At 65.1% G+C, this 57671-nt stretch carries 50 protein-coding genes and 2 pseudogenes (1 of these 52 only partly in view); 27 read left to right on the forward strand and 25 right to left on the reverse strand.

The features are described 5' to 3' along the window. Positions 1-273: 273 nt before the first annotated feature. The 6 genes and pseudogenes from U5760_RS10570 to U5760_RS10595 form a co-directional block, all read left to right on the forward strand. Positions 274-1365, forward strand: a pseudogene (locus U5760_RS10570) (ABC transporter ATP-binding protein); the annotation flags it as partial. A 13-nt stretch (positions 1366-1378) separates the two neighbouring features. Next, positions 1379-2344 (forward strand): ABC transporter permease subunit, encoded by a 966-nt coding sequence (locus U5760_RS10575; RefSeq protein ID WP_322011572.1) that lies wholly within the window; start codon positions 1379-1381, stop codon positions 2342-2344. After that, entirely contained in the window at positions 2341-3252 is a 912-nt protein-coding gene (locus tag U5760_RS10580; protein WP_322011573.1) for an ABC transporter permease subunit, read from the forward strand. The genes U5760_RS10575 and U5760_RS10580 overlap by 4 nt, the downstream gene beginning before the upstream one ends. Positions 3253-3515: 263 nt before the next feature. Then, a complete protein-coding gene (locus U5760_RS10585) occupies positions 3516-5132 on the forward strand; it encodes a DUF3138 family protein (RefSeq protein ID WP_322011575.1) in 1617 nt (538 codons plus the stop codon). 73 nt (positions 5133-5205) lie between these two features. Next, the gene (locus U5760_RS10590) at positions 5206-6498 is read left to right on the forward strand and encodes an FAD-binding oxidoreductase (protein ID WP_322011576.1); all 1293 of its coding nucleotides are present in this window, start codon (positions 5206-5208) and stop codon (positions 6496-6498) included. Further along, entirely contained in the window at positions 6498-7802 is a 1305-nt protein-coding gene (locus tag U5760_RS10595) for an FAD-binding oxidoreductase (protein WP_322011578.1), read from the forward strand. The genes U5760_RS10590 and U5760_RS10595 overlap by 1 nt, the downstream gene beginning before the upstream one ends. Positions 7803-7850: 48 nt before the next feature. On the opposite strand, the gene U5760_RS10600 is transcribed toward U5760_RS10595, so the two are convergent. Further along, complete coding sequence (locus U5760_RS10600; RefSeq protein WP_322011580.1) at positions 7851-8543, reverse strand: hypothetical protein; 693 nt, start codon at positions 8541-8543, stop codon at positions 7851-7853. Between the two features lie 325 nt (positions 8544-8868). On the opposite strand from U5760_RS10600, the gene U5760_RS10605 reads away from it, so the two are divergent. Next, a complete protein-coding gene (locus U5760_RS10605; protein ID WP_322011582.1) occupies positions 8869-9849 on the forward strand; it encodes an aldo/keto reductase in 981 nt (326 codons plus the stop codon). Here U5760_RS10605 and U5760_RS10610 read toward each other — a convergent pair whose 3' ends face one another. Further along, positions 9850-11349, reverse strand: coding sequence for a PLP-dependent aminotransferase family protein (locus U5760_RS10610; protein ID WP_322011584.1), 1500 nt, complete (start codon positions 11347-11349; stop codon positions 9850-9852). Positions 11350-11442: 93 nt separating this feature from the next. On the opposite strand from U5760_RS10610, the gene U5760_RS10615 reads away from it, so the two are divergent. After that, the gene (locus tag U5760_RS10615; RefSeq protein WP_322011742.1) at positions 11443-11691 is read left to right on the forward strand and encodes a hypothetical protein; all 249 of its coding nucleotides are present in this window, start codon (positions 11443-11445) and stop codon (positions 11689-11691) included. A gap of 32 nt (positions 11692-11723) precedes the next feature. Here U5760_RS10615 and U5760_RS10620 read toward each other — a convergent pair. The 3 genes and pseudogenes from U5760_RS10620 to U5760_RS10630 all read right to left on the reverse strand — a co-directional run. Continuing rightward, positions 11724-12216, reverse strand: a pseudogene (locus U5760_RS10620) (hypothetical protein); the annotation flags it as partial. 93 nt (positions 12217-12309) lie between these two features. Then, positions 12310-13494 (reverse strand): porin, encoded by a 1185-nt coding sequence (locus tag U5760_RS10625; RefSeq protein ID WP_322011585.1) that lies wholly within the window; start codon positions 13492-13494, stop codon positions 12310-12312. A gap of 125 nt (positions 13495-13619) precedes the next feature. Then, positions 13620-14981 (reverse strand): MFS transporter, encoded by a 1362-nt coding sequence (locus U5760_RS10630; RefSeq protein ID WP_322011586.1) that lies wholly within the window; start codon positions 14979-14981, stop codon positions 13620-13622. 157 nt (positions 14982-15138) lie between these two features. Here U5760_RS10630 and U5760_RS10635 point away from each other — a divergent pair, with 157 nt between their 5' ends. The 7 genes from U5760_RS10635 to U5760_RS10665 all read left to right on the forward strand — a co-directional run bounded on the left by U5760_RS10635 (position 15139) and on the right by U5760_RS10665 (position 21666). Further along, positions 15139-15891 (forward strand): TetR/AcrR family transcriptional regulator, encoded by a 753-nt coding sequence (locus tag U5760_RS10635; RefSeq protein ID WP_322011588.1) that lies wholly within the window; start codon positions 15139-15141, stop codon positions 15889-15891. Between the two features lie 66 nt (positions 15892-15957). Continuing rightward, positions 15958-17379 (forward strand): amidohydrolase family protein, encoded by a 1422-nt coding sequence (locus tag U5760_RS10640; protein ID WP_322011590.1) that lies wholly within the window; start codon positions 15958-15960, stop codon positions 17377-17379. Between the two features lie 5 nt (positions 17380-17384). Next, entirely contained in the window at positions 17385-18203 is an 819-nt protein-coding gene (locus tag U5760_RS10645) for a cyclase family protein (protein WP_322011592.1), read from the forward strand. Then, positions 18200-19513 carry a fumarylacetoacetase gene (gene fahA / locus U5760_RS10650; RefSeq protein ID WP_322011593.1) on the forward strand — a complete coding sequence of 438 codons (1314 nt, stop codon included), beginning with the start codon at positions 18200-18202 and terminating at the stop codon, positions 19511-19513. Before U5760_RS10645 ends, fahA begins: the two co-directional genes overlap by 4 nt. 437 nt (positions 19514-19950) lie before the next feature. Continuing rightward, the gene (locus tag U5760_RS10655) at positions 19951-20310 is read left to right on the forward strand and encodes a DUF3564 domain-containing protein (RefSeq protein ID WP_322011594.1); all 360 of its coding nucleotides are present in this window, start codon (positions 19951-19953) and stop codon (positions 20308-20310) included. A 222-nt stretch (positions 20311-20532) separates the two neighbouring features. Next, the gene (locus U5760_RS10660) at positions 20533-21309 is read left to right on the forward strand and encodes a DNA/RNA non-specific endonuclease (RefSeq protein WP_322011595.1); all 777 of its coding nucleotides are present in this window, start codon (positions 20533-20535) and stop codon (positions 21307-21309) included. A gap of 96 nt (positions 21310-21405) precedes the next feature. After that, complete coding sequence (locus U5760_RS10665) at positions 21406-21666, forward strand: hypothetical protein (RefSeq protein ID WP_322011597.1); 261 nt, start codon at positions 21406-21408, stop codon at positions 21664-21666. 62 nt (positions 21667-21728) lie between these two features. On the opposite strand, the gene U5760_RS10670 is transcribed toward U5760_RS10665, so the two are convergent. Further along, positions 21729-22370: an HAD family hydrolase gene (locus U5760_RS10670; RefSeq protein ID WP_322011598.1), complete on the reverse strand. Its 642-nt coding sequence runs from the start codon at positions 22368-22370 to the stop codon at positions 21729-21731. A gap of 155 nt (positions 22371-22525) precedes the next feature. Beyond that, the gene (locus tag U5760_RS10675) at positions 22526-23284 is read right to left on the reverse strand and encodes a Crp/Fnr family transcriptional regulator (RefSeq protein WP_322011599.1); all 759 of its coding nucleotides are present in this window, start codon (positions 23282-23284) and stop codon (positions 22526-22528) included. 125 nt (positions 23285-23409) lie between these two features. On the opposite strand from U5760_RS10675, the gene U5760_RS10680 reads away from it, so the two are divergent. After that, a complete protein-coding gene (locus tag U5760_RS10680; protein ID WP_322011601.1) occupies positions 23410-23955 on the forward strand; it encodes a DUF962 domain-containing protein in 546 nt (181 codons plus the stop codon). A gap of 87 nt (positions 23956-24042) precedes the next feature. Here the strand turns inward: U5760_RS10680 and rarD are convergent, their stop codons facing one another. Next, entirely contained in the window at positions 24043-24936 is an 894-nt protein-coding gene (gene rarD, locus U5760_RS10685; RefSeq protein WP_322011603.1) for an EamA family transporter RarD, read from the reverse strand. A gap of 402 nt (positions 24937-25338) precedes the next feature. Between rarD and egtD the strand changes: the two genes are divergently transcribed. After that, entirely contained in the window at positions 25339-26331 is a 993-nt protein-coding gene (egtD, locus tag U5760_RS10690; protein ID WP_322011604.1) for an L-histidine N(alpha)-methyltransferase, read from the forward strand. Between the two features lie 46 nt (positions 26332-26377). Here egtD and U5760_RS10695 read toward each other — a convergent pair whose 3' ends face one another. Then, positions 26378-26674: an acylphosphatase gene (locus U5760_RS10695; RefSeq protein ID WP_322011606.1), complete on the reverse strand. Its 297-nt coding sequence runs from the start codon at positions 26672-26674 to the stop codon at positions 26378-26380. Positions 26675-26876: 202 nt separating this feature from the next. On the opposite strand from U5760_RS10695, the gene hpnA reads away from it, so the two are divergent. Beyond that, complete coding sequence (gene hpnA, locus U5760_RS10700) at positions 26877-27887, forward strand: hopanoid-associated sugar epimerase (protein WP_322011607.1); 1011 nt, start codon at positions 26877-26879, stop codon at positions 27885-27887. Between the two features lie 223 nt (positions 27888-28110). Next, positions 28111-28749: a hypothetical protein gene (locus U5760_RS10705; protein WP_322011608.1), complete on the forward strand. Its 639-nt coding sequence runs from the start codon at positions 28111-28113 to the stop codon at positions 28747-28749. A 96-nt stretch (positions 28750-28845) separates the two neighbouring features. Here U5760_RS10705 and U5760_RS10710 read toward each other — a convergent pair whose 3' ends face one another. Then, the gene (locus tag U5760_RS10710) at positions 28846-30024 is read right to left on the reverse strand and encodes a glycosyltransferase (protein WP_322011610.1); all 1179 of its coding nucleotides are present in this window, start codon (positions 30022-30024) and stop codon (positions 28846-28848) included. Between the two features lie 28 nt (positions 30025-30052). Beyond that, entirely contained in the window at positions 30053-30922 is an 870-nt protein-coding gene (hpnC, locus tag U5760_RS10715; protein ID WP_322011611.1) for a squalene synthase HpnC, read from the reverse strand. A 352-nt stretch (positions 30923-31274) separates the two neighbouring features. On the opposite strand from hpnC, the gene ispH reads away from it, so the two are divergent. Both ispH and hpnH read left to right on the forward strand, forming a co-directional pair. Further along, entirely contained in the window at positions 31275-32219 is a 945-nt protein-coding gene (ispH, locus tag U5760_RS10720) for a 4-hydroxy-3-methylbut-2-enyl diphosphate reductase (protein ID WP_322011612.1), read from the forward strand. Positions 32220-32231: 12 nt separating this feature from the next. Beyond that, complete coding sequence (gene hpnH, locus U5760_RS10725; protein WP_322011613.1) at positions 32232-33383, forward strand: adenosyl-hopene transferase HpnH; 1152 nt, start codon at positions 32232-32234, stop codon at positions 33381-33383. A 152-nt stretch (positions 33384-33535) separates the two neighbouring features. Here the strand turns inward: hpnH and U5760_RS10730 are convergent, their stop codons facing one another. The 4 genes from U5760_RS10730 to speB all read right to left on the reverse strand — a co-directional run bounded on the left by U5760_RS10730 (position 33536) and on the right by speB (position 38979). Then, positions 33536-34543, reverse strand: a complete 1008-nt coding sequence (locus U5760_RS10730) for a tetratricopeptide repeat protein (RefSeq protein WP_322011614.1) — start codon at positions 34541-34543, stop codon at positions 33536-33538. After that, positions 34543-36144, reverse strand: coding sequence for a tetratricopeptide repeat protein (locus U5760_RS10735; protein ID WP_322011615.1), 1602 nt, complete (start codon positions 36142-36144; stop codon positions 34543-34545). The genes U5760_RS10730 and U5760_RS10735 overlap by 1 nt, the downstream gene beginning before the upstream one ends. Positions 36145-36437: 293 nt before the next feature. Beyond that, the gene (locus tag U5760_RS10740) at positions 36438-37934 is read right to left on the reverse strand and encodes a purine-cytosine permease family protein (protein ID WP_322011616.1); all 1497 of its coding nucleotides are present in this window, start codon (positions 37932-37934) and stop codon (positions 36438-36440) included. Positions 37935-38001: 67 nt separating this feature from the next. Next, on the reverse strand, positions 38002-38979 hold the full coding sequence (speB, locus tag U5760_RS10745; protein ID WP_322011617.1) for an agmatinase: 978 nt from the start codon (positions 38977-38979) through the stop codon (positions 38002-38004). A gap of 153 nt (positions 38980-39132) precedes the next feature. On the opposite strand from speB, the gene U5760_RS10750 reads away from it, so the two are divergent. From U5760_RS10750 to U5760_RS10765, 4 genes are all read left to right on the forward strand, one after another. Continuing rightward, on the forward strand, positions 39133-40053 hold the full coding sequence (locus tag U5760_RS10750; RefSeq protein ID WP_322011618.1) for a LysR family transcriptional regulator: 921 nt from the start codon (positions 39133-39135) through the stop codon (positions 40051-40053). Continuing rightward, entirely contained in the window at positions 40050-40865 is an 816-nt protein-coding gene (locus U5760_RS10755; RefSeq protein ID WP_322011620.1) for a GNAT family N-acetyltransferase, read from the forward strand. Before U5760_RS10750 ends, U5760_RS10755 begins: the two co-directional genes overlap by 4 nt. Before the next feature lie 353 nt (positions 40866-41218). Further along, positions 41219-42997 (forward strand): DUF3857 domain-containing transglutaminase family protein, encoded by a 1779-nt coding sequence (locus U5760_RS10760; RefSeq protein ID WP_322011621.1) that lies wholly within the window; start codon positions 41219-41221, stop codon positions 42995-42997. Positions 42998-43105: 108 nt separating this feature from the next. Then, positions 43106-44131 carry an SGNH/GDSL hydrolase family protein gene (locus U5760_RS10765; RefSeq protein WP_322011623.1) on the forward strand — a complete coding sequence of 342 codons (1026 nt, stop codon included), beginning with the start codon at positions 43106-43108 and terminating at the stop codon, positions 44129-44131. A gap of 61 nt (positions 44132-44192) precedes the next feature. Here the strand turns inward: U5760_RS10765 and U5760_RS10770 are convergent, their stop codons facing one another. The 9 genes from U5760_RS10770 to U5760_RS10810 all read right to left on the reverse strand — a co-directional run bounded on the left by U5760_RS10770 (position 44193) and on the right by U5760_RS10810 (position 54936). After that, positions 44193-45827 carry an FGGY-family carbohydrate kinase gene (locus tag U5760_RS10770; RefSeq protein WP_322011625.1) on the reverse strand — a complete coding sequence of 545 codons (1635 nt, stop codon included), beginning with the start codon at positions 45825-45827 and terminating at the stop codon, positions 44193-44195. Positions 45828-45884: 57 nt separating this feature from the next. Beyond that, entirely contained in the window at positions 45885-46613 is a 729-nt protein-coding gene (locus tag U5760_RS10775; RefSeq protein ID WP_322011626.1) for an SDR family oxidoreductase, read from the reverse strand. 37 nt (positions 46614-46650) lie between these two features. Further along, entirely contained in the window at positions 46651-47847 is a 1197-nt protein-coding gene (locus U5760_RS10780; protein ID WP_322011628.1) for an ABC transporter permease subunit, read from the reverse strand. Positions 47848-47984: 137 nt separating this feature from the next. Continuing rightward, positions 47985-48791, reverse strand: a complete 807-nt coding sequence (locus U5760_RS10785; protein ID WP_322011630.1) for an ATP-binding cassette domain-containing protein — start codon at positions 48789-48791, stop codon at positions 47985-47987. Between the two features lie 73 nt (positions 48792-48864). Then, on the reverse strand, positions 48865-49923 hold the full coding sequence (locus U5760_RS10790) for a sugar ABC transporter substrate-binding protein (RefSeq protein ID WP_322011631.1): 1059 nt from the start codon (positions 49921-49923) through the stop codon (positions 48865-48867). A gap of 168 nt (positions 49924-50091) precedes the next feature. After that, a complete protein-coding gene (locus U5760_RS10795; RefSeq protein ID WP_322011632.1) occupies positions 50092-51075 on the reverse strand; it encodes an AraC family transcriptional regulator in 984 nt (327 codons plus the stop codon). Between the two features lie 332 nt (positions 51076-51407). Then, a complete protein-coding gene (locus U5760_RS10800; protein ID WP_322011633.1) occupies positions 51408-51614 on the reverse strand; it encodes a YbdD/YjiX family protein in 207 nt (68 codons plus the stop codon). Between the two features lie 21 nt (positions 51615-51635). Further along, positions 51636-53723 (reverse strand): carbon starvation CstA family protein, encoded by a 2088-nt coding sequence (locus U5760_RS10805; protein WP_322011634.1) that lies wholly within the window; start codon positions 53721-53723, stop codon positions 51636-51638. Positions 53724-53940: 217 nt separating this feature from the next. After that, on the reverse strand, positions 53941-54936 hold the full coding sequence (locus U5760_RS10810) for a glycerophosphodiester phosphodiesterase family protein (protein ID WP_322011635.1): 996 nt from the start codon (positions 54934-54936) through the stop codon (positions 53941-53943). Between the two features lie 128 nt (positions 54937-55064). On the opposite strand from U5760_RS10810, the gene U5760_RS10815 reads away from it, so the two are divergent. After that, on the forward strand, positions 55065-56549 hold the full coding sequence (locus U5760_RS10815) for a cache domain-containing protein (protein ID WP_322011637.1): 1485 nt from the start codon (positions 55065-55067) through the stop codon (positions 56547-56549). Beyond that, a complete protein-coding gene (locus tag U5760_RS10820) occupies positions 56546-57187 on the forward strand; it encodes a response regulator transcription factor (RefSeq protein WP_322011639.1) in 642 nt (213 codons plus the stop codon). Before U5760_RS10815 ends, U5760_RS10820 begins: the two co-directional genes overlap by 4 nt. 52 nt (positions 57188-57239) lie before the next feature. Here the strand turns inward: U5760_RS10820 and U5760_RS10825 are convergent, their stop codons facing one another. After that, positions 57240-57671 carry the 3' portion of an ABC transporter substrate-binding protein gene (locus U5760_RS10825; RefSeq protein WP_322011641.1) on the reverse strand. The gene runs 168 nt beyond the window's last position, so the window shows 432 of its 600 coding nt (coding positions 169-600); its start codon lies off the right edge, out of view — the gene reads right to left on this strand; its stop codon occupies positions 57240-57242.

Consider the following 57671-nt stretch of genomic DNA (forward strand, 5'->3'; position numbering starts at 1 on the left):
TGAAGGAGACAGTGCGCTGGAGGGATCGCTCGACCCCTCCGCGCCATAAGCCGTAGTCCGAAGTCCGGTTGCGCGCGCCGCGCCCTTTTCCCCCGACGACGCGCGCAACCCCCAACGAGCTCCGTTCGCAGTACTGATTTCGCGAGTCGCGTCATGCGCCCCGTGCGGGACCGCTCGCGCCTGCGATCAGAAAGGAACCCAGGTTACATCATGAATTCGACGTCACAAGTCAAAGCCAGTCCGGCCATGCGTGCATCGGGCACCGTGGCCTCCACCAACGACGCCTTCGTGCGTATCGAAAACGTCGTCAAGAAGTTCGGCGACAGCACCGCCGTGGACAACGTAAGCCTGAACATCGCGAAGAACGAACTCTTCGCGCTGCTCGGCAGCTCGGGCTGCGGCAAGTCCACGCTGCTGCGCATGCTCGCGGGCCTCGAGACCTCCACCTCGGGCAAGATCTTCGTCGATGGCGAAGACCTCGCGACGCTGCCGCCCTACCGGCGCCCCGTCAACATGATGTTCCAGTCGTATGCGCTTTTCCCGCACATGACGGTCGAGGCGAACGTCGCCTTCGGCCTCAAGCAGGAAGGCACCCCGAAGAACGAAATCAAGGAACGCGTGGCCGACGCGCTCAATCTCGTGCAGATGAGCCGCTACGCGAAGCGCAAGCCGCACCAGCTCTCCGGCGGCCAGCAGCAGCGCGTGGCGCTCGCGCGTTCGCTGGTGAAGCGCCCCAAGCTCCTGCTGCTCGACGAACCGATGTCGGCGCTCGACAAGAAGATTCGCCAGAAGACCCAGCTCGAACTCGTGAACATCATCGACAAGGTCGATGTCACCTGTGTGATGGTCACGCACGATCAGGAAGAAGCGATGACGATGGCCAACCGTCTCGCCGTGATGAGCGAAGGCCGCATCGTCCAGATCGGCACGCCGAGCGACGTGTACGAATTCCCCAATAGCCGCTTCTCGGCCGAATTCATCGGCTCCACCAACCTCTTCGAAGGCCACGTGGTGGAAGACGAACCGGATCACATCTTCGTTGAAAGCGAGGATCTGGAAGCCCGCATGTACGTGAGCCACGGCATTACCGGCCCGCTCGGCATGCCCGTCGGCATCTCGGTGCGCCCCGAGCGCGTGCGCGTGACGCGCGAAAAGCCGGGCACGCCCCACAACTGGGCGCGCGGCGTCGTGGCCGACGTGGCGTACATGGGCAGCTACTCGCTCTATCACGTGCGCTTGCCGGGCGGCAAGGTGGTCGTCTCGAACCTCTCCAGCTCGCACCTGATGAGCGAAGGCGCACCGGCATGGAACGACGACGTGTACGTTTCGTGGTCGCCGGCCAGCGGCGTCGTGCTCACGCAATGAAGAGGAAAACAACATGAGTTCCGTGCCCTCTACCAACGCGCCCGCCTCGTCCGGCGGTGCGCTGCGCGCCACGCTCGCGCGCCTGTTCTCGCGGTTCGTGCCTTCGGGCCGCACCACGGTGATCGGTGTTCCGTTCATCTGGCTCACGCTGTTCTTCGCCGTGCCGTTCGTGCTGGTGTTCAAGATCAGCTTTGCCGAGCAGATGATGGCGGTTCCGCCGTACACGAATCTGGTGGAAATGAAGGACGGTGTGGTGAACTTCGCGCTGCAGCTCGGCCACTACGCCTTTCTGCTGCAAGACGATCTGTATATCGCCACCTATATCAGCTCGCTGAAGATGGCGGCGGTCTCCACGCTGCTGTGTCTCCTGATTGGCTACCCGATCGCGTACTACATTGCGCGCTCGAACCCGGCGACGCGCAACATCCTCATGATGGGCGTGATGCTGCCGTTCTGGACGTCGTTCCTGATCCGCGTGTACGCCTGGATCGGCATCCTCAAGGACGACGGCCTGCTCAATCACGCGCTCATGGCCATCGGCCTGATTCAATCGCCGCTGCGCCTCTACCACAGCGACGCGGGCGTCTATATCGGCATGGTCTATTCGTACCTGCCCTTCATGGTGATGCCGCTCTACGCGCACCTCGTGAAGATGGACCTCACGCTGCTCGAAGCCGCCTACGACCTGGGCGCCAAACCCTGGGTGGCGTTCACGCGGATCACGCTGCCGCTCTCGAAGAACGGGATCATCGCCGGCAGCCTGCTCGTGTTCATCCCGGCGGTGGGCGAGTACGTGATTCCCGAACTGCTCGGCGGCGCCGACACGCTGATGATCGGCCGCGTGATGTGGGATGAATTCTTCAACAACATGGACTGGCCGATGGCATCGGCCGTGACGGTCGCAATGGTGCTGCTGCTGCTCGTGCCGATGGCCGTGTTCCAGCACTACCAGGTCAAGGAACTGGAGGACCGCAAATGATCAAGCCCAATCGCGCCCTCTCCACGAGCGTGCTCATGCTCGGGTTTCTGTTCCTGTACATCCCGATCGTCAGCCTCGTGGTGTACTCGTTCAACGAATCGAAGCTCGTCACCGTCTGGTCGGGCTTCTCGCTGAAGTGGTATGCGGCGCTCCTGCAGGACGACGAGCTCCTCAACGCCGCGTGGCTCTCGCTCAAGATCGGTCTCATGACCGCATTCGCCTCGGTCATCATCGGCACGTGGTCCGGCTACGTGCTCGCGCGCATGGGCCGCTTCAAGGGCTTCGCGCTGTTCGCCGGCATGATCAACGCGCCGCTCGTGATTCCCGAAGTGATCCAGGGCATCTCGCTCCTGCTGCTCTTCGTGGCCATGGAGCAGTTCCTGGGCTGGCCCAAGGGTCGCGGCGTGCTGACCATGTGGATCGGTCACGTGATGTTGTGCGTGTCCTACGTGGCGATCATCGTGCAGTCGCGTGTGAAGGAGATGAACAAGTCGCTCGAAGAGGCCGCGCTCGATCTCGGCGCCACGCCCTTCAAGGTGTTCTTCGTCATCACGCTGCCGCTCATTTCGCAGGCGCTCATCTCCGGCTGGCTGCTCTCGTTCACGCTCTCGATCGACGACCTCGTGCTCTCCGCGTTCCTCTCGGGCCCCGGCTCGACCACGCTGCCGCTCGTGGTGTTCTCGCGTGTGCGTCTCGGCCTGAATCCGGAAATGAACGCGCTCGCCACGCTCTTCATCAGCGCTGTGACGATCGGCGTGATCGTGGCCAATCAGGTGATGATGGCCCGCGAAAAGAAGCGCATGCGCGACATGCAAATGGCCTTCGCACAGCCCGATCCCGCCGAAGCCGAAAAGTCCGTTGCACCGGTGGGTGCCGTGGGCGCGCCGCTCGGCCGCAAGGTAGCCTGAAGCAGTCCTGATCTTCCAGACGGCCGGCCCGCGACAGCGGGCCAGCCGCCGGCAGAGCCTGAGAGAGAGCCGGATCCGCATCAACCTCAGCATCAGCATCAAGCACAACCCGAAGCACAACCTGAAGTAGAACGCGAAGCGACAACGCGCGATCAACGTGAGGACGAATGGCGTGCGGACCGTGGGGACGGGCCGTGCGCCAACGGGGTTTCCGAAACCATACGCCGATGTCTTTGCAAGAACGACCCACAAGGAGAATCCTGATGAGGAAGAAGTTAATCTGTCTGCTGGTGGCCGGGGCCCTGCCGGGTCTCGCGATGGCCGACACAACCAGCGATCAGATCAAGGCCCTGCAGCAAGAGCTCAACGCGCTGCAAAAAGAAGTGAAATCGCTGAAGTCGGAACTGGCCGAATCGAAGAGCACCAAGGGCACGGCCAAAACCGCGGCGGCGAGCGGCGCGGCAGCGGGCACAGCCACGGCGGCGGCAGCAGCGCCGGTGCAGGAAGTGGACGTGTCCTCGCCCGACTACGGCAAGGCGCCGGCGCATCTGACGAACGACGAACTGGACTCGCTCAAGCAGCAGGTCGCCAACCAGCAGTTGAAGGTGGACTCGCTCTCCGACGCGGCCAACACGGGTCCGATCGCCGGCCTGTCGATCACGGGCTACATCGATCCGAGCTATATCTACAACCGTGCGCCGGGCACTTCGTCGTTCCTGTTCGCGAACCACGAAAGCAACTACAACTACTTCAACAGCACGTTCGGCGACCTCTACCTCGACATCAAGAAGACCTTCGGTGTCGGGCCGATGGCGCCGTCGGCCGAAGTCACCCTCATGCCCAACCGCGGCAACGGCATCACGCTGCTGGCCAACGAGCATGGCGACATCGGCAACAACATCCTGAACACGGCGGTTATCACCGTGCCGGTAACGGCCACGGGCACGTTCGTGGCCGGCCTGATGCCGAGTTTCGGCGGCTACGAGGTGCAGCAGTCGAACCAGATGCTCACCCTCACCCACAACCTGCTCTACGACTTCTCGGATCCGGGCAGCTATGTGGGCGTGGGTTGGAACTGGTCGCCTGACGGCAGCAACTGGGCGTGGAAGTTCATGGTCGGCAACGAGCAGTACCGCACCTACGGCGCGGTCTCGCAGACGGGCACGAATGCGCTGGGCGATGCGACCACCACGAGCAACAAGATCCCGACCGTGACGGCGCGTGTGGACTACACGTGGTCGAGCGCGCTCGATATCGGCGGTTCGTTCAACATCGGCCGTCAAACGCTCGGACAGTTCACCGATTCCAGCGGCAACCCGATCCCCGGTTCCTACGGTCCGGGCGGCGCGTCGGCGAACCCGGCCGGCTACTACTTCTTCGGCGAAGCGGACGCTACCTACACGCTCGCGGATACGCAGTACAACGCCGAACTCGACTACGGCCAGCAACAGCATGCGGCATACAACGGTGGCCTCGCACAGTGGTACGGCCTCTCGCTGCTCGCGCACCACAAGTTCAATGCACCGGTGGTGGGCCGCATGGGCGTGACAGCGCGTTACGACGTGCTTGCCGACACGAAGAACGGCGGCGGCGGCGGCGGTGTTGCGCTCAACAGCAACGGCATCGACCCGTACGACGGCTTCGGCATTGGTTCGCAGTGCTCGGCGAACGCACAGGCCGGCGGCTCGCTGGGCTTCCAGTGCAAGGGGGCGGTGCACCAGGACGTCGCGCTGGATCTGCTGTTCTTCCCGACACAGCAGATCACGGTCAAGGTGGAATATCGCCACGACTGGGCCACGCAAGACGTGTTCCTGCGCAACAACGGCTCGTACACGAAGAGCAACGACCTGCTGGGTGCGCAGTTCATCTACTCGTTCTAACGCCGCACGTACGATGCGCGGCGGACGGCGGCCTGTGCGGCGCCGTCCGCTTTCTCTTTGCAATCCTGACTTTATGCTCAAATTCGCCAATCAGCCGCACGCCCCGTCCTACTACGCCGCCACCGCTAACGACACTACCCGCCATCCGGTTCTGGAAGGCACGATCGACGCCGATGTCTGCGTGATCGGCGCCGGCCTCACCGGTGTCTCGGCGGCGCTCAATCTCGCAGAACGCGGCTACAAGGTCGCGCTCCTCGAGGCGTCGAAGGTCGGATGGGCAGCCAGTGGACGCAACGGCGGACAGCTGATCGGCGGCTTCGCGTGCGACATCGACACCTTCAAGCCTTTCGTCACCGATGCCGAACTGAAGCAGATCTGGGACATGGGCCTCGAAACGCTCGACATCGTGAAGTCGCGCGTCGCGAAGCACAACATCGACTGCGCGCTCACGCCCGGCTACTTCACGGCCGCGAACAAGCCGCGCGACGTCGATGCGCTCAAGGCATGGCGCGACGAAGCCGCGTCGCGCTTCGGCTATGACAAATTTCAGTACGTCGACGCAGGCGGCGTGGGCGAGTACGTGCAATCGTCGCGCTACCCCGGCGGTCTCTACGATCCCGATAGCGGCCATCTGCATCCGCTCAACTACACGCTCGGCCTCGCGCGCGCGGCCAGCGAAGCCGGCGTGCAGATTTTCGAGGACAGCGCCGTCACGCGCCTTCGCGACGAAAACGGCGGCCACGTGATCGAAACCGCGCGCGGCAACGTGCGCGCGAAATTCGTCGTGCTCGCCTGCAATACCTATCTCGGTGCGCTCGCGCCGGCGCTCTCGCGCAAGATCATGCCCGTGGGCACCTACGTGATCGCCACGTCGCCGCTCGGCAAGGAACGCATGGCCGCGCTCATGCCCGCGCAGACCGCCGTGTGCGACAGCCGCTTCGTTCTGGACTACTTCCGGCCCGCGCCCGATACGCGCCTGCTGTGGGGCGGCAAGGTCAGCTATTCGACGTTCGCGCCGCCCAACCTGGGCGAGGCGATGCGCCGCGACATGCTCAAGACCTTTCCGCAGCTCGCGGACGTGACGGTCGACTACGCATGGGGCGGCTACGTGGACATCACGATGAACCGCGCGCCGCATTTCGGGCGCCTCAAGCCCACGGTGTATTTCGCGCAGGGTTTCTCGGGACATGGCGTCAATACGACCGGCCTCGCGGGCAAGCTGATCGCCGAAGCGATCGACGGCCAGGCCGCGCGCTTCGACCTGTTCGGCAAGATCCGTCACCGCGATTTCCCCGGTGGCGCTACACTGCGCACCCCCGCCCTCGTGCTTGCGATGGCATGGTATCGAATGAAGGACCTGCTCTGATGACCGCTAACCTCGACGCCCAGGCGGACGCCCTCGCCCGCCACTCCTACTACGAAGCCACGGCCACGCGCCCCGCCGAAGACGACCCGGTGCTCGAAGGCGTGCAGGAAGCCGACGTCTGCGTGATCGGCGCAGGCTTCGCCGGTCTCTCCGTCGCGCTGGAATGCCGCGCGCGCGGTCTTTCGGTGATCGTGATCGATGCGCACCGGCCCGGCTGGGGCGCCTCGGGGCGCAACGGCGGCCAGACGCTCGTGGGCTTCGCCAAGGACGAGATTCTCGAAAAACAGCTCGGCGCGGAGGGCGTGCGCGCCGCGTGGGCGCTGTCGATCGAAGGCGTGGGGCTCGTGCGCGAGCGTATCGCGCGCTACGGCATCGACTGCGATTTCACGGCGGGCTACCTCACGGTCGCGACGAAGGAAAAACGCGTGCCCAGCCTGCGCGCGTGGATGGACGCCGCGCGCACGCGCTGGGGCTACGACCGGCTCGAATGGCTCGATGCAAAGGCCACGCGCGAACATGTGGCCTCGGAGCGCTATCTGGCCGGCGTATACGATCCGTTCTCCGGCCATCTGCATCCGCTCAAGTATTGTCTTGGCCTCGCCGCCGCCGCCCGGCGCGAAGGCGCGCGACTCTTCGCGCACACGCGCGCCGTGGAAGTGGTGCGCGGCGAGCGCCCCGTCGTGAAGACGCCGCGCGGCGAAGTGCGCAGCCGCTTCGTGGTGTCGTGCTGCAACGCGGTGCCGGGCGGCGTGCTGCCCGCTTCCATCGCCGCACGCATCGCGCCGATCGCCTCGTACATCATCGCCACCGAACCGCTTGGCCGAGAGCGTGCCGACGCGCTGATCGCGCAGCGCGCCGCCGTGTGCGACAACAACTTCTTCCTCGATTACTTCCGGGTGTCCGCCGACGACCGCATGCTGTTCGGCGGCCGTGCCGACTCCACGGGCGCTGCGCCCGCGGAACTGGCCGAGGCCATGAAGAAGCGCATGACCGACGTGTTCCCGCAGCTTGCGGGCACGCAGGTGGAATACGCGTGGGGCGGTTTCGTGGACGTGACGCGCAACCGCGCGCCCGATTTCGGCGCCATCGATCCGAACTACTACTACGTGCAGGGCTTTTCGGGCCACGGCGTGGCGCTGACCGGCATCGCCGGGCGGGTGGTGGCGCAGGCCATCGCGGGCGAGCCGGCTTCGTTCGATCTCTTTGCGCAACTACGGCATGCGCGCTTTCCGGGCGGCCCGGCGTGGCGCAGGCCGGCGCTCGAAATCGGCATGCTGTATCACCGCGTGCTGGAAATGCTGTGAGGTTGCGCGGGGCAGCACAGCCAGCGGACGCAACAGGGAAGCGCGCGATCAGTGCAGGGTCGTGGCGGTCGGCAACCACGCGTCGATGGTTGTCTGCGCGACGATCCAGCGCATGGCCTCGGTGTCGTACACCATCCAGTTTCCGTCGCCAGCCCGATTGCGTCTGAATATCGCCCTGCCGGGCGTCGCCGTCCGCAAGGCGGCGTCGATGGTGCGCAGGAATGTGATGTCGTCCATGGACTCCATGCGGCGGATCGACTGTTCGTAAGTGTGCGCACCGATCTGCGCCCATTGCGCACGCATGTCTTCGAACACCCATTCGCCAAAACCGAAGCTCGCCTCCACATTGACGCCGCGGGGGCACCGGTCCGGCAAGTCGAACGTGACTTCGAAATACCGTACGCACGGCGCACCGGCCGCAATGATCAACGCGCCCCGATCGTCGCAGGCGAGGCCGAAAGTCACGGCGCAATCCACCGTACCGTCCAGTTCGCGCAGCACGGCGTACAGGTCGAACGATTGCAGCGGCACGCAATGCCAGCTGTCCGGGCCGCCATCGTGCCCATACGTGTTGCGCAGCGTGGCATAGATCTGCGCGTGCAGACGCGAGACGAACAGCGCAATACTGGCCTGTTCGCCATCTCCAACCCATGCGGGCTCGTGAAGGGCCGCCCCGTCGTGGCGACGGCGGCGACGAAGGACGACCCAGAGGGTCAGGGGAGCAGTGTAGTCTGTCGGCATGGGACCACGCGGAGAAGTTTGGACAAAGGCGCGCCAGGTGGGCCGCCATTGCTATGGATTGCGAATTATTTGACCCTGAATATCTCATTTGAGATAAAAATATCCAATAACAAGCTAACACAGATTTCGCCGGGTGTCCGCACTTCGCGCTCCAGGTTTGATCGCCGTCCAGGTTTTGCGCCTCCGGGCCGGTTTTCTGCGCATCCGGGCCGGCTCAAGTACGCTTGAGTCACATCTCGTTGCGGTCCGGCCGGCGTCCTGCGGCGCCGCGCCCACCTCCCGCACCCATTTGGCATCATCCGCTTTCGCACAAGGAGTGACAGCAATGGACTACGTCAGGTTCGGCTCGACCGGCTTGGAAGTTTCGCGTTTGTGTCTCGGCTGCATGACCTACGGCGTGCCCGAGCGCGGCCCGCATCCGTGGACGCTCGGGGAAGACGCGGCCCGCCCGCTGATCCGTCAGGCGCTCGACGCCGGCATCAACTTCTTCGACACCGCCAACACTTACTCGGACGGCACCTCGGAAGAGATCGTCGGCCGCGCGCTGCTCGACTTCGTCAAGCGCGAGGACGTGGTGATCGCCACCAAGGCGTACAACCGCATGCGTCCCGGCCCGAACGGCGCGGGCCTTTCACGCAAGGCGCTCTTCGCCGAGATCGACAACAGCCTGCGCCGCCTCGGCACCGACTATGTCGATCTCTACCAGATCCACCGCTGGGACTACTACACGCCCATCGAGGAAACGCTCGAAGCGCTCAACGACATCGTGAAGGCGGGCAAGGCGCGCTATATCGGCGCGTCGTCGATGTATGCGTGGCAGTTCAGCAAGGCGCTCTATACCTCGTATCTGAACGGCTGGACGCCCTTCGTGAGCATGCAGGACCACCTGAACCTGCTCTACCGCGAGGAGGAGCGCGAGATGCTGCCGCTCTGCGCCGACCAGGGCATTGCGGTGATACCGTGGAGCCCGCTCGCGCGCGGCCGCCTCACGCGCGACTGGAACGCCACGAGCGAGCGCGAGAAGACCGACGTGTACAGCCGCCAGCTCTACGAAGCCACGGCCGATGCGGATCGCGCGATCGTGGAAGCGGTCGCCGCCATCGCGAAGGCGCGCAACGTGTCGCGCGCGCAGGTCGCGCTCGCGTGGGTACTGCAAAAGGAGGAGGTCACCTCGCCCATCATCGGCGCCTCGAAGCCGCAGCATCTCGACGACGCCGTGGCGGCGCTGTCGCTCGAACTCACCGACCAGGAGGTCGATGCACTCGAAGCGCCCTACGTGCCGCACCCGATTGCGGGACACGAGTGATCAGGCGCCGCCGCCCGCAGGCCCCCGCATGTCCCGGATGATCCGGGCGAGCGTGGCCATCAGGGCATCGGCAATACGCGGCGGCGTTTCCGCATAACCCAGCAAAAAGCCGTTGTACTGCACCGCGTCCGGCGACGCGAGGCAGTACACGCTGAGCGGCGACAAATGCAGGCCATGCGAACGCGCGGCCGTGCTGACGTCGACGTCGCGCAGCGGCGCATCGAGGCGCACGCTCAGATGCATGCCGCCGGCATCGGCGGAAACGGTCATCACGCCCGCGAGATGGCGCCCGATGGCCGCCACGAGACCATCGCGGCGCTCTTCGTAGAGCTTGCGCATGCGCCGCAGATGCCGCGCGTAGCGGCCGCTTTCGATGAACTCGGCGAGCGCCATCTGCTCGGCCACGCGCCCCTGGCGCTCGAGCGTGCCGACGGCCATCGACACCTGATCCGCCACGTCCGGCGGCACCACCATGAAGCCGATGCGCAATGCCGGGAACATCGTCTTGCTGAAGGTACCCAGATAGACCACGGGTGTGTCGTCGGCGAGCCCCTGGATGGAGGGCAGCGGCGGCCCGTCGTGGCGCAGCTCGCTGTCGTAGTCGTCTTCGATGATCCACGCGCCGCACGCCCGCGCGTGCTCGATCAGCGCGAGACGGCGTTCGAGGCTCAGCACGCAGCCCAGCGGATACTGATGCGACGGCGTGAGATACACGAGGCGCGGCGGCGCTTCGTCCCAGTCCGTGGCGCGCGGCGCCATGCCGGCGGCGTCCACGGGCACCGGCACGAGTTCCAGCCCCGCCGCGAGCAGCGCCGAACGCGCGCCCAGATAACCGGGATTCTCGATCCAGACACGCTCGCCATGATCGGCAAAAAGACGCGCACAGAGGTCGAGGCTCGCCTGAGTGCCGTTGGTGACGAACACCTGCTCCGCCTGGCATCGCACCCCGCGCGACACCCGCACGTACTGCGCAATCGCCTCGCGCAGCGCCGGGTGGCCCGCGCTGTCGCCATAGCCCAGATCGTTTGCGCGCAGGCGCCGCATGGCCCGTTCGAGCGAGGTGCGCCACTGCACGAAGGGAAACGCATCGAGCGCGGGCACGCCGGGACGCAGCGCGATGGCCCCATCGCGCGTGCGGCGCCGCGGCGGCAATTCGAGCGCGCGGCGCGCGAGCGTGCGCGAAGCCGCGGGCTCCTGGATCTCCTGCGCGGCGGACATCCGCTGCGCACCGCCACCGCCCGGCGCCACCGCGTTGACGATGGAACCATGGCGCGTGGCCGAGACAAAACCTTCCTCCACCAGCCGCTCATAGGCGTACAGCACCGAATTGCGCGCGATGCCCAGCTCTTCGGCGAGCGCACGGCTCGCCGCCAGCCGCGTGCCTTCGACGATGTCGCCGTCGAGAATCGCGCGCCGCAAACTCTCGTAGAGCAGATCCTGCTGCGTGAGCCGGCGAGCCGCGCCCCGTGCGTAGGTGGCCATCATCAGGGCGTAGTCCAAGCGGTGGCTCCAGATTTTGTCATTGCCGTGGGACTAACAATGGTGCCACAGTTCGCTTACGCTGGGAGCCGTCATCGACTGGAGAACGGCATCATGGCAACACGGCTCACGGCGCTGCGCCCCGACACTTCGAGGAGCGCGAGATGGTTCGGCATCGCCGCCACGCTTTTGCTCGCGGCGGCGATTGCTGCCTTCGCGTATTGGCAGGCGGCCCCCGTGAAGGCCTCGCGCGAGACCTATGCTGCCTGCGCCGGACATGCCGCCGCCGAGCTCCATGCGCCCGATCCGCGCGTGCGCCAGCAGGCCACCGACACGCTGGTGGAATGCGCGTCGCGGTCGTGACATTGCTTGCGTAACGTGGAGTTGTGCTGGCACAGATGCATGACCTCCGCCAGATACAGCCAGCCCGCGTGAGTCCGGATGTCGATGACGTCAGTTATCCATGCTCTATCTGGCGCCTCAGGCGAGAAGTCCGGTTCGACACGTCGGCAACCACGCCGACCGGACCACCGCATTATCGCGGCCTGCTACCGTAGGCAACCACGGCACGCAAAACCTGCGCCCTGCATCAGCCGGAGCACGCACTGTCCGACTGACGCCGCCAGACGTAATAGCCACCAAGATGAACACCGAGCACCGGCTTATCGTACGCAGACAATGCGCGCTGATATGGGCCCGCATGAACATACCTTGCCGCGATCTTTCGGCAAAGTAAGCGGCCGCTTTTTTAGAATGTCGCGCTCCTCGGCCACCTGCTTGAGTTCGGCCTTCAGTCGCCGCACCTTCGCATTCTGGTGAATGTCCATGCCTGGTTACTTGCCTGATAGCTTCGATCCCGAACTCATCCCTATACCGCCTCTCGCTCATACTGACCGCTTCGGTTGCCATAAATTATGGCTCGAAGATGCCTACGAAAAAGCTGGCCGATCGCAGGTCTTCACGCAAGCACGCAAACATAGCCTAGAACTTGAGTCTTATCCCCGTTTCTACGACCAGTTGAGACTTGCCGGACGACATGGTGGTTGAGTAAATCTGCGCATGCTCTGCATCACCGGCGGCGCGTTGATAGATTCCGACCAGAAAGAGGTCCGTGCGCTTGCTGAGCGAATACACGGTGCCCAGATTAAACTGGTGCCACTTGGGCGCCGTGCCTCCAGAATAGTCTCCCCAAGTGTAGACGTAGGCAGCTCCCAGGAGCAGTGCTGGAGTGATGCGTTTCGTCAGAGTCACTTCCGCGTTCTGCAGACGTAGACCCGTCCCGTCCGAATACTCGTAAAGCACGTTCGTATAGTCGACCGCCGCTTGAACAACATTGAAATCGTAGGTCGCCGCGCCGCCGTACATGCGCTGAAGATTGGCCGGAGCATTCGCCGGGCTCTTGGTAAACGGCGACGAATAGCCCCAGTTAGAATCGTCCACCGCCCCTTCCGTGTTCGAGGCGGAGGCAGGATCGTTGAACTGCGTCGCAGCGACGGCGACTTTCAGCGGGCCGTTCGTGTAGTTCCCACCCACACTGAAGCCCCGATTGTTCGAGAAACTGGTCGCATTGGAAAACGCATACGAAGCGGCAAATGTCAGCCCTTTCCAAGCGGGTGAAACGTAGCGTACCGAATTGTTGAATCGCAACGTATAGAAAAGGTTGTCGTTATCTCCGATGTGCGTCCCGACCGAGGCGAAGATAATGGCGGATTCGGCAAACGCCAGTTGACTCGCCATTTCTTCGAGCTGGCGCCCCATTGTGATCGTACCGTACCCATCGTTCTGAAGACCCACATAGGCAAAGCGGCCAAACATGCGCCCACCTTGCCCCAATGATCCGTTGGTAATCGAAAAGCCGTTCTCCAGCCGGAATATGGCTGCAGTTCCCCCGCCCAGATCCTCGCGGCCAAGTAAGCCGAAACGAGGCAATTGCTCGGGCCCGTTTGCAATTGCGTATTGATGGCTCCCGCCAGCGTTCGTGACGTACTGGAAGCCGGTGGAGATCAAACCATAGAGCGTTACGCTGCTCTGTGCGTAGACATTCGAAGCCGCGAGTGTTGCGGTCAAACCGACGAAAGCGGCGATGCCACGGAAACGCTTCGAGTATGCGTTCCCGGTGCAAAAGTTTGATGAACAGTTGCAATGGATTTTCGCTGAATTTCTCATGATTGTATTGCCTTCTACCAGAAAGGTTTGTTGAGTACAGGCGTGAGAGGGCAGCGGGCTATTTACACCCGCGAAGGAATTCGACTGGATCGGATAGGCTTTGTCGGGTCGAAGGTACCGGAGCGTCAAACCCCGGTGTGTCCCGTCGCCTCTCTGCTTTCGCGCGGGGAGGCAATAGTGTTCCGACCTTGCGGAGCTCGCACGGACAGAACAAGCACCACACCGCCTAGCGCTACAACGACCGCCAGCAAATAAAGTGCGTTGTCCATGTGTCCGGTCTTCGTCTTGATCCAGCCGATTACGGCTGGCGATACGAAGCCGCCAATCTGGCCTATGCAATTGATCAGGGCGAGGCCCGTCGCCACCGTTGCGGTGCTGAGAAACTGATGCGGAATAGACCAGAAAAGAGGAAATCCTGCGAATATGCCCACTACGCCAATCGACAGGAGAGCCAGCAAGACTGGGAGATTACCCGCGAAAGAGGGCAGCAGGGCAAACGCTACAGCGGCGGCGATAACACACGTTGCATAGTGATATCGACGTTCAAGCGTCCGGTCGGAATGCCGCGTAACAAGAACAATCCCGGCCATGCCGACGAGATAGGGAACGGAGCTGTACAGACCGGTCTGCAGCATCGTGTAGGTGCCAGCGGAATGCACCATAATCGGTAGCCAGAAACTGATCGCCATGGCACCGCACGACAGCGTGAAGTAGACCGCTGTTAGCAAGAGAATCCGCGGGTGGAGCAGTAGTTGCGCAAAAGAATGATGCTTGTCGGTCGCCTCGGTACTGGCTTCACGACGCAGCTCCCGAAGCAACAACTCCTTTTCGCTTTCTCCCAGCCATGCAACGTGCTTCGGGGAGTCGGGAATTGCAAACCAGGCCACCACCCCGAGCAGGACAGCCGGCGCGCCTTCCATGAGAAAAAGCCACTGCCAGTTTGAGAGGCCATATATGCCCTGGAAATACTGCATGATCGCGCCCGACACAACGCCTCCAATCGTTCCGGAGAAGGTAACGGCAACGAACAGCCATCCTGTGGCACGGCCCCGGCGCGAAGCTGGAAACCAGTACGTCAGGTAAAACAGAATACCGGGAAAGAAGCCGGCCTCGAACACACCAAGCAGAAACCGAAGCACATATAGCGAGAAAGGTGTCTTCACGGTGGCCATCGCCATCGAAACGCTGCCCCAGCACACCAAAATGCGCGTGAACGTCTTGCGGGCGCCGATTCGATACAACATTGCGTTGCTGGGCACCTCAAACAGGACATATCCGAGAAAGAAAATACCTGCTCCCAGACCGTACACGGCATCACTGAAGCCCAGTTCCGTCTTCATGTGCAGTTGTGCGAAGCCGACGTTGATCCGGTCAATGATCGCGACGACATAGGCGATGAAGAGAAACGGGATGATGCGCATTGTGACGCGTCGATACAGCCCGTTGATCCGGTCGGCATATGCCTCGGCACTGAGGGTCGCCTCCATGAATAGTCTCCTTACGTTTAGAATTTGGTCAATCATATAGTTCTGTTTTTCGCAAAGGTACGGGGGTTAACCCAACAATTCAAGAAATTTTCCACGTCAGCCTGCCTGTGCTAGTATGTACGTATAGGTCACTTATATAGTATCTGGAGAACACGTCATGGCCGGAAAGGACACGAAAGGGAAAATCCTCGACTCCGCAGAGCAACTCTTCGCCGAAATGGGGTTCCATGGCGTGTCGCTGCGGATGGTTGCCGAAGCAGCGGGAGTCAGCATTTCGCTCGTTCAGTACCACTTCGCCACCAAGGAACAGCTCTACGAGTCCGTGTTCGAACGTCGCATCGTCACCATCAACCACGACCGCTTGAGAAAGCTCGACCAGGTGGAGGTGGAATCCAGGCGGCTCAAGCAGCGAGTCGATCTTGAAGGCGTGTTGGAGGCATTTGTGTCGCCCACCGTTCTCCTGGCTCGGGATAAGGAAGCTGGCGGCGCCGTCTATGCCCAGTTGCTGGCGCAACTAACCAATGACCCGCAGCCCCATGCGCGGAAAGTTTCCAGGAAATACACCGATCCAATCGCACGTCAAACCATGCGGGTGCTGCACGAGGCGCTGCCCGACATGGACGACAGCGTTCTGCCGTGGTGCTATGTATTTGCTGTGGGGGCAATGATCGCGTCTATCTCGACGACAGGGCGCGTCGGACTGCTATCCGAAGGAAAGTGCGATCCCGACGACGTACAAAAGATCGTCGCCTTGCTGGTGCCATTTCTGGCCGGGGGTTTCGAACGTGTTGCGGAGCTAACCGACCACGCGGGCCGGTCTAAGGACGAGCCCGCTCAAGTACTCAATTCGCGGGGAAAATCTCCCGTAACCGGCGGCCGAAAAGGGGCTCGCGGCCAGGACAAGCGCTAGGTCTGTGCGTTCGCCGCGTGCGCTGTCGAAGGCTGCCAACACAACATCTATTATCGGGAGACATGCATGAGTTCAGAACGGCCAGTTTTGATCAGGGGTGGCTATGTCGTCAGCCAGGACGAGGCCATTGGGGATCTCGCCATCGGTGATGTTCTCATCCAGGGCCAGCGTATCGTCGACGTTGGGGTCAACCTTTCCGTGGCAGACGCGGAGATCATTGAAGCGAGAGGCATGATTGTCTCTCCCGGCTTTGTTGATACCCATCGTCACGTCTGGCAATCGTTGTTGCGAACCGTTGCGTCGGACTGGACGCTCTTCAACTACACCACCTCTATCCGTTTGGGATACAGCTCCTGTTACACGGAGGCGGACGCCTTTCTCGGCAACTACAGCGGCGCGCTCGAAGCCCTCAACGCGGGCGTAACGACAGTCGTAGACCACAGCCACATCATGAACAGCCCCCAGCACGCGGACGAGGCACTCCGCGGACTGCGGGAGAGCGGCATCAGGGCGGTCTTCTGCTATGGCCTGTTTCCGAACCCCAAGCAACATCCGTTTCGCTTCGACGATTTCGACCCGGGCTGGCGTGCGGCCGACGCCTGGAGGATACGGAAAACGCTTTTGGCATCGGACGACGGGCCGATATACATGGGACTCGCACCGTCCGAAGTAGAAAAAGCCCCTTTTGAAAAGGCCTGTGCCGAAATCGCTCTTGGACGGGACTTGCAGGCGCAAGTCATCTCCTGTCACGTAGCCATGAGCGGCTATAGCACCGCGTTTGGCCGTTCATTTACGACCAAACTCGGACAGGAGGGTCTGCTCGGACCAGACATCCTGCTGGTACATGGCAACTCATTGAATCGCTATGAGCTCAACATGGTGGTCGATGCCGGCGCAGGAATCTCCGCCACACCGGAAGTGGAAGTGCAGATGGGCATGGGCAGACCGGTCCTTGCTGCCGCTATGGCTCTCGGAGCAAAGGTAGGCCTCGGCGTGGACATCGTGTCGAATATTCCGGGCGACATGTTTCATCCGATGCGCGCGTCCCTTGAAGAGCTGCGCGGCGCATCGAATGACATTCTGGTAGCGCGTGACGAGGTGCCGCGGCGTCTCGACTCGCGCTGCCGGGACGTACTTGAGCTTGCCACGTTGGGCGGCGCGCGCGCCGTCGGGCTGGATTCGCAGATCGGCAGCCTGACTCCGGGCAAACGTGCCGATGTGATCTGCGTGAGCCGGGACAGTCTGAACATGATGGGCGCCACGGATCCGGCCGCCGCGCTGGTCTTTTATGCTACGGCGAACGATGTCGATACGGTCTTCGTCAACGGACGAATGCTTAAGCGCGCCGGGCACCTTGTGGATTGCGATACGCGGAGCCTGACGTCAGCCGTACGGGACGCCCGGTCCAGGATCGACGAGCGCTTCTCGCGACTCTCTGTCGGTGACTTCGAGGGCTATTACAAAGGTAAATACAACTTTGGAAATTAATGGTTATGCCCCGACATTTTATTGATCTCTCCGTCGCCTTCGAGGATGTGCCCACGTATCCTCCCCATCATCGGCCACAAATCCAGTACGTCGACCACGACAGCTCATTCGAAGCCTTCGACAAGGCTTACGGGGGCGTGCGCAAGGACGACCTGCCCGAAGGAAAAGCCTGGGCCGTCGAGCGGGTCTCGATGAGCACACACGCAGGCACACATATGGACGCGCCATACCACTTTCATCCCACGACCAATCATCAGACGATCCCGGGCGGAGAGCGTGCGCCTACGATCGACGAAATTCCGCTGCATCTGTGTCTTCGACCGGGGGTGAAGCTCGATTTTCGGCGATTCGAGCCGGGTTACATGGTTACGCCAGACGATATCGATGAAGAACTGGCGCGGATACGTCACGTCGTCAAGCCTTGTGACATCGTATTGGTCAATACGCGGGCAGGAACGCTGCATAAGGATCCGCAGTACGTCGACTCGGCGTGCGGCTTCGGGCGGGACAGCACGCTCCACTTGTTGCAAATGGGCGTGTCGATCGTCGGCACGGACGCGTATAGCTGGGATCCACCCTTTTCCGCCATCGGCCCCATTTATCGTGCGACCGGGGATGCTTCCCTGTTGTGGGGAGGGCACAAGGCAGGTCGCGAAAAGACTTATTGGCAAATCGAAAAACTATGTAATCTGGAGAACTTACCTTCTCATGGGTTCACGGTTGTATGCTTTCCCGTCAAGATTCGGGGTGCATCGGCGGGGTGGACGCGAGTGGTCGCGTACCTTGATGACCAAAACAATACCGCCGCTGGAGAATTATCATGAGCCGCCCCCTCGTTGATTTTACGCACGATCCGGAACGGATAAGTTGGGTGCCGGGCGCAAATGGGCACAACGACTTCCCGGTCCAGAATCTTCCGCTTGGTATTTTTTCCTCGGCAAACATGGACCGGCGGGCAGGCGTCGCCATCGGCGACAAGATTGTCGACTTGCGAGCACTCTACGAGTCAGTCGTTAGTGAAGATGCGCGGGCAATACTGGAACCTGTTGCTTATGTAAAGGAACTCAACAGTTTCATCGCACGGGGTGAGCATCCACGTATTGCCCTGAGGCATTTGCTATTCCGCTTCCTGACAGAGAATCCGGAACGTCTCATTGAACAGACACCGCTCGATTCCATCCTGATCGCGATGAAGGACTGCACGCTGCATCTGCCGGTGCGAATCAACAACTATACCGACTTCTTTGCCGGCGTTCACCATGCTGAGAATGCAGCGCGTCGAAGACAAATACCTGGAGGTCAATTTCCGAACTATCCGTACGTGCCTATTGCCTACCACGGCCGGGCATCGTCCATTCGTCCGTCGGGTCACGCGATGAGACGCCCTCGTGGCCAGTTCCGGATTGCCGACGCGCCCGAACCGGTCGTCGGCCCCACCCGAAAACTGGATTTCGAGCTTGAATTCGGCACCTGGATTGCGAGCGGCAATGAACTCGGGCATCCCATCGACATCCGCGACGCGCATCAACATATTGCGGGTTATTGTTTATCAAACGATCTGTCGGCAAGAGACATTCAGGTTTGGGAAGCACAACCCCTCGGGCCCTTTCTGGCGAAAAATTTTGGAACCGTGGTATCTCCGTGGCTGATCACGCCTGAAGCGATCGCCCCGTTTCGAACTGCCAGACGTGCTCGTGGTCCGGAAGAACCTGCCGTGCTGCAATATCTGGACGATACCGCGGATGCTGCTTCAGGCGGGGTTGTCGTCAACCTTGAGGTATGGCTCAGTTCCCGGCAAATGCGCAGTGCGGAGATTCCCGCGACGTGCATTTCGGCCACGTCCACCCGGGAGCTCTACTGGACCGCGGCCCAGATGATCGCCCACCACACAATCGGCGGTTGCGATCTGCAACCGGGTGATCTGCTTGGGAGCGGCACCATTTCTGGAACCGTGCCCGCATCGGGTGGCAGCATGATCGAGCTTACCAATGATGGCGCGTCGCCAGTCGAGATTGGAAACGGAGAATTACGCGCGTTCCTCGAGGATGGCGACGAGGTGGTATTTGTCGGAAGATGCCACCGTCAGGGTTTCGCTTCAATCGGTTTTGGGGAATGCCGGGCTGTGATTCACTAGCTCACCTGCTACCCGGTGAGAGAGACGTCAAGCCGATCGCCAGGGGGCCTCGAGCATGACTCTTCTGGTCAGGTCGCCGCAGGAAATCATTATCCTGGTTCCTGCCCCGCGCAGATGTCGAACACGCAGGCCCGTTCCTCGTCCCGTTTTTCCTTGTCGTAAAACGCTTCGGACTACCAGCCGAGCGGATGGCGCGTGGGCGCTTCGAGACTGCCTTCCTTGCGGGGCATGACGTCTCCCGTTCTAGTTATGTATTGAGGGCGCGAGCGCTGCAGCGTAAACACGCCCGCGGAGCGCGCCCATCCGCAATTCGCATGCCGCCAACATATGCGCCGCGCAGGTCCGGCGCCGGGCGGCATGCAAATTGCCGCCTTGCGTTCGCCCACAGGCGTTCTACAGTGAGGAATTGCCCCCTGACACGCTCTCGCGGAGCTGACATGCGACTTACGATCCTGATCAACGGTTCCGATCCCACCGTGAATCACGACTACGCCGTTCTCTGGCTGGACACCGATCAGCGGCGCTGGTCGCGCGAATCGCACGATGGCATCGATCTACCCGAATGGGGCGAACTGCGCGACACCGACGGCGTCACAGCGCTGTGCGCGCCGCTAGGCGAGGCAACGGTCTGCACGCTGCGCGGCCTGCACGTAAACCGCCGCCAGGAGATCAGTTCGGCCCACGGCGACGCCACCTGGTCGTGCGAGGCCACCCATGCGCCCATGGAAGGCCAATGGCGGCTGCAAGCCGTCGACCGCCAGGCCGTGCGCGCCGAACACGCCTTGTTTGCGGGCTGAATGCGCCAGGCATCGGCGCCATTCATCCCGCTTCGATTCCGCCCGGAATCTCTTTCGCTCGATAGCCCACGGCGCGGCGAACGCCGCGCCGTGGCGCGCCCCGCTACGGCCCTGCTCTGAAGCGGAATCCAAACTGAGCGCGCGCCGCACGGTGGCCGCGCGCGAACACGCCCGCTATACTTTCAGCCCGCCTTCACCCGCCTGGGTTTTCCTGTCTTGCCGATGAAGAAGTTGTTTGCCTCACTGCTCATGGCCGTGGCGAGCCATGGGTTCGCCGCGCCCGCCTGTTCCGGCTTCGTCCCCGACGGCCAGTTCCCCACACTCGCGAATCCGCGCATGGCGCCGCAAACGCGCATGCTCTGCTACTCGGATTTCGTCGTGCTGCACTCGGGCATCACCCATGGCCCGCTCTGGTCCGCCGAGCACCTCACGCGCGATCACCTCGAAGCGGCGAAGGACATGACGCGCACCAACCGCTTCTTCGAAGACGACCGCCTGCCCGAAGGCGAAGGCGCGACGCTCGCCGACTACAAGCGCAGCGGCTTCGATCGCGGTCACATGAGCCCGGCCGGCAACCGCTGGAACCCGCAGGCGATGGCGGAATCGTTTTCGCTCGCGAACGTGGTGCCGCAAAACCGCGAGAACAACCAGCGGCTGTGGTCGCACATCGAAACCGCCGTGCGCCGTCTCGCGACGAAGTACGGCGAGGCCTACGTGGTGACAGGACCGCTCTTCACGGGCGCGCAGTTGCAAACCATCGGCCCGACGCGCGTGCTCGTGCCCACGCAGATCTTCAAGGTGGTGTATGTGCCGTCGCAGCAACTGGCGTTCGCCATCGTCGCCGACAATACGAGCGCCGATCGTTACGAGGTGCGCTCCGTGCGCGCGCTGGAGGAGCAAAGCGGCATCCGCTTCCCCGGCATTCCGGCGAGCGCGGCCGCCGAAACGAAGGTGTCGTTCAACGGCCGCGGCTTCTCCGTGCGCAAGGGTTTCTGGTAAGCCGCGCGCGACCAGCCAGCCGTGCGCGGCTTCCTATAATGCGATGCGAAAGCGCGGTCGCGTTGGCCGCAGCGGCGGCTCGAGGAGGATCAGAAGGTGTTCAACGCATATGCAAACGACGACGATGTCCTGAACATTCAGGGCGACGCGCTCACGCTCGCCAACGGCACGACCCGCGTGACGCTCTCGGGCGCGCTCGAACTCACGCGCGACAAGCGGGGGCTGGCGGCGGCACTCGCCCTCAAGGCCGCACTGGACGACGTCGTGCGAAAACTGCAGGCCGACGCGCACCTGCCCGCCCGGATCGCCGACGAGCCCGATCAGAAGCCTGGCGTCGTCGACAACCCGTTCCGCTGAAAGGCGCGCTCGGCCCCTCTGCGCTCCAGTGCTCGAGCGGGTTCGAGCGGGTTCGAGCGGGTTCAAGCGGCGCCGAAGCCGCCCCTGGCCGCGAGCGGCGGCAGCGGCGTGGTGCCGCGTATCCATGCATGGTTCGCGAGTTCGGCCATTTCGCGGTCGCCACGACTGTCGCCGTAAGCATAGAGCGTGGACGGCGCGTGCTCGCCCCACCAGGCACGCAGGCGCGCCACCTTCTCCGGGCCCCAACAGTTACGCCCCGCCAGCCGCCCCGTGTACGCGCCATCGCGCCATTCCAGTTCGCTCGCGAGCACCGTCTCGATCCCGACTGTCGCGGCCCATTTGCGCAGATACAGCGAAGGCGAAGCGCTCACCAGCACCACCTCGTGACCCAGCGCCTGATGCTCGCGCACGCGCGCGAGCATTTCCGGACGCAGCAGCGCAGGCAACCCGTGCGCGACGAAACGCTGCGCCGCGGCATCCAACGTTTCGCGCCGCACGGCCCCGAGCGCGGCATACAGAAAACGCGCCTTGGTACGCCCGCGCTCGGACCAACCGGGCGCCACGCCCACGAGCCACGGCAGACAGCGCAGCACGGCAAACGCGAAGCGCGCCGGACCGGCGGTCTCCAGCATGAAGGCGCGGAAGCTGTCCGAGGTGGTGATGGTGCCATCGAAGTCGAAGGCGGCAACGACACGGTCAGTCATGAAGACAATCGGGGATAGAGGTGGAAAATACGCTGCGACGCGGCGGGATAAAACCGGCGTCATTGTGCGGGCAAAGGGGTGGTACGGCAAATGGACAGCGCCTTATATTGATCGATTGGATCAATATGTATCGATATTGAGCGATATTGATCCGCTTACGTTTCGCGTTGCTGCGTGCTCTGCGCGAGGCGTGCGGCATCTGCAATCTCGATCTCGCCGTAGCGCAGCAGCACCATGCCGTCGCGCTCGAACTGCCGCAGGATCTGGTTCACGGTTTGCCGCGAAAGCGCCAGCATGAGCGCCAGATCTTCCTGCGGCACGCTCACCACACGGCGCCGCTCGCCGAAACGGGCGACATCGCCGGCGGCCTCGTCGGCAACGCCATAGTTGGCCAGCAGCAGAAGCCGCCGCGCCACACGAGCCGCGGCAGGCAGCAGCGCAGCCTCTTCGATCGCCTCGAACGCAAGACGCAGCTTTTGCGTGAGCAGCAGGCCGAATGCATGCCACCAGGCAGGCGTCGCGTCGAGCAGCGCGACCAGCGACGCGCGCGGCACCTGAAAAAGCGTGGAGTCGCGCTCGACGTAGGCGTCGTGCGTGCGCGGACCGCCGTCGAACAACCCGATCTCGCCAAACCAGTTCACCGGCCCCACGACCGCCAGCAGCGCCTCGCGGCCGCCCAAGCTCGCCGCACCCACGCGCACGGCGCCTTCCACCACGCAGTAGAGGCCGTCGTCGGGGTCGCCGCGCATGAAGAGGCGCTCGCCCGCGCGCACGCTGCGCACGCGGCCCGCCTCACGCAGGGCCGCGCGCAAGGAATCGGGCAAGCTGTGGAACCACGCGCTGCGCTCCAGTGCCGCCGCAACGGCGGGAGGCAGCGAGGCATCGGCAGCGATAACAGGCGGAACGGTGCGCACGAAGCAATTAAGGAATTAAGGGGAACCGGAGCAAAATCGAAGCAAGCGCGAAGATTGTCGCCCAGGCGAAAGTTTGATCGCGGGCGCCCGACGATCATAATGATTTTGGAGACACCGGGGCATCCATGAGAAACCTGACCGAGCAACTCACCCAGTACGCCGCCTACCACCGCGACACCCGCAACATCGCCACGCACTTCGTCGGCATTCCGCTGATCGTGGTGGCGCTCGCGGTACTGCTCGCGCGGCCCGCCGTGATCGCGGGCGCGCTGCCCTGGCCGCTCTCGCCCGCCGGGCTGCTGTTCGGCGGGGCGACGCTCTACTACCTCGTCCTCGACGTGCCGCTCGGGCTGATGATGGCCGCGGTTTCCGCGGCGTGCGTCGCGTTCGGCACGTGGGTCGCCGCGCAGGCCACCGGCGTATGGGTCGCGAGCGGCATCGGGCTCTTCGTGGTGGGCTGGGTGTTCCAGTTCGTCGGCCATGCTGCCTACGAGCACCGCAAGCCCGCCTTCGTCGACGACGTGATCGGCCTGATCGTCGGTCCGCTGTTCGTGCTAGCCGAAGCGCTCTTCAGCCTGGGCTGGCGTCCTGCGCTGCGCGAAGCGATCGAAGCCAAGGCGGGCCCCACGCGGATCAATCCGCCGCGCGAGGCCGCACGGAGCGGATCTTAAGCGGGCGGCGTTGACGCGCTCGCGCTCTCGTCGGGGTCCCTCGCCCGGGTCCTTACTCGGGTCCTTGCCTGAATCCTTTAGCGCGCCCTAGCGCGACAACCGCACGAGCCTCGCGCCATGCAAGGCCGTCAGACCCACGGCGAGCCAGATCGGCACATAAGTGGCCAGCTCGCGCGCGCCGAGATGCTCGCCGAGGAGCGTCACCGAAACGATCACCAGCAGCACCGGTTCGACGTAGCCGAGAATGCCGAAGAGCGCCATCGGCAAGAGGCGGCTCGCCTTGAGGTAAGACGCGAGCGCCGCGGTGCTGAGCGCGCCCAGCCCCGGCAGCAACGCGAACGCGAGAAACGGCCGGACGTCCAGCAGCGCGAGCGAGCCGCCCGCCCAGGCCTCGAACACGGCGATGGGCGTGAGCAGGATCATCTCCACCGCGAAGGTCACCAGCGAATCCGCGTGTATCTTGCGGCGCAGCACGAAGTACGGCGGATAGCCGAACGCGACCAGCAGCGTCGGCCACGAAAACGCATGCGTGGCCCAAAGCTCGTGCGCGACGCCCACCGCCGCGCATGCCACGGCCAGCCACTGCAGGCCGTCGAGCCGCTCGTGATAGTAGAAACGCCCCACCAGCACCATGACGAGCGGCAACAGGAAGTAGCCCAGCGACACCTCCAGCATGCGCCCGTGCAGCGGCGCCCACAGGAACAGCCAGAGTTGCAGGCCGAGCAGCGCCGCGCCCACCACGAGCATGAGCGCCGTGCGCGGTTCCTTGACCATGCGCGCGATGAGTTCGCGCAACTGCGCGCCGCGGCCGCGCAGAAACAGCAGGGCCAGCGCGCCGGGCACGGTCCAGATCACGCGCCACGCGAAGATATCGAGTCCCGTGAGCGGCTTGAGCAACAGCGTATAAGCCGACAGCAGCGCGAACAGCGCCGACGCCCCCACGCAAAGCGCAATGCCGCGCCCGGGTTCGTACTGGTTCATTGCGCAGGGATCCCCGAATGTACGCGGCAGGCATCGGTCGGACGGGAACGCAAGGCTCGGGAAAAGCGCGGAGCGCGGGCCACGCGCACGATGGCGTGCGGCTCGGGTAAAGACGTTGTCATCTGAATCGGCTATGAGATGGGAGGCGACCGATGGAGTGGCGACCGGTGCGCGAGGCGCCATTTTAGTCGGATGCGCGCGCCCCGGTGCGGCGGGCACGCCCGATGCGCGCCTCTGCCCAAACGGCGAAATCCGCGATTTAGTCCGTGCAGATCGCGCCGCCATGGTCTAGAACGTAAGTCTCGCTACGGAACCGCCCTCCGGCCGCGCCGCCTTCGCCATGCACCTTGCCGTGGGCGAAAGGCGCGCCGCCGCCTGCCGTCCCACGCACCTGGAGCCCGCATGTCCCGCCCTGCGCACCGCCCCACCGCCCGTCCCGCAGCCGTCGCCCCCCACCTCGCCGCCTTCGCCGCCGAGGTTCACGCGGGCCTCACGCACACGCCGCAGAAGGAATTGCCGTCGAAGTATCTGTATGACGAAGTCGGATCGGCGCTCTTCGAGGTGATCACCGTGCTGCCCGAGTACGGCGTCACGCGCTCGGAAGAGCGTCTTCTCACGCGTTATGCCGCGGAAATCGTCGAAGCCTTGCCCGCCGATGTCACCGTCGCCGAACTCGGCAGCGGCAGCGGCCGCAAGACGCGCCGCATTCTCGAAGCCCTGTGCCGCAAGCGCCCCACCTCGTATTGTCCGATCGAGATTTCGCGCACCGCGCTGCAACTGTGCCGGCGCGAGCTGGCCGACATCGAGCGCATTTCCATCGTGGGCTACGAGCGCGACTATCTGGCGGGCCTCGCCGAAGTGAGCCGCAAGCGCGCGAGCGGCGAACAACTGCTGGTGCTCTTTCTCGGCAGCACGATCGGTAACTTCGCGCGCCTCGCGGCCACGCGCTTTTTGCGCGACATCCGCGCGATGCTCAAGCCCGGCGACACGCTGCTGCTCGGCACCGACCTCGTGAAACCCGTGCCCACGCTGATCGCCGCCTACGACGACGCCATCGGCGCCACCGCCGCGTTCAATCTGAACCTGCTCGCGCGCATCAACCGCGAACTCGACGGCGACTTCGACCTCGCCGCCTTCGAGCACGTCGCGCGCTTCAACCCGGACGCGCGCAGCATCGAAATGCATCTGCGCGCGAAGCGGCGCGTGCAAGCGCACGTGGGCGCGGCACAGCTATCGGTCGCGCTGGAGGCGGGCGAAACGATCTGGACCGAGAGCAGCCACAAGTACCACGCCGACGAGATCCCGGCGATCGCCGCCGATGCGGGCTTTAGCTGCGCGCATCAGTGGGTCGAGAAGGAATGGGGATTCGCGGAAAGCCTGCTCGCGGTGAAATGAGGCGCTTGCGCAACGCAAGCGCCCCGGTGCGGCTTCAGTGCTGACTTCAGTGCTGTTCAAAGCGCTCGTAGCGCTTTTCGGTGTGGCGTTCCTCGCTCACCACCTCGGTCACGCGCGCCGCGGGCGGTCCGTGGCGCAGCCACGACAACATGCGGTCTACCTGATTGGCCGTTCCCTGGATCAGGGCTTCCACGGAGCCGTCTTCCAGGTTGGCCACATAGCCGCGAATGCGCAGCGCGTGCGCCTGGCGCACGGTCGCGTGACGAAAGCCCACGCCCTGCACCGTCCCGCGCACGCGCACGTAATACGTTTCGAGGCGTGAATCCAGATCCGGTCCGGTCATCGTTCGTTTCTCCTGCTCTATCCAAATAGCCGACACTCTGCGCGGCATTGTAGTCGCGGCGGCGCGCGAGCGTGGCAGACGGCCGCGCGCCACGTACAATCCGTGCCACGCCGGCGGCAGGACCGCCGCCCGCGCACCGGCCCCAACCGACACCAACCCCCGGGCGCCCACTCCGCGCCACCGGACAGGAAATCCAACCCGTATGACCGCCAATTCCCGCGACCTCGTGCTGATCACCGGCGCTTCCGGCTTCGTCGGCTCGGCCGTCGCCCGCATCGCGCAGGACAAGGGCTATGCCGTGCGCGTGCTGGTGCGCCCGACGAGCCCGCGCACCAACCTCGCCGCGCTCGACGCCGAAGTCGTCACCGGCGACATGCGCGACGCCGCCTCGATGCGCGCCGCCCTCTCCGGCGTGCGCTATCTGTTCCACGTGGCCGCCGACTACCGCCTCTGGGCACCCGATCCGCACGAGATCGAGCACGCGAACCTGGAAGGCGCCGAAGCGACCCTGCGCGCGGCGCTGGAAGCGGGCGTGGAGCGCATCGTGTACACCAGCAGCGTCGCGACGCTCAAGGTGACGAGTTCGGGCAGCTCCGCCGACGAAACCTCGCCGCTCACGGCCGAACAGGCGATCGGCGTGTACAAGCGCAGCAAAGTGCTCGCCGAGCGCGCCGTGGAACGCATGATCGAGCGCGACGGCCTGCCCGCCGTGATCGTCAACCCGTCCACGCCCATCGGCCCGCGCGACGTGAAGCCGACGCCCACGGGCCGCATCATCGTGGAGGCGGCCACGGGCAAGATCCCCGCGTTCGTCGATACGGGCCTGAACCTCGTGCACGTGGACGACGTGGCGCACGGCCACTTCCTCGCGCTGGAACGCGGGCGCATCGGCGAGCGCTATATCCTCGGCGGCGAGAACCTGCCGCTGCAGCAGATGCTCGCCGACATCGCAGGCATGGTGGGCCGCAAGCCGCCCACCCTTGCCCTGCCGCGCTGGCCGCTCTATCCGCTCGCGCTCGGCGCGGAAGCCGTGGCGCGCTTCACGAAGCGCGAGCCGTTCGTCACCGTGGACGCGCTGAAGATGTCGAAGAACAAGATGTATTTCACGTCGGCGAAGGCGGAGCGCGAGCTGGGCTATCGCGCGCGGCCCTACCGCCAGGGGCTCGAAGATGCGCTCGCATGGTTCCGCGAAGCGGGCTATTTGAAGGCGTGAGCGGGGTGAGCGGGGAACAACGGGGCGCCGGGTCGGGCGCTCACCCGCATCTGGCTTCAGCGCGCGAAGTGCCGCACGCACCCCGCAATCCGGCACTTTTTTCGCTGTTTTTCGCGCCGGCTTCGCATTTTGTTACAACTTTTGTTGACACATGCGTACAACGCCTAACCGGCAAGCCGTGCGCGCAGCGGGTAAAATCGCGGGTCTTACTGAGAAGCCTCGCATGAATCTAAAAGAACAGATCGGCGCGCTCGAAGCGGGCGTCGATCAGCTCCTCCAGGCCGCCACCGTCGCCAGCCTGTCCACGCCGCGCAACGAAGCCGCGCCGATTGCAGACCAGCCCGCCGCAGACCACGCCGACGCCCATCGCGCCGCACCCGCGCACGAGCCGGCACCGCCAGCCGACGAAACCCGCGTCGCGGCCGGATCGCCGGCTGCGGAATCGCGGGCGACGAGCGACGAGTCGAACGTTGCCGTGGAAACGGCGCAAGCCGAAGCCGCCGCACCGGCCGCTGACGATACGCCGGTCCCCGCCGCCGAACCCGTGCTGGAAATCGGCCGCCCGGCGCAAAACGCCATCACGATGACGATCGGCGGCCAGACCGTGGCGCTCAATCCGCTGCAGGTCGGCGAACTGATCGAGCAGCTCTCGTTCGCCCGCGCCTCGATGCAGCCCGAGCCGCCGCAGGGCCTGCCGCCCAACTGGCGTTTCGTCTCGACGAAGAACCCGGTGATGGCCGTGCAGAAGCAGGGCAACGGCGACCGTCTGCTCGTGCTGCGCCACACGGGTCACGGCTGGGTGCCGTTCACGTTCTCGCCGGACATGGTCGTGCAGATGTACATGATGCTCACGCAGCGCTAAAAACGCGTGGCGCCGAAATGAAAAAGCCGTCGCGATGCGACGGCTTTTTTTCGCGGCGGCGGCGGCTGCGTAAGCAACCGCCCGATCAACGCACAATCAACGCCCCTGCACAGGCGCCTGCACACGCGACTTCCACTGGCCGCCCTTGCCGCGCCAGAAGCGCCAGGCCGAAGCGAACGTCGCGCCCACATAGAACAGCGCCACGAGCGGCAAGAACGGCGCCCACAGCGGCGAGCGGCGATAGTACGCGAGCATGGGCGCATAGGCGCAGCACATGAGCGCCCAGGCCACCCACGCGGGCCAGCCCGCCGGCCCCAGCACGAGCGCGACGACGGGCGGCGCCAGATAGATCACCGTCATGCCGACGATCGTCCCCGCCAGTTGCCACGCCGAGTAGTGAAGCTGCGTGAACGCCGTGCGCGCGATCATGTTCCAGATGTCCTTCCACGAATCGTACGGGCGCAGCGATACGCTTTTCGCGGCCACGTCGAGGCGGATCGGATGGTGGCCGTCGCCGCGGTGCTTGATGCGCGCAGCGAGGCTGCAATCGTCGATCAGCTCGGCGCGGATCGACTCGATTCCCCCCGCTTCCTCCAGCGCCTTGCGGCGCACGAGCATGCAGCCGCCCGCCGCCGCCGCCGTCTTGTTGCGCGGGTTGTTGACCCACGAGAACGGGTAGAGCTTCGCGAAGAAGAACACGAAGGCCGGGATCAGCGCCTTCTCCCAGAACGAGTCGCAGCGCAGACGCACCATCAGCGAGACGAGATCGCGCTGTTCGGCCTGCGCGCGCACCACGAGTTGCGCGAGCGCCTCGGGCGGATGGCCGATGTCGGCGTCGGTCAGGAGCAGGTAGTCGGCGGGCAGGTCCAGCGTGCGCACCGCCTCGATGCCCTGCGACTGCGCCCACACCTTGCCCGACCAGCCCGCGGGCAGCGGCCTCGCCGGGATCACCGAGAGCTTTTCCGGGCACTGCAGCGCGAGCGCGGCGGCGCGTGCGGCTTCGGCGGTGCCGTCGGTGCTGTGGTCGTCGATCACGATCACGTGGAACTCGCCCGCATAGTCCTGCTGGAGCAGCGAGCTCACCGCCTCGCCGATGGCGTCCGCCTCGTTGCGCGCCGGCACCACCGCGCAGGCGGCGGGCCAGCCGTCCGCCGGTTCGACGAGCGGCAACGGCGCCGCCGGCCGCGCGCGCCAGAAACCGCCGCGCGCGAACAGCAGAACCAGCCAGATCAGCAGCGAGAGGCAGGACAGGGCAAAGAGGATCGTCGTCGTCATAGATTGAGGCGGGTTCTTCAGGCGTTCATCAGGCGTTGTTGCTTTCGATCGAAGGCGCGCGCACGCTCACGCGGCGCGACAGCCACATGGCCGCCGTGCGCCACAGCACCACGATCCAGTCGGCGGCGCCGAGCGCGGGCCGCTCGCGGAACACATCGTAACCGCTGCGCTCGATGCGCTCGAGCAGGCGCAGCCCGCCATGCACGACGCTGCACAGTTCCAGCCCGAAGCGGCCCGGCACGCGCAGCGCGAGCGGCGCGCCGCTCGTCATCAACGCGCGCGCGAAGGCCAGCTCGTGGCGCATCAGCGTGCGCCAGGCGTCGTCCACCACGCCCGCGGCGATCTGCGCCTCGGTCACGTTGAAGCGTTCGAGGTCGGCTTGCGGCAGATAGATCCGGCCGCGCCGCCAGTCCGCCCCCACGTCCTGCAAGAAGGTGATGAACTGCAGCGCAGTGCAGATCGCGTCCGAATCGGCGAGGTTTTCGGGCGTCGCTTCTTCGATCAGGTGCAGCATCAGATGGCCGACCGGGTTGGCCGAGCGGTGGCAGAAGTCGAGCAGATCGAGCCGGTCGGCATAACGGACCGTGTCGATGTCCTGATCGAACGCCGAAACCAGGTTGTAGAACGGCTCGAGCGGCAGCCCGTTCTGCCGCACCACCTCCGCGAGCCTGGCGAACAGCGTGGGATGCACGTTCGCCGCCCGCCCCTGGGCCACGGCATCCAGACCGGCGCGAAAATCCGCGAGGCGCGCGTGGCGCTCGGCGGGGCTCCAGTCGCCTTCGTCTGCTATGTCGTCGGCGGTGCGCGCGACATGATAGATCACGCCCACCGGCGCTCTCAGCGCCTTCGGCAGCAGCACGTTCGCAACGGGAAAATTTTCGTAGTGGTCGGCTTCCATCCAGGGTGTCCAGATTGGGGTCAGGTCAGCCAGCGCCATCCAGCGGCGCATGCGAACCCCGCGGATCCGCTATTTTAAAGGTTCTGGCATCATGTTGCACCGCGGCACGGCTGGCTTCCTGGCCCCGTTGCGATCCACTGGGCATGCCCGGCGGCCATGCGGCGTCGCGTGCACGCCGCACCCCAGGTGCTTGCCGCAGCAAACGGTTGGCGATGGGGTTAAAATGCGCGTCTAGTTTGAGTCTGGCTATGGTCAGACTACAGATGTGCACCTAATTAATATGATGGGCGCGGCGAGCAAGTCATTTTTACCGGCTTCTTCGGCAACCGCGTCAGTCGGAGTTCGCCACCCTATGCGAGTGATCCTTGCCCAACCCCGCGGCTTTTGTGCGGGGGTTGTCCGCGCTATCGAGATTGTCGATCGCGCACTGCAGAAACACGGCGCGCCCGTTTATGTGCGTCATGAAATCGTCCACAACCGTCACGTGGTCGAAAACCTGCGCAACAAGGGCGCGCGTTTCGTGGAAGAGCTCGACGAAGTGCCCGAGGGCGCCGTGGCGATTTTCAGCGCACACGGCGTGGCCAAGACCGTCGAGCGCGCAGCGCAGGAGCGCGATCTCGACGTGCTCGACGCTACCTGCCCGCTCGTCACCAAGGTGCACGTGCAGGGCCGCCAGTACGTTTCGCAGGGCCGCACGCTGATCCTGATCGGCCACGCGGGCCACCCGGAAGTGGAAGGCACGATTGGCCAGATTCCCGGCACGGTGCTGCTCGTGCAGAGCGAAGCCGATGTCGCGAAGCTCGACCTGCCGCTCGACGCGCCGCTCGCGTACGTGACGCAGACCACCCTTTCGGTGGACGACACGCGCGGCATCATCGACGCGCTGCTGGCCCGTTTCACCGACATCGTCGGCCCGGACACGCGTGACATCTGCTACGCGACGCAGAACCGCCAGGCCGCCGTGCGCGAGCTGTCCATCGAGGTGGAGGTGCTGCTCGTGGTGGGCGCGACGAACAGTTCGAACTCGAACCGCCTGCGCGAGATCGGCAGCGAGTCGGGTGTGCCGAGCTATCTCGTGGCCGACGGCTCGGAAGTGAAGGCAGAGTGGTTCGAAGGCGTGCAGACGGTTGGCCTCACGGCCGGCGCGTCGGCGCCCGAAGAGATGGTTGAGAACGTGATCGACGCGCTGCGCGCGTTGGGGCCCGTCGAGGTGTCGACGATGGCCGGTCGCGAAGAGAAAGTCGAATTCAAGCTGCCGGCGAAGCTGTTGCAACCGCTCGTCGCACGCGAAGTTTAAGGAGGACACGTCTTGTCTATTCCGCTGTTACAAAAAGTCCGCGTTGGCGCGTACATCTTCCGCCAGCATTTCGGCGGCAACAAACGCTATCCGCTCGCGCTCATGCTCGAGCCGCTGTTCCGCTGCAACCTGGCCTGCAACGGCTGCGGCAAGATCGACTATCCGGATCCCATCCTGAACCAGCGCCTCTCGCTGGCGGAATGCCTCGAAGCCGTGGACGAGTGCGGCGCGCCGGTGGTTTCCATCGCAGGCGGCGAGCCGCTCCTGCACAAGGAAATGCCGCAGATCGTGAAGGGCATCATGGCGCGCAAGAAGTTCGTGTATCTCTGCACGAACGCGCTGCTCATGGAAAAGAAGATGGACGACTACGAGCCGAATCCGTATTTCGTCTGGTCGGTGCACCTGGACGGCGACCGCGAGGCGCACGACCACTCGGTTTCGCAGGAAGGCGTCTACGACAAGGCCGTCGCGGCCATCAAGGAAGCCAAGCGCCGCGGCTTCCGCGTGAACATCAACTGCACGCTGTTCAACGACGCGCAGCCGGAACGCGTGGCGAAGTTCTTCGACACGGTCGGCGAGATCGGCGTCGACGGCATCACGGTTTCGCCGGGTTATGCCTATGAGCGCGCGCCGGATCAGCAGCACTTCCTGAACCGCGAAAAGACCAAGAACCTGTTCCGCGAGATCTTCAAGCGCGGCAACAACGGCAAGAAGTGGTCGTTCAGCCAGTCGAGCCTGTTCCTCGACTTCCTGGCGGGCAACCAGACCTACCAGTGCACGCCGTGGGGCAACCCGGCGCGTACGGTGTTCGGCTGGCAAAAGCCCTGCTATCTGGTCGGCGAAGGGTATGTGAAGACCTTCAAGGAACTGATGGAAACCACCGACTGGGACAAGTACGGCACGGGCAAGTACGAGAAGTGCGCGGACTGCATGGTCCACTGCGGCTTCGAAGCCACCGCCGTGATGGACACGGTGGCGCATCCGCTCAAGGCCGCGCGCGTCGCCCTCTCGGGCCCGCGCACGCAAGGCGCGTTCGCGAAGGACATCTCGCTCGAAGGCCAGCGTCCTGCCGAGTACGTGTTCTCGCGCCACGTCGAGATCAAGCTCGAAGAGATCAAGAACGCGGCCAAGACCAAGAAGCCGGCCACGGTCGCGGCAGGCTGATCGCTTCGGCCTGGCGCTTCAGGGCGCCTGGGCCGTAACGCATCATGCAAAAAGGGCGCAGCGGTTCGAACCGCTGCGCCCTTTGTGTTTTTGCGGCGGGTCAAAATCCGCTGCCGCTTTCCGTCCTGGTATCGGCGCCGCGAGCCACGGCCTCACCGTCTCGATCCGGAACGCTGACCATCAGGTTCTGCGTCAGCAAATCGGCGCGCACCCGCTCGGCTTCGGTCAGGGAAGCGCGCACGCGCTGCTCCACAACCTGCGCCGCCGCTGCGCAGGCTTCCCAGCCCGGGCGGCCAGCAAGACCCGCCTGCGCGCGCCTGAGCCACGCGTCGCCGAGCGCCTTGCCGCGCCGCCGCCGCCAGCCAGCCAAAAGCCTTTTTGTCATCCCTCGCGACGCCGGCGCCCTGAAGCAGAGACAGCCCGAGCAGGAACTGGCAATCGGCATCGCCGGACGATGTCCCCTTGATGAACCACGCAACGGCGCCCTGTGCATCGCGCGGCACGCCGGGCGCGCCGCTCAGGAGCATGCGGCCGGCGTTGGCTGCTCCATGCGGATCGCCGTTCGTGGCAGCACGCGCAAAGAGCCGGTACGCGGAGGCAGGATCCTTCGGAGCGCCTTCGCCGGTAAAGTCGAGCGATCCGAGGGCACTGGCGGCGACACCGTCGCCGGCGTCCGCCGCCCGGCCCAGCCACATGCGTGCGGCGGGCACGTCGGCCGGCACGCGCTGCCCCTCCAGATAGAGCTGGCCGACCAGGCGCTGCGCGACGGGCTGGCCGTCGGCCGCAGCCCGGCTCAATAGGGCGAATCCGCTTCCTGACGGCGGTCCGCCGACGCCGAACAACACCAGTTGACCGTAAATGGTCGCGGCATCGAGATTGCCTCGCGCCGCCTCGGCGGCACATACGGCGCGCAGTTGCCCGGGCGTCGACAGCGGTGAACGGAACGAACCATCGCCCAGACCCCACTGCGCCGAACACGTCGAAGTGGGATCGCTGAACGGGACCGGCGGCAAGTGCCGGGGGTCGGCCCCGCTCTGCAGCCCGCCCGCTTGCGCCGACGGCATGGCCGTCACGTCGGTCGCGCCAAGTGCCGCCGCCGCGAGCATCGCCCACCACGCTGCGGCGCCCACCCGCTTCGCGAAACGTGCAGAAACCGGCATTACACGCCGCCGTAACGGACCATCGTCCATTCGCTGGTGCCGTAGGGCTGGAGGTCCTCGATCCGCTTCCGGTAGCTCTGCGCCACGGCGTCGTCGTGCTTGACGAAGCGGTTGTAGGCCGCAGCCATCATCCAGGTTTCGGCCAGCGCATTCTGAAGCAGGCCCGGGTCCGGGATGATCGAAACCATCGAGTAGACCGCGTCCAACGGAGCGCGGCCGCGCACGTACTGCAGCAGCACCTGGCGATATTGCGTCGTCGGCATGGCGGTGCGCCGGCGGATGTAGTCTTCGAAGTACGGGCTGACCGGCGCCGTGCCGTCGCTGCGCGCACGAACGATCAGATAAAGCGTGGCCAGATAGTCCCGGTCGAAATCATCCGATCCCCGGGCACAATCGGCCAGCATGTCGATCTGGCCGGCCCAGTTTCCTTTGAGCATGTAGGCCCAGGCAGACGACCCGGTCGCTTCGACATACTGGTGATAGACGGCAGCGGGATTCGCCGCACCCGCCAGTTCACGGCGCATCTGTTCGAGCAGCGGTGCGGCCGCCGCGAGCGCGTCGTCCGCCCGGTCCAGCGCAACGAGCGTCGTGACCCGGGACTGCTTCAGCGAGATGTCGTCCGGTGCGAGCGCGATCGCCCTGTCGATGGCGGCGAGCGCCTCTTCGTGCTGTCCCGTGTTGTCGAGAAAGGCCGAAACATCGCCATAAGCCTTCGCCTTGTCCGCGGGCGGGGCGGCGGCCTGGAGCGACGCCTGGGCAGTGACCAGCGCTTGCGCGGCAATCTCGCGCAAAGGGTTCGCGCTGCCGAAGGGATGCCGGCGCTCGCTCGCCGCATCGATCCCCATGCCGGACAACTTCGCCTCCAGCCTGGCGTCGATGTGGTTCTCGGGCGTCCACCGCGCAAGCTGGACGTAGTCGGCGTGGGCCCCGGCCGTGTCGCCGGCGATCTCGCGCTCCGTTGCGCGGCCGCCATACGCCGCTGCCAGCGCAGGGGCAAGGCGGATCGCATTGGAAAAAGCCTCGATCGCCTCCTGGTGATGGCCGGTAGCAGCGAGGATGTTCCCGAGCACCACATAGTAGGGCGCACCGAGCGTCGAATCCAGCTCGTGCACGTTTGCGTGCCGGGCACGCAATTGCTCCAGCAGCGCCATGCCTTGCGGGTACTGGTGCGTGGTGTTGTAGAGCGACGCGAGCAGGAACAACTGGTCGTCCCCCGGCGTCGGCTCCAGGTCGATCGCCGCGCGCTGGGCATCGATCGCGGCGCTATAGCCCTGACGCGCCATTTCGGTCCACACCAGCCCTTGCAGCATGAACACCCGCAATGCAACCGGCAGGTCGCGTGAAGCAAGGCACGCATGAATCCGGTCCACGGTTTCCGCGACGTGATCCACGACCGAACTCATGGACACGGTCGCTGCCACGCAGGTCGCCCGCACGTCGGGCGACAGGGTGTTCATGGATTTCGCGGCATTGGAGACGAGATTCGTCGACGCAGCGGCAAGAGTTGGCGGCGGCGTCGGCGTCGATACGGTGGGCGAGGTGGGCGATTGCGCGCACCCCAGCAGACACAGGGGCACAAGGGCAAGTAGTACGCGGTGCATGGTGTTTTTCTTCACTCTGTTCTTTTGACGGCACGGCCCGTGGCATGGATTCCGTGCCTTTCCCATCGATACGCTCGAACCCTTATCTATCGGCAGATTCAAGGCGATCTTGAGCAGGCGGCCGTGCCGGCACGATGCCTTATGCAAACAGCATGTACAGCGCGGATCCCGAATGACCGCGCTCAATTGGGGGTGCGCAAAATGCGCAAGGGCAGCCCGCAATGGGCTGCCCTTGCCTGTCGACTGCTCCTGAAGGCCGCCTCTTGCACAAGGCGGCCTCCAGCGCGGACGTCTCACTGTCCTGCCGACTGTCGCGCCATCGCAATGATGTCGCTCTCGCCGATCGTGCGGATCACCTTCTCCTCCGCAGCCAGATCGAGCGAGCGGCTCAGCACGTAATACACCGCACCCGACACGATCAACCCGACGAGCCAGGCCAGATCGATGCCGTCCATCAGGTGTGCGAAGTAGCCGACAAAGATCTCCTTGCCCGATTCGTTATCCACGATGCTGAAGAACGGGATCATGCTGGCGAAGCCGATCAGGTAGGCCGCAATGCCGCGCACCTGCCACGCCCCGTAGATGCCGCCCGGCATGAAGAAGTGCGAGATCGCATAGCGGCCCTTGCGCACGAAGAAGTAATCGACGAGATTCACGGCGGTCCAGGGCACGAGGAAGTACAGGAGCAGCACGAGGAACGTGTTCAGGAGCGCCACGCCATTGCCGCGGATCGAGAGCGTGCAGGCCAGCAGGATCGCGCTGATCGCCATGACCGCGCCGATGCGGGCGCGACGCGTGGGCTGGATCTTGCGGAACGAGTCGATGCCGGTCAGGAGCGTGAGCATGGCGCTATAGGTATTGAGCGCGATGATCGGCAGGAAGCCCGCCACCGACACGACGACGATCAGGCTGCCGCAGCCCGGGAACAGCGCCGAGCCGACCTGGTTGAGCGCGACGAGCGCATCCGAAGCCTTTAGCTGCTGGGCAAGCCATGCGCCCAGACCGATCATCCACGCGCCGGACAACGAAGCGCCGAGGAAGATCGCCGAGATCAGCTTCGCGCGGCTCGTCTGCTTCGGCAGATAGCGCGAGTAATCGGAAACGTAGGGCGCGTAAGAGATGTTGTAGCTCGCACCGATGGCGAACTGCGTGATGAACGCCACCCAGTTGAAGCCGAGGCTGGCGGGCGTGGCCGCGGGCACGGCCCCCTTGCCCACGCCGAAGACCAGCGCCACCGTGACGAGCGCATAAAGCGGCAGCGTGGCGATGAGCGCCCACTTGAACGCCTTGTGCATGAGGTCGTGGCCGAAGACCGCCAGCACGCCGCCCACCACCGAAGCGACGATCGCCACCACCGCGGGGTTCAGGCCGAACACGTTCTTCAGGCCGTCCATGATGAGCGAGACGTTCACCACGTTGAAACCCACGAACACGAAAAGCGTGGCCAGCAACGCGAGCGCCACGCCGCGATAGCCGAACTGCGCGCGCGACTGGATCATCTGCGGCAGCCCCATCTCCGGCCCCTGCGAGCCGTGGAACGCCATGAAGATCGTACCGAACATGATGCCGAGCGCGCCGGCCAGCGTCGTCCAGCCGGCGGAGAGCCCCATGCCCGGGCCCACGAAGCCGATCGAGATCGTGAAGAAGTGAAAGTTGCCGAGGAACCAGAACGGACCCTGGCTGCGGAGCTTCGCGTGACGCTCGCGCTCGGGAATGTAGTCGATCGAACGGCTCTCGATTTCGAGGCCGGCCTCCGCGGCCGCGAGGCCGGCGTGTTCGTGTGCGTTCATACAGCAAGTCTCCTGATTGTCATGCTACGCGCGGTGTTGCGCCGCGCGTGCCCTGTGCCACGCGGTTCTAGTCGCGGCGCTTCACGCCGGGCAGCACGCACAGCATTTCGAACGCGAGGTTCGCGCCCAGCAACGCCGTGGTCCCAAACGGATCGTACGGCGGCGCCACTTCCACGAGGTCCGCGCCCACGATATCCACGCCCCACGTGCCGCGGATGATCTCCAGCGCCTGCGGCACGGTCAGGCCCGCAATCTCCGGCGTGCCGGTGCCGGGCGCATAGGCCGGGTCGATGCCGTCGATGTCGAAGCTCAGGTACACGGGGCCGCCCTGCACGCGTGCGCGCACTTCTTCCATCAGCGGCGCGAGCGACTGGTTCCAGCATTCTTCGGCCTGCACGACCTTGAAGCCCTGCTGGCGGCACCAGTCGAAGTCTTCCGCCTCGTAGCCGGTCCCGCGCAGGCCGATCTGCACCACCCGGTCGCAGTCCAGCAGGCCTTCCTCCACCGCGCGGCGGAACGGCGTGCCGTGGGCGATTTTTTCGCCGAACATCGTGTCGTTGACGTCGGCATGCGCATCGACGTGGATGAGACCCACGCGCCCGTACTTGCGATGAATCGCGCGCAGGATCGGCAGCGTGATCGTGTGATCGCCGCCCAGCGTGATGGGGCGCGTGCCGTGCGCGAGGATCGCGTCGTAGGCGGCTTCGATGCGCGTGATCGAATCGGCGAGATTGTAGGGGTTCGTCGCCACGTCGCCGATATCGGCCACGCGCAGCGAATCGTAGGGCGCCGCGCGCGTGGCCATGTTGTACGGGCGCAGCAGCACGGACTCCGTGCGGATCTGGCGCGGGCCGAAGCGCGCGCCGGTGCGGTTCGAGGTGCCGAGATCGAACGGCACGCCCACGAAGCAGGCGTCGAGGCCCGCGGCGTCTTCCACGTGCGGCAGACGCATCATCGTGGCGATACCGCCGCAGCGCGGCATCACGTTGCCGCCGAGGGGCTGGAAATTCGGTTGGAAATTCGGTTGAAAATAAGTGTCGGACATGGTGGCGCTCCTGCTTTCATTCACTGTGCCGTATCATTCGTATCGGCCACAGCTGCAGTTGTATGCGCTCAAAAATCGAAGATAAATAACGATTGTGCCGCTGTTCACATAGATACATCGTTATGTATCGACGATTTCCCCCACGGAGAACCCATGCTCGGCAGCCTGACCGACCTCGACCTGCGGCTGATCCGCGTTTTCGTTGCCGTCGCCGACGCCGGGGGCGTGAGCGTCGCGCAAACCACGCTGAACGTGAGCCAGCCCACGATCAGCGCGCAGCTTTCCACGCTGGAGACGCGGCTGGGCTACCGGCTGTGCGAGCGGGGCCGCAGCGGCTTCCGGCTGACCGAAAAGGGCGAGCGGCTCTACGAACTGGCTACGGCGCTGCTGGCGGCCGCCGAGGAATTCACGCTCAAGGCGCGGCACCTGGACCGGAAGCTCGTGGGCACGCTCAGCATCGGCCTGATCGGGCATACGCCGACCAGCCAGAACGCGCGCGTGAGCGAGGCGATCGCTTCGTTCCGGCAGCGCGACGAGGCGGTGCGATTTTCGCTCTCCGTGAAGTCGCCGGGGGAACTGGAGGAGCAGTTGCTGAACGGGGACATTCAGATCGCCGTGGGGTACTTCTGGCACCGCGTGCCGACGCTCGAATACACGCCGCTCTTCATCGAGCGGCAGATTGCGTATTGCGGGCGCGGGCATCCGCTATTCGAGCGGGCCGGGCAGCTCGACCCGGGCGAAGTCGCGGATCACGAATGGGTGTGGCGCACCTACCCCACGCCCGAGGCGCAGCACTCCACCACGCCGAACAAGGTCACCGCGCAGGCCGACAACATGGAAGCCGTATCGCTCCTGATTCTCTCCGGGCATCATCTGGGCTACCTGCCCCAGCAGTTCGCGGCGCCGCACGTGCGGCGCGGGCTGCTCGTCGCGCTCAACCCGAAGGCGCTCAGCTACGAGGTGACGTTCCACATGGTCACGCAGAAGCGCAACCGGCGCAGCCCGATCGTGCAGGCTTTTATCGAGGACTTGAAGAATGCGCATCTGCATGAAGACGAGGAAAACGATCAATGAACGTGCATGACGATAATCTGGGACTTGCCACGGACCTCTCGTTTCATAGGGAGAGCGCGATCGTCGAAGCGCACGACGACTACCTCGTGGTGCGAACCCCGGACGCACCCGACTACTTCTTCGGCAACCTGCTCGTGCTCCCGCGACGACCGGCGGTTGGCGAGCTCGAACGGCTGGAGGGCGATTTCGCCCGCCTTGTGGGAGCGCCGCCGCGCATCGCGCATCGGGCGTTTACGTGGCCCGAGAGCGCGGAGGGCGCGGTGGACGTCGAAGCATTCGTACAGCAAGGCTACGATTTGACGGTGTGCCGAGTGCTCGCCGCGCATCCGCGCGCGCTGCGCCCGGTGGCGATCAATCCTGACGTGGAAGTTCGCCGGTTCGAATCGCAGCAGGATTGGGACGACTGGTCCCGGATGCAGCTGGCCGACATGCCCGACCCCGACGACATCCGCTCACAGCGTTTCATGGCGAATCGAAAGGCGGTGTATCGGCAACTGATCGACCGCGGCCTGGGCGACTGGTGGGGTGCGTTTATCGGCGACGAACAGGTGGGCAGCCTGGGGCTGTTCTTTCTCGACGGCATTGGGCGCTTCCAATGGGTTATCACCTCGGAGCGCCATCGAAACCAGAAGGTGTGCAAGACACTGGTGACGGAAGTGATCAGGCTGACCGAAGGACTTTCGAACCGGCTGGTCATGGTGGCCGACGAGGCGTATCACGCAGGAGCGATTTACGAGGCGATGGGTTTCAGGCCGCAAGCGGAGCGCGTTGCGAGCTTGTGCCGGGAACCAGGCAGTCCGGCGGCGCTATAGCGCTATGGATTCGAAACGGGCATTCAAATGCTTCGACCGCTAAACCAGATAGGACGAATGGCGGTGCATTTCACCCTCTTTCCAATACCCTGCAAAAAGCAAACGAGCGCCACTCATAATCTTTCAATTGCGAAATCGGGATTAGCCATTTCGCATTTGTTGCACCTGAAAATTCGTTGAGATAAAGTCGAGCCCGGCTCGGTTGATTATCTCCACCGAAAAGCCGGCCTCGAAAATCGCCAAACAAGATCAACAAGAATATGAATAAACCGATCAGGGGAATATGGGCCGTATGCGCAATGGCGATTGCCTGCAATTACGTCCACGCTGCCCCGTTTCAACCCAACACCACCGTGCTTTCCGACGATATCGTCTACGACGTCAATGCCGACGGCACGAATACCAAGGTCGAGACGGAAACCATCCGCCTGAATACGGACCAGGGCGTCAGTCAGTTGAGCCAGATTCCGTTGCACTACAGCAAGACGATGCAGGACCTCGTCGTCGAAGAAGCCTATACGACCACGAGCGACGGCAAGCGCATCGACGTTCCCCCCGACCGGATTCTCGAACAGCAGAGCCGCGAGAGCGCGATCGCTCCGATGTTCGACGACGGCCGCGTCAAAACCGTGGTGTTTCCCGCCGTTGAAACAGGCGCGACGATCACGCTGCGCACGCGCTGGACCGAGCGGACCCCGCTTTTCCCTGGGCAATTTTCCACCACCGAGTACTTCAGGAACTCGCACGCCTTCGAATCCGTGAGCGTGACGATCCACGCGCCCGCCACACTGAAGCTTTACGCGGATGCCGTCGATATGGCGGGCGGCAAGATCGCCGACGACGACACCGGCAAACAGACCTGGCGCTGGACGCTTGGCAACACGCCAGCCCACCCGCCGGAACTGGGATCGGTCAGCACGGCGGACGTGAGCCCGCGCGTGACCGTCACCACGTTCCCGAGCTTTGCCGCCGTCGGCGCGGCCTATCAGCAGCGCGCCGCGCTGAAAGCGGCCGTCACGCCGGCCATCCAGGCCAAGGCCGACGAACTGACCCACGGCGTGTCCGATCCCAAGGCGCAAGCGGCTCTGCTGTACAACTGGGTGAGCACCCATATCCGCTATGTAGCGATCTATTTCGGCTTTGGCGGCGTCGTGCCGCACGACGCGGACGCGATCCTGAAAAACGAATACGGCGACTGCAAGGACCATGTGACGCTGCTTCAGGCACTGCTGGCCGCCAAGGGCATTCGCAGCAGTCCGGTGCTCGTGAACGCGAACTCGTCGTATTGGCTGCCGCAGGTCGCAACGCCGCTCGCGGTGTTCAACCACGTCATCACCTACCTGCCCGACTTCAAGCTCTACGTGGACTCGACGGCGAGTCTCGCCCGCTTCGGCAGCCTGCCCGACAGCGAGCTCGGCAAGCCAGCCTTGCTCATGGACGCAGAGAACGGCACGGCGCAGGTCGTCACGCTGCCCGCCGGCGATCCGGAGAGCACCCGCGTGACCACCACGCAGCACATGACGCTGGACAGCAACGGCAACATGACCGGCACCGGCCAGGTGGAAAGCACGGGCGCGCTCGAGTGGCTGATCCGGGAAATGTTCGCCAGGCTGCAACCCGGCATCGAGCCACAATTCGCGAGCCGCATTCTGGTGCTGAGCGGCCAGAACGGCACGGGTGACTTCCATCACGGCGACGTTCACGACCTGACCCAGCCATTCGTGTACCGCACCGAATTCCAGGTGCCGGACTACGCGCAACTGCCGGGGCCGGGTGCCATGCAGGTGCCCCGCGGCCTCGGCGGGCTCAGCAATATCACCGACACGTTCGTGGCATTCGGCGCGCAGACGCGCGATTTCGCCATGCCCTTCCCCAGCCACCATCTGGTCGAGACCACGGTGCTTACGCTGCCCGAAGGCGTGGACGTCACCCATCTGCCCAAACCGCTGGATATCGCCTCGAAGTTCGGCACCTATCGGTCCCGCTACACCGCCAGTGGGCGGGAAATCACCGTCACGCGGGATCTCTTGATCGTGGTGCCCGGCGTGCTGTTGCAGCCCAACGACTATGCGGAGCTCAGGACGATGGCGCTCCAGGTGCAGCGCGATCTGCATAGCCAGATCATCTATTAGGGCGGCCGCCAGAACCCCGCGCATCCTTTTTGCTCACCTCCTCGCCATGAGCCCGCCGCGCCACCCGCGCGCGGCGGGCGTAACCGCCCAGAGCGGTGAGGAGGCGCCATGCAAAGAATCAACAATGCGGTGCGAATTGCAATTTCTACCGTCCTGTTCGCCCTGATTGCCGCCTGCGGCGGCGGGGGCGGCGGCAATAGCGGAAGCAGCAGCAGTTCGGGCACGCCGCCGGGCGGCGTCAGTCTGCAGGTCGTCTCCTTCGGGGACAGCCTCTCGGACGTCGGCACCTATGCGCCGATCGCGAGCGCGGTGGGCGGCGGCCGCTTCACCACCAATCCCGGCCAGGTGTGGACCCAGGATGTTGCGCAGTACTACGGGAACACGCTCAACGCCGCCTTCACGATCGGCTTCGATCACAAGCTCAGTGCGCAAGGGGGCCTCGGCTACGCCGAGGGCGGATCGACGGTCGCCACGCCCGCCACCCAGTACGACTTCCTGACCGATGTGATCGGCAATGTCGAAATGCCCGTCAACCAGCAGGTTTCGAGCTATCTGGGTACGTACGGCAGCTTCAACTCCGGTCAGCTCGTGCTGGTCTGGGCCGGCGCCAACGACGTGCTGCGCGCCGGCACACCGCCCGCCGCCACATCGACCATACAGGCGGCGGCCACCACGCTCGCGCAGGTCATCGGGCAGATTGTCCAGGGCGGCGCGACGCACGTGGTGGTGGTCAACGTCCCGAACATCGGTTTGTCGCCCAAGGGCCTTGCCGCCTCCGACGGCGGCGCGAACCTGACCCAGCTCTCGCAGCTCTTCAACTCGACGCTGAATGCCGCCCTGCAATCGAACGGTCTGCAAGGCAAGGTGATTCAGGTCGACGCGTACACGTGGGTCACGCAGACGGTCGCGAACTTCCAGGCGAACGGCTTTACCGTGTCGAACACGGGCCAGGCCTGCGATCCGTCGAAAACCCCCGACGACACCTCGCTGCTCTGCTCGCCAGCCACCTATGTTTCGTCCAACGCGGACCAGACCTATATGTTCGCCGACGACCTGCACCCCACGACGCATCTGCACGCGTTATTCGCGCAGTACGTCGAGCAGCAGATCGCCGCGAGCGGTTTGGGTCACTGAAGCTCACTGCGGGTCAATGATGATCACTTAGGATCACTGATCTTCAACGAGAGATGCAGCATTAGCGGATCGCGCGCGCCACGCCCTGCAACTGCCTGAACGCGTCGTAGCGCGCGTCGTGCAGCGCCGCGATCTCGCCTGTCGCCGGTTCGTGAACCCGGGCGATGCGCGACATCTTCGCCATCGCCGTGCGCACGTCGTCGAAGAGGCCGGCCGCCACGCCGCCCAGCATCGCGGCGCCCAGCAGCACGGGCTCTTCGGCCTCGGTCACGAGCACGGGCTTGCCCGTCGCATCGGCGAGCAGTTGCCGCACGAGCGCGAGCCGCCCCGCTCCGCCGCTGATCACCACGCGCTCGATGGGCGCACCCGCCGCCGCCTGCGCTTCGACGATCTGGCGCAGCCCATAGCCGATGCTGCAAATGCCGGCAACATACAGCGCGACCAGGCTGTCGAGATCCGCCTCCATGCCCAGCCCCGCAATCACGGCGCGCGCGTGCGGATCGGCGAAGGGCGCGCGGTTGCCGAGAAACTCCGGCACGACGTGCAGGCCTTGCGTCAGCTTCACGGCATCGGAGAGCTCGACGGCAGCCTGCACGGCGAGGCCCGCCAGCATGGAAGGCAGCGATTGCCCGCCCTGCGTGGCGCGCTCCTGCGCCTCGGGGGTAAGCGGATGCATCGAGAGCAGCCGTTCGATGGCCGCGCCCGCCACCGACTGGCCGCCTTCGTTGAGCCACGCGTGCGGCACCATCGCCGAGTAATACGGCCCCCACACGCCGGGCACGAAAACCGGTTCGCGCGTGGTCGTCATCGTGCATGAAGAGGTGCCGAACACGTACGCGAGGCAGGATTCGGGCGCACCGTCGGCGCCCACCGTGCCGATGCCGCCTGCGTGCGCATCGATCACGCCCGCGGCAACCGGCGTGCCCGCGCGCAGGCCGAGCTCGGCGGCGGCCTCGGCGGTCAGGCCTCGGCCCAGCGGCGTGCCGGGCTCCACCACCTGCTGCCCGATACGCGCAAAGCCTTCGTCGGCCAGCACGCCAAGGCCCACGGCGCGGAAGTAACTCTCGTCCCAGCGTCGCTCATGCGCGAGGTAGGTCCATTTGCAGGTGACGGTGCAGGTGGAGCGCGCCAGATCGCCACTCGCGCGCCAGGTCAGGAAATCGGTGAGATCGAAGAACTGCCAGGCCGCTTCGAACACGTCGGGCCGGTTCTCCAGCAGCCAGAGCAGCTTGGGCGTTTCCATTTCCGGCGAGATCGTGCCGCCCACGAACCGCAGCACCGCGTGCCCCGTTTCGTTGATCCGTTGCGCCTGGCCGAGCGCGCGGTGATCCATCCACACGATGATGTCGCGCTCGTCCTGCTCCGTGGGTCCCACGGGCAAGGAGCGCCCGCCCTCGCCCAGCACGACCAGCGAGCAGGTGGCGTCGAAGCTGATACCGGCCACCGCGTCGGGCGAAATCGCGCCCAGAGCCAGCGCGTCCTTCACCGCGCGGCACACGGCGCTCCAGATCTCGCGGCTCGACTGCTCGACGATGGCGCCGCTCGAATGAAACACCGTGATGTCGTGTTTCGCCGAAGCGACCATGCGGCCCGAGGGATCGAAGATGCCGGCGCGGGCACTGCCCGTGCCCACGTCCACGCCGATCACGTAGCGCGTGCCCGGTGCCGCGCCGGCAGTGAAATTGTCAGTGCTCATCGCAGATTGCTTGTAAGAGGTGAAGCGTCGGCGGCAAACAAAGAGACGCTCGGGCGCTCAGAGATCGACGCTGTTAGGCAGGATCACCAGATCGCGTATGGTCACGTTGCGCGGCCGCGTGAGCATGAAGAGTACCGCATCGGCCACTTCCTTCGGCTGCATCAGGCTGCCCGAGGCCAGCGCCTCCTCCATCTTGGCCTTCGGCCAGTCGTCCAGCAGCGCCGTCACGACCGGCCCCGGCGCGACGGCCCCCACCCGCACGCCGTGTTTCGCCACCTGGCGCCGCGTGGTGTGCACGAAGGCCTGCACGGCGAACTTGGAGGCCGTGTAGATGGGCTCCCACACCACCGGCACGAGGCCCGCAATCGAGCTCGTGAAGACGATGTCGCCCGACTTCTGCGCGACCATGTGCGGCAGCACCGCATGCACGGAGCGAAACGCCGCGTTGATGTTGAGGTTCAGCATGCGGTCCCACTCGTCGGGATTGCCCTCCACCACGTCGCCGCCGATATAGGCGCCCGCGTTGGCGTGGAAGATATCGAGTCCGCCGGCCAGTTGAAGAATCTTCGGCAGCATGCCGGACACCTCCGCGGGCCGCAGCAGATCGACTTCCAGTGCGAACGCGTTGGGCCCCAGTTCGGCGCGGCAGGCTTCGAGCCGCGCTTTAGCGCGGTCGATCAGCACGACCTTCGCGCCGTGCGCGACGAGCGTGCGCGCGCATTCGAGACCGATACCCGAAGCCGCACCCGTGATGGCGGCCACCTTTCCCTTCATGGATTCAGACATGAACGACTCTCCAGAATGCTTGGATCGATGCTTGGATTTATGCGCGGCCGTGCGTGACGCGCGAGCGCCGCGCCAGCGAATCGACGATCACGGCGATGGCCAGCACGGCGCCGGTGATCATGAAGCGCAGCGACGACGAGAGGTTCAGCAGCGTGAGGCCGCTTGCGATCGACTGGATCACGATGATCCCGAGCACCGCCGACCACGCGCTGCCGCGTCCGCCAAAGAGACTCGTGCCGCCGATCACGGCCGCCGCGATGGCGTTCAGGTTCACGTCGCCGGTGCCGGCCTGCTGGCTGGCCGAAGCGAGGCGCGCCGCCGTAAGCACGCCACCCAACGCGGCAAAGCCCGCGCACAGCACGAAGGCGCTCGTATAGATGCGGCGCACGTTGATACCGGCGCGGCGCGCGGCTTCGCGGTTGCCGCCCACGGCGTTCATCGAGCGGCCCCAGCGGGTGCGCGTGAGCGCATAGTCCATGGCGATCGCGAGGCCGAGGAAGACGCCGAACATCAGCGGCACGCCGCGCCCGCGGTCGAGGTAGCTCACCACCAGTTCGAGCACCACGGTGATGATCACGCCGCGCGCGAGCAGGAGACTCGCCGAAGGTGCCGAAAGGCGGGCCGCCTTGCGGCGTTCGCGGGTGCGCAAACCGATCAGCACGATCGCGAGACCCGGCAGCAGCGCGAGCAGATGCGAAACGACGGCGGGAATGATCATCAGTTGTCCGAAATTTACCACTGTCGAACCGTAGGGCAGATTGATCGAGCCTTCGCTGCCGAGCACATAGAGCTGCAGGCCGAGGATGGCGAGCAGCCCCGCCAGCGTGGAGACGAAGCTCGGCATGCCGAGCCGGTTCAGCAGCAGCGCATACAGCGCGCCGATCGCCCCGCCCACCACGATGGCGGCGGCGATGGCAAGCAGCACGGGCCAGCCTTCGTTGACCCAGAGCGTACCCACGAGCGCCGAGGCAAAGCCGCTCATCGAGCCCACCGAGAGGTCGATCTCGCCCACCAGCAGCACGCAGACGATGCCGAGCGAAATGACCCCCACCGTCGAGCAGTCGAACAGCAGGTTCACGAGGTTGTCGGCGGAGAGAAAGACCGGGTTCAGGCTCGTGAACACGGTCCAGATGATGACGAGGCCCACGATGACAGGCAGCGAACCCAGATCGCCCGAACGGATCTTGTCCACGAAAGCGGAGAGGCTTTCGCCCACGCCGGCGGCATGCTTCACGCGAACGTCGCTGCGGTCGAGCAGCGGGGACGGCGACGTGGCGCCTGCGGTAGTCCGGGTGGTCGCCCCTGCGGTCCCCGCGGTCCCTGTTGCCCCGGTAGAGGCCCCATGTGTTTCCTTGCTCATGATCGCCCCTTTCATTGAACGTCCTGTTGCGCCTGGCGCCGGCCCGCGCGGCGCGAGACGGCATTCTCGGTCGCGCCGGTGATCGCGGCCACCAGCTCGGCATTGGAGGAATCGGGATAGAAGACGCCGTTGTTGCGGCCGAGGCGCAACACCACGATGCGGTCCGCCACGGCGCGCACGTCCTCCATGTTGTGGCTGATCATGATCACCGCGTGGCCGCGGTCGCGCACGCGCTCGATCAGGTTCAGCACTTCGGCGGTCTGCGCCACGCCCAGCGCCGCCGTGGGCTCGTCGAGCATGATGAGCCTGGGGTCGAGCAGCAGCGAGCGCGCGATCGCCACGGTCTGGCGCTGCCCGCCCGAGAGCGAGGCGACCACGTCGCGCACGTTGGGAATGCGCGCCGACAATTCGTTGAGGAGCGTCCACGCGCGCACTTCCATCTGAACCTCGTCGAGCCGCAGCGGGCTCAGTTCGCGGCCGAGGAAGATGTTCGCGACCACGTCGAGGTTCTCGCACAGCGCGAGGTCCTGGAACACGGTCGCGATGCCGAGGTCGAGCGCCGTGGCCGGGTCGGAGAGCGTGACCTCTTTGCCGCGAAACGTGATCGTGCCCGCGCTCGGCTGGTGGACGCCGGCGAGTATCTTCACGAGCGTCGATTTGCCGGCGCCGTTGTCGCCGACGAGCGCGACCACTTCGCCCGCGCGCACGTCGAGCTCGATATCGGTGAGGGCCGAAACCGCCCCGAAGTGCTTCGAGATGCCGCGCAGGCTCAGTACCAGCTCGCCGGGTGCCGCGCGGGATGGGGAGTTTTCAGTCATGGGAATCACCTGCTGTCTGCTTCCAGAGGAGTCCGGCCGATTTAGACCGGACCCCATTCCTCTGCATACCTGATCAGTTTGCGATACCGAGCGTCTTGCAGCCGTCGGCATAGCGGCCCGTGCACAGGTCCTTCGCGTTCGCGAAGCCCTTGTCCACCACTTCCGACTTGATGTTCTTCGCGGTGATCACGGCGGGCTTGAAGAGCTGCGTGGGCGTGTTGAAGAGCGCAATCTCGCCCTTGGGCTTCTCGCCCGAGAGGAACGCCACGGCCACCTTCGCCGCCGCACCGGCCACGATCTCGCTCGGCTTGAGAATGGTGTTGTACTGGTCGCCCGCGATGATGAGCTGCAGCCCCGCGAGCGTCGCGTCGTTACCCGTGACGGGCGGCACCGGATTGACGCCGGCGGCCTTGAAGGCGGCGATGGTGCCGCCCGCCGTGCCGTCGTTGGCCGCCACCACGCCGACGATCTGCGTACCGAAGCGCGTGATCTGTCCGCTCACCCATTGCTGGGCCTTGGGCGGCGCCCACTCGGGCGTGTCGTACTCGGCAAGCGTCTTGTAGCCGCTGCCGTCCAGCCCTTCGTGAATGCCCTTCTTGATGAGCCCCGCGGCCGCATCGGTGGGCGAGCCGTTGACTTCGAGCACACCGCCCTTGCCGGTGGCGACGCCGCTGTCCTTCAGGTGCTGCACGAGCGACTGGGCGATGGACTTGCCGATCTCCTCGTTGTCGAACGAGACGTAGTAGTCAGCCGGCGTGGAGGGCACGGGCCGGTCGTAGGCGATGACCTTGATGCCCTGGCTTTGCGCAATGTGGACGAGCGAAGCGGCGGCGGTCGAATCGACGGGATCGAGCACGATCACCTTCGCGCCCTGCGCGATCACCGAATTGAACTGCTGCTGCTGCATCGAAGCGTCGGCGTTGGCGTTCTGGTAAAGCACCTTGCAGCCGGCGCAAAGTTTGGCCATCTCCGCCTTGAAGCCGGGGAAGTCGTGCTGCTCGTAGCGAGTCGAGGCGTGGTCGGGCATCAGAAAGGCGACGGTGCCGCTGGGCGCGGCCACGGCCGCGGTCGTGCCCGTCAGCGCGAGGGCCAGTAAGGCGGCGCCGATCAGGGGGGTCGAGAGTCGGGTCATCGGGTGTCTCCGTTATGGGTCAATGTCGATGCGGTCATGCCATCGTTGCTGCCGTCGCTGCGGCCTTCGGTACGCTCCTCGCCGGCTTTCAGCGTGGAGACGCGGGTAAAAGCTGCCCCTCAGCGGTGAGCGAGGCTCGCCGCTGACGCACAGCCGGAACGGAATGCGCTAGCCCGGCGCGTGGGCCTCCGACGGGTCGGGCGCCGCGGGTGCCTCGACCGCTTCGGCCGCGCTGGCCGCGTTGAGTTGCTGCCAGGCTCGCCAGCGCGAAGGGGACATGCCCTTGAGCAGCAGGAACTGGCGGTTGAAATTCGAGAGGTTGCTGAAGCCCACCTGATAGCAGATTTCGGTAATGCTCAGTTCACCTGAAAGTAGCAGCTGGCACGCCAGATTGATGCGCAGGCGGTTCACGTACTGCACGAAGGGCACGCCCGTGTGCCGGCGGAAATAGCGGGAAAAGGCGCTCGCGCTTTGCCCCGCCAGCTCGGCCAGTTCCGTCTCGCGCAGCTCTTGCGAAAGGTTCTTGCCGATGAAGGTCAGCACGTGATTGATGCGCGTGCCTGCGTAGCGCGTGGGATCGGCGCGGTATGCCTCGCTCGCGAGCTTCACGGGCTCCGCGCTGCGCACGAGCAGATCGAGCAGCACCATGAATAGCGCGATGCGGCGCAAGCCCTGCGCGCCCAGCATCTCGCGCATGACCGGTTCGGCCACGGCGCCCGTTCTCGGCGGGAACAGCAGGCCCGAGCGCGACGCATCGAGCAGGGCTTCCACGCGCCGGAACTCGGGAAATGCCTCGATCGTGCGCGCGATGAAACCCGCGTCGAACTGCAGGACAAGACAGCGCTCCTCCACGCGCTCGCCCTGCGGCACGCTGCTCACCCAGTTGTGCGGCAGGTTGGGTCCGACCATCACCAGATTGCCGGGCACGAAATTGCCGATGTGGTCGCCCACGAAATACTTGCCCGTCGTGGCCGTAATGAGGTGGATCTCGTACTCGGGATGGAAGTGCCAGCGCACCGTGCGATACGGATAGCCGTGCGACCACACCTTGAACGACTCGTCGCGCGGCACGGCGACCAGTTCGAGGTCCGGCTGGTCTATCCTGGGTTGGCGCGCGTCCTTCACGGCCGTCGCGTCCTGTGTGGCCTGCATCTGTCGTCCTCCTGCGGCGGTCCGTTCTGGTGCGTTCTGGTGTTCTGGTTCGCGTCGCGGTCGAGCGCCCGTCATGACTCGAAAATTACCCAGGCCGGCGCGTTCCGGCCACTGAAAATAGGACCGCAGACTGATACTTTTTTGCATTCGGGTAAGCCCGCATCGTGCCGGAGGCGTCCGATGTCAACTTTTGTGCAAAGCAACAGCCTGCCCGCGGAGAGCCAAATTCGTTCGGATCCGTCTTGCGCGAGGCCATGAAAAAAGGCGCAACGGCTGTCAAACCGTTGCGCCTTCGTGTGCGCGAATTGCGTGCCGGCTTTTTCAGGCCGGCATCAGCAGCATTTCCCGGCGCCCGTGCCGTAGCGGGCGTTCTGCCGCTCGCGGAAGAATGCCTCGTAGGACATCACAGGCCGGTCCGGATGCGTCGCGCGCATGTGCGCGACGTAGCCTTCGTAGTCCGGCAAGCCGACCATCAGCCGCATGGCCTGGCCCAGATAGCGGCCGGCCGTCTGCACGTTGTCGCGTAGCTCGGAGAACATGGTATGCCTCGCCTCGGTTTGTCAGTGCGCGCCGCCCGCGCGGCTCGCCATGCCGCCGGCCGGCATCGGCTGGTACGGCGTTTCCTGGGTGGTCGGACGCTCGGTCCGGCGCGCGCGTGCAATCGCGATCAGCCCGTACACGACGACGCTGACCACCACGAAGATGAAGAGGCCCGAAAGCGCGGCATCCACGTAGTCGTTGAAGATCATGCGCTGCATCTGCTCGACCGACTTCGCGGGCGCCACGATCTTGCCGTCCGCGAGCGCGGCCGAAAGCTTCTGCGCGTGCGCGACGAAGCTCACCTTCGGGCTGCTGTCGAAAATTTTCTGCCAGCCGGCCGTGAGCGTGCAGATCAAGAGCCAGAGCGTGGGCGCGGCCGTGACCCAGGCGAACTTCTCGCGCTTCATCTTGAACAGCACGACGGTGCCGAGCATGAGCGCAATGCCCGCCAGCATCTGGTTCGAGATACCGAAGAGCGGCCACAGTGTATTGATGCCGCCGAGCGGATCGACCACGCCCTGATACAGGAAGTAGCCCCAGGCCGCCACGCACAGCGCGGTGGCGATCAGGTTCGCGGGCAGCGACTCGGTGCGCTTGAGCGACGGGTGGAAAGTGCCCAGCAGGTCCTGCAGCATGAAGCGGCCCGCGCGCGTGCCGGCATCGACCGCCGTGAGAATGAAGAGCGCTTCGAACAGGATGGCGAAGTGATACCAGAAGGCCATCATGGCCTCGCCGCCGGCCACCTGGTGCAGGATCTGCGCCATGCCCACCGCCAGCGTCGGGGCACCGCCCGCGCGCGCCACGATAGTGGTTTCGCCCACGGCCTTCGCGGTCTGCGTGAGCATGTCCGGCGTGAGCACGAAGCCCCACTGGCCGACGGTATGCGCCACCGCGTCCGGCGTCGTGCCGAGCACGGCGAGCGGCGCGTTCATCGCGAAGTACACGCCCGGCTCGATCACCGAAGCGGCCACGAGCGCCATGATCGCGACGAACGATTCCATCAGCATCGCGCCATAGCCGATGAAGCGCGCGTTGGTTTCGTTGTCGAGCAGCTTGGGCGTGGTGCCCGAGGAGATCAGCGCATGGAAGCCCGAGACCGAACCGCACGCGATCGTGATGAAGAGGAACGGGAACAGATTGCCCGACCAGACCGGACCGCTGCCGTCGATGAACTTCGTGAACGCGGGCATCTTGAGTTCCGGCGCGACGATCAGGATGCCGATGGCGAGTGCGAGGATCGTGCCGATTTTCAGGAACGTGGAGAGGTAATCGCGCGGCGCAAGCAGGAGCCACACCGGCAGCACCGAAGCGATGAAGCCGTAGCCGATCAGGATCCACGTGAGCTGGGTGCCCGTGAACGTGAACATCGCGGCTAGCGTGGGCGAATCGTGCACGTGCTGGCCGAACGCAATGGAGGCCATCAGCAGCACGAAGCCGATGACGGAGATCTCGCCGATGCGGCCCGGGCGGATGAAGCGCACGTAGAGGCCCATGAAGATCGCGATGGGAATCGTCGCGGCCACCGTGAACATGCCCCACGGCGAGTTCGTGAGCGCCTTCACCACGATCAGCGCGAGCACCGCGAGGATGATGATCATGATGAGGAAGGTGCCGAAGAGCGCGATCACGCCGGGGATCGGCCCGAGCTCCATCTTCACGAGGTCGCCGAGCGAGCGGCCATCGCGGCGCGTGGAGAGGAACAGCACCACGAAGTCCTGCACGGCGCCCGCGAACACCACGCCCGCGAGTATCCACAGCATGCCGGGCATGTAGCCCATCTGCGCGGCCAGCACCGGGCCCACCAGCGGACCCGCGCCCGCGATCGCCGCGAAGTGGTGGCCGAACAGCACGTACTTGTTGGTGGGCACGTAGTCGAGCCCGTCGTTGTGGCGCACGGCCGGCGTCATGCGCAGGCCGTCGAGCTGCAGCACGGTGCTGGCGATGAAGCGGCTGTAGAAGCGGTAAGCGATGAGATAGACGCAGATCGCGCAAATCACGATCCACAGTGCGCTGATACGCTCGCCGTGCGCGAGCGCGATGGTGCCGAACGAGAACGCGCCCAGTAGCGCGACGATCGTCCAGACGACGAAACGGGATGTCCGACTCATGACGTCTCCATTTATGTTTTTAGATAGACCCGGCTATCGGAACCGGGCCCGGTGCGCCGGCCTCCCAACCCTCGGGAAGGCATGCGGCGCGGCGCATGGTCGAGGTGCCCATGCCATGGGCACGTAGTATTCGCTTTCGCCCTGCCTGCCACAAGCGCACAACTACGTAAGCGGACTACGTGGAATTACGTAGGACATCGAGGGCAGGCAGTGCGGCTCATGGACAGCGATAGCCGCGCGCCAGCGCTTGCCGCACCGGCACCATCTGGCGCGGCGAATCGGCGAGCACCGCATCCACACCGGCGCACGCGGCGGCCTGGTAGTCGGCGGCATCGTTGACGGCGATGGCAACGAGGTGGACATCGGCATGCGTGCGGAAGCATTGCACGGCGGCGGGGGTCCACAATGTCGCGCCCTTCACCATGGAGCGGCCCTCGCCCAGCGTGAACCGCTCCACGAGTTCCACCTGACGACGAAATTCGAAGGCGGCCCACGTGCCGGCGGGCGGCGGCGCTTCGCACGCTTGCGCGAGCGCGACGGTCGCGAGGCGCTCGCGCGTCGCATCGCGCGACTCGAACTGCCGCGCCTGCGGCCATGCGGCGAAGGCCTGCTGGTAGGCCGCCTCGGTCGAGTAGAGGCGCACGCGGTCCCACGCTTGCGCTGCGTCCAGCACCTTCGCCACGGCCGCGGCCTGCGGTGCGGCCGGCAGCGCCTTCATGTCGAGGATCACGGGCACGTCGGCGGGAATCGCCGCAAGCGCGTCCGCCAGCGTCGGAATGCCCACCGGCGCGGCGCGCCACGGATAGACCTCGTTGCCCGCGGCGTCCTTCGTCTTGAACTGCCAGCCCGCGTTCACGCGCGCGAGTTCGGCCGCCGTCTTCGCGGCGACCGGGCCGCTCGCGTCGGTGAGCGCCGCGAGATCGGCGGGACGGTACAGCACCGGCACGCCGTCGCGGCTCAGTTGCACGGTCAACCAGATGGCGTCGGCGTGGTTGGCGAGCGCCGTGCGGATCGCGGCCAGCGTGTTCTCAGGGGCGTCGCCGGTGCCGCCACGGTGCGCGATGATAAGCGGCACCGCATGGCGCGTCGGTTGCATCGGCGCGGGCGCGGCGCTCGAAGCGCTCGAAGCGCCCGGCGCGCCGGGCCCGCTGGCGCACGCCGTCACCCATAGCGCCGTCGCGGCAAGGCCAGCCAGCAGGGTGCGGGTCGGCATCGGAAATTTCTCCTTCGGATCGTTGAGTTCGAGATGATCGCCGTTCCACAATCCCGATAGATTGCGCGGGCGCCGCCACGGCACCGCGCGCACGGTTATCCTTGCACACCCAGCGTTCAATCGTCGCCATGCCTGCCCCATTTTTCTTCAACGACCGCCTCAAAACGAAGATCTTCCTGCTCGCGGTCGTGCCCTTTCTCGCCGCCATCGCCGGCATCGGGATCGGCGTGCGGCAGCAGGCCACCGCGCTCGCACAGACGCAGCACGCGACGATGGAGGCCGCCTATCTCGCGAGCAAGGAAATCGAGCTGCGCCACTACGTCGAGCTCGCCACGAGCGCGATCGCGCCGCTGTACGAGACCCCGGCCGACGCCACCCCCGACGAGATCGCCACCCGTCAGCGCGAGGCGCTGGCCGTGCTGCAAAAGATGGACTTCGGGACGGACGGCTATTTCTTCGTCTACGACCTGCACGGCCGCTCGCTCATGCACCCGCGCGAGCCTGGCCTGGTGGGCCGCAACCTCTGGGACCTGCGCGATCCGCAAGGCGCGCTCACGATCCAGCAGCTCGTCGCCGCGGCCTCGCGCGGCGGCGGCTACGTGCGCTATCTGTGGAAACGGCCCTCCACCGGCAAGCTCGCGCCCAAGCTCGGCTACGTCGTGCCGCTGCAGCGCTGGGGCTGGATGGTCGGCACCGGCATCTATCTCGACGACGTCGATTCCACGCTCGCGCGCATCGACGAGCGCGCCTCCGCCAACATCGAGCGCACGCTCAAGTGGCTGGGCGTGATCGCGTTGGCGGGCGTGGGCGTGATCGCGCTGGGCGCGCTCGTGCTCAACGTGAGCGAGCACCGCAGCACCGACGCCAAGCTCAAGCGCCTCGCGCAGCAAGTGGTCGAGTCGCAGGAAGAGGAGCGCGCGCGGCTCTCGCGCGAACTGCACGACGGCATCAGCCAGATGCTGGTCTCGGTGAAGCTGCTGCTCGAATCGGCGCTCGCGCGCCTCGAGCGCGGCGAAACGCGCACGCCGGCCGCCGAAGCCTCGCTCGCCACAGGCCTTACGCGGCTTGCCGATACGCTGCGCGAGGTGCGCCGCATTTCGCATGCGCTGCGCCCCGCGATGCTCGACGACCTCGGCCTCGCCGCCGCGCTCGAACAGCTCACGCGCGAGCTCGGCGCCGAGTCGGGCGTGCAGATCGACTTCAGTCAGGCCGGCCCGGCCGCGTCGCCGTTGCCGATGCGCGCCGCCGTCTTGCCCGATGCCGTGAACACGGTACTCTTTCGCATCGCACAAGAGGCGCTCACGAACATCGTCCGCCATGCGCAGGCGCCGCGCGCGACCCTCACGCTCGAGCTGGCCCGCGGCGGCGTCACGCTGACCGTGGCCGACAACGGCCGCGGCTTCAACGTCGAAGAAGCCCAGGCCGACCCGCGCGCGGGCCTCGGCTTGCGCAACATGCGCGAGCGGCTGGAGTCGCTGGGCGGCCGACTGACCTTGAGCTCGCGGCCGGGGCACACGGTGCTCACGGCGTGGGTGCCGGTTGCAGCAACGGCGGCAGCGGGGCCGGCGGCAACGGCAGCCGGAACGACAGCAGCAGGAAAAGAGACATCATGAACGACACGGCCAAACCGGCACGGCTTTTACTCGTCGACGACCACCCGCTCGTGCGCGACGGCCTGCGCGCGCGGCTCGAAGCGGTAACGGGCCTCGAAGTCGCGGGCGAGGCGGGCAACGCCGACGAAGCCATCGCGCTCGCCGCCGCGCTCGAACCCGACCTCGTGCTGATGGACGTGGGCATGGCCGGGATGAACGGCATCGCGCTCGCGGGCCTTTTTCACGAGCGCTTTCCGGCGATCCGCGTGCTGATGCTGTCGATGCACGACAACGTGGAGTACGTGACGGAGGCGGTGCGGGCGGGGGCGAGCGGCTACGTGCTCAAGGATTCGCCGTCGATGGAGATCGTGCGCGCCATCGAGGCGGTGCTCGCCGGGCGGACCTGGTTCAGCGCGGGGCTCGGCGCACGCATGATCCAGGCCTCGGCGAAGGAAACGCCCATCGAGCGCCTCACGCCGCGCGAGCGCGATATTCTCGACGCGCTCGCACAGGGGCTTTCGAGCAAGCAGATCGCGCAGCGCGCGGGGCTTTCGGTGCGTACAGTGGAAACGCACCGGCTCAACCTCAAGCGTAAGCTCGATATCGAAGGCCAGGCGGAACTGATCAAGTTCGCGGTGGAAAACCGCAGGAAGGGCTGAAGAAAGGGCGGCCGCGTTACGTGGGTTCGTGCGACGGCCGCCCTGCGGCGCGTCAGCTGCGCGCGTTGTGATCGACGAGGAACTTGATGAGGCCGTCGATGCCGCCCTTGGCGATCTGGTCGGCGAACTGCGTCTGGTACACCTGGATCAGCCAGGCGCCCATCATGTTGATGTCGTAGATCTTCCAGCCCGTGGCGGTGCGTTCGAGCCGGTAGTCGATGGCGTCGTCGCCGCCGTTGCTGATGACGTGCGACTGCACGACCGTATCCTTCGCGCCCGCCGCCGTATTGGACGGCAGGAACTTGAAGGTCACCTCCGTATCGCGCAGCTGGGCGAGCGAGGCCGCATAGGTCTTCACGAGCAGGAGCTGGAATTGCTCATAGAGCTTTTGCTGCTGGTCCGGCGTGGCCGTGGTCCAGGCCTTGCCGATGGCAATGCGGGTGGTGCGCTGGAAGTCGGTGGCCGGCACAAAATGGGTCTCGAC

The organism is Paraburkholderia sp. J12 (assembly GCF_905220215.1).
Taxonomy (GTDB): domain Bacteria; phylum Pseudomonadota; class Gammaproteobacteria; order Burkholderiales; family Burkholderiaceae; genus Paraburkholderia.

What these genes read in the sequence shown, in the direction of transcription:
- U5760_RS10595 (WP_322011578.1), top strand. Translation starts at nt 6,498, where the DNA reads ATGACCGCTAACCTCGACGCCCAGGCGGACGCCCTCGCCCGCCACTCC.
- U5760_RS10695 (WP_322011606.1), bottom strand. Translation starts at nt 26,674, where the DNA reads ATGACCGGACCGGATCTGGATTCACGCCTCGAAACGTATTACGTGCGC.
- U5760_RS10730 (WP_322011614.1), bottom strand. Translation starts at nt 34,543, where the DNA reads ATGCCGGTTTCTGCACGTTTCGCGAAGCGGGTGGGCGCCGCAGCGTGG.
- U5760_RS10660 (WP_322011595.1), top strand. Translation starts at nt 20,533, where the DNA reads ATGAAGAAGTTGTTTGCCTCACTGCTCATGGCCGTGGCGAGCCATGGG.
- U5760_RS10815 (WP_322011637.1), top strand. Translation starts at nt 55,065, where the DNA reads ATGCCTGCCCCATTTTTCTTCAACGACCGCCTCAAAACGAAGATCTTC.
- U5760_RS10795 (WP_322011632.1), bottom strand. Translation starts at nt 51,075, where the DNA reads ATGCAGGCCACACAGGACGCGACGGCCGTGAAGGACGCGCGCCAACCC.
- hpnA (WP_322011607.1), top strand. Translation starts at nt 26,877, where the DNA reads ATGACCGCCAATTCCCGCGACCTCGTGCTGATCACCGGCGCTTCCGGC.
- rarD (WP_322011603.1), bottom strand. Translation starts at nt 24,936, where the DNA reads ATGAACCAGTACGAACCCGGGCGCGGCATTGCGCTTTGCGTGGGGGCG.
- fahA (WP_322011593.1), top strand. Translation starts at nt 18,200, where the DNA reads ATGAGCCGCCCCCTCGTTGATTTTACGCACGATCCGGAACGGATAAGT.
- U5760_RS10735 (WP_322011615.1), bottom strand. Translation starts at nt 36,144, where the DNA reads ATGCACCGCGTACTACTTGCCCTTGTGCCCCTGTGTCTGCTGGGGTGC.
- U5760_RS10770 (WP_322011625.1), bottom strand. Translation starts at nt 45,827, where the DNA reads ATGAGCACTGACAATTTCACTGCCGGCGCGGCACCGGGCACGCGCTAC.
- U5760_RS10740 (WP_322011616.1), bottom strand. Translation starts at nt 37,934, where the DNA reads ATGAACGCACACGAACACGCCGGCCTCGCGGCCGCGGAGGCCGGCCTC.
- hpnC (WP_322011611.1), bottom strand. Translation starts at nt 30,922, where the DNA reads ATGGAAGCCGACCACTACGAAAATTTTCCCGTTGCGAACGTGCTGCTG.
- U5760_RS10630 (WP_322011586.1), bottom strand. Translation starts at nt 14,981, where the DNA reads ATGGAGGCGACCCTCAGTGCCGAGGCATATGCCGACCGGATCAACGGG.
- U5760_RS10710 (WP_322011610.1), bottom strand. Translation starts at nt 30,024, where the DNA reads ATGACGACGACGATCCTCTTTGCCCTGTCCTGCCTCTCGCTGCTGATC.
- U5760_RS10575 (WP_322011572.1), top strand. Translation starts at nt 1,379, where the DNA reads ATGAGTTCCGTGCCCTCTACCAACGCGCCCGCCTCGTCCGGCGGTGCG.
- speB (WP_322011617.1), bottom strand. Translation starts at nt 38,979, where the DNA reads ATGTCCGACACTTATTTTCAACCGAATTTCCAACCGAATTTCCAGCCC.
- U5760_RS10640 (WP_322011590.1), top strand. Translation starts at nt 15,958, where the DNA reads ATGAGTTCAGAACGGCCAGTTTTGATCAGGGGTGGCTATGTCGTCAGC.
- U5760_RS10820 (WP_322011639.1), top strand. Translation starts at nt 56,546, where the DNA reads ATGAACGACACGGCCAAACCGGCACGGCTTTTACTCGTCGACGACCAC.
- U5760_RS10585 (WP_322011575.1), top strand. Translation starts at nt 3,516, where the DNA reads ATGAGGAAGAAGTTAATCTGTCTGCTGGTGGCCGGGGCCCTGCCGGGT.
- U5760_RS10785 (WP_322011630.1), bottom strand. Translation starts at nt 48,791, where the DNA reads ATGACTGAAAACTCCCCATCCCGCGCGGCACCCGGCGAGCTGGTACTG.
- egtD (WP_322011604.1), top strand. Translation starts at nt 25,339, where the DNA reads ATGTCCCGCCCTGCGCACCGCCCCACCGCCCGTCCCGCAGCCGTCGCC.
- U5760_RS10635 (WP_322011588.1), top strand. Translation starts at nt 15,139, where the DNA reads ATGGCCGGAAAGGACACGAAAGGGAAAATCCTCGACTCCGCAGAGCAA.
- U5760_RS10705 (WP_322011608.1), top strand. Translation starts at nt 28,111, where the DNA reads ATGAATCTAAAAGAACAGATCGGCGCGCTCGAAGCGGGCGTCGATCAG.
- U5760_RS10810 (WP_322011635.1), bottom strand. Translation starts at nt 54,936, where the DNA reads ATGCCGACCCGCACCCTGCTGGCTGGCCTTGCCGCGACGGCGCTATGG.
- U5760_RS10670 (WP_322011598.1), bottom strand. Translation starts at nt 22,370, where the DNA reads ATGACTGACCGTGTCGTTGCCGCCTTCGACTTCGATGGCACCATCACC.
- U5760_RS10625 (WP_322011585.1), bottom strand. Translation starts at nt 13,494, where the DNA reads ATGAGAAATTCAGCGAAAATCCATTGCAACTGTTCATCAAACTTTTGC.
- U5760_RS10655 (WP_322011594.1), top strand. Translation starts at nt 19,951, where the DNA reads ATGCGACTTACGATCCTGATCAACGGTTCCGATCCCACCGTGAATCAC.
- U5760_RS10755 (WP_322011620.1), top strand. Translation starts at nt 40,050, where the DNA reads ATGAACGTGCATGACGATAATCTGGGACTTGCCACGGACCTCTCGTTT.
- U5760_RS10765 (WP_322011623.1), top strand. Translation starts at nt 43,106, where the DNA reads ATGCAAAGAATCAACAATGCGGTGCGAATTGCAATTTCTACCGTCCTG.
- U5760_RS10605 (WP_322011582.1), top strand. Translation starts at nt 8,869, where the DNA reads ATGGACTACGTCAGGTTCGGCTCGACCGGCTTGGAAGTTTCGCGTTTG.
- U5760_RS10590 (WP_322011576.1), top strand. Translation starts at nt 5,206, where the DNA reads ATGCTCAAATTCGCCAATCAGCCGCACGCCCCGTCCTACTACGCCGCC.
- U5760_RS10805 (WP_322011634.1), bottom strand. Translation starts at nt 53,723, where the DNA reads ATGAGTCGGACATCCCGTTTCGTCGTCTGGACGATCGTCGCGCTACTG.
- U5760_RS10775 (WP_322011626.1), bottom strand. Translation starts at nt 46,613, where the DNA reads ATGTCTGAATCCATGAAGGGAAAGGTGGCCGCCATCACGGGTGCGGCT.
- U5760_RS10600 (WP_322011580.1), bottom strand. Translation starts at nt 8,543, where the DNA reads ATGCCGACAGACTACACTGCTCCCCTGACCCTCTGGGTCGTCCTTCGT.
- U5760_RS10580 (WP_322011573.1), top strand. Translation starts at nt 2,341, where the DNA reads ATGATCAAGCCCAATCGCGCCCTCTCCACGAGCGTGCTCATGCTCGGG.
- U5760_RS10615 (WP_322011742.1), top strand. Translation starts at nt 11,443, where the DNA reads ATGGCAACACGGCTCACGGCGCTGCGCCCCGACACTTCGAGGAGCGCG.
- U5760_RS10645 (WP_322011592.1), top strand. Translation starts at nt 17,385, where the DNA reads ATGCCCCGACATTTTATTGATCTCTCCGTCGCCTTCGAGGATGTGCCC.
- U5760_RS10680 (WP_322011601.1), top strand. Translation starts at nt 23,410, where the DNA reads ATGAGAAACCTGACCGAGCAACTCACCCAGTACGCCGCCTACCACCGC.
- U5760_RS10790 (WP_322011631.1), bottom strand. Translation starts at nt 49,923, where the DNA reads ATGACCCGACTCTCGACCCCCCTGATCGGCGCCGCCTTACTGGCCCTC.
- U5760_RS10750 (WP_322011618.1), top strand. Translation starts at nt 39,133, where the DNA reads ATGCTCGGCAGCCTGACCGACCTCGACCTGCGGCTGATCCGCGTTTTC.
- U5760_RS10800 (WP_322011633.1), bottom strand. Translation starts at nt 51,614, where the DNA reads ATGTTCTCCGAGCTACGCGACAACGTGCAGACGGCCGGCCGCTATCTG.
- ispH (WP_322011612.1), top strand. Translation starts at nt 31,275, where the DNA reads ATGCGAGTGATCCTTGCCCAACCCCGCGGCTTTTGTGCGGGGGTTGTC.